Origin of the sequence: uncultured Chitinophaga sp., from assembly GCF_902168175.1 — a bacterium.
GTDB lineage: Bacteria > Bacteroidota > Bacteroidia > Chitinophagales > Chitinophagaceae > Chitinophaga.
The window spans coordinates 1-57671 of record NZ_CABHOU010000011.1; the positions used below are offsets into that span (position 1 = coordinate 1).

The 57671-nt window shown below is 48.0% G+C and carries 48 protein-coding genes (1 of these 48 running past the window's edge); 24 read left to right on the forward strand and 24 right to left on the reverse strand.

Annotated features, from left to right (window positions below):
- On the forward strand, positions 1–667 hold a 667-nt coding region (locus QZT80_RS01235), incomplete at its 5' end, for a hypothetical protein (protein ID WP_295116807.1).
- On the opposite strand, the gene QZT80_RS01240 is transcribed toward QZT80_RS01235, so the two are convergent.
- The 7 genes from QZT80_RS01240 to murC all read right to left on the reverse strand — a co-directional run bounded on the left by QZT80_RS01240 (position 664) and on the right by murC (position 9321).
- Positions 664–1287 carry a DUF4230 domain-containing protein gene (locus tag QZT80_RS01240; RefSeq protein WP_295116809.1) on the reverse strand — a complete coding sequence of 208 codons (624 nt, stop codon included), beginning with the start codon at positions 1285–1287 and terminating at the stop codon, positions 664–666. The genes QZT80_RS01235 and QZT80_RS01240 overlap by 4 nt on opposite strands.
- Before the next feature lie 83 nt (positions 1288–1370).
- On the reverse strand, positions 1371–2219 hold the full coding sequence (locus QZT80_RS01245) for an AraC family transcriptional regulator (protein WP_295116812.1): 849 nt from the start codon (positions 2217–2219) through the stop codon (positions 1371–1373).
- A gap of 222 nt (positions 2220–2441) precedes the next feature.
- The gene (locus QZT80_RS01250) at positions 2442–5291 is read right to left on the reverse strand and encodes a prolyl oligopeptidase family serine peptidase (RefSeq protein WP_295116814.1); all 2850 of its coding nucleotides are present in this window, start codon (positions 5289–5291) and stop codon (positions 2442–2444) included.
- Between the two features lie 89 nt (positions 5292–5380).
- Positions 5381–6280, reverse strand: a complete 900-nt coding sequence (locus QZT80_RS01255) for a DMT family transporter (protein ID WP_295116816.1) — start codon at positions 6278–6280, stop codon at positions 5381–5383.
- A 36-nt stretch (positions 6281–6316) separates the two neighbouring features.
- A complete protein-coding gene (locus QZT80_RS01260) occupies positions 6317–7066 on the reverse strand; it encodes a polyprenol monophosphomannose synthase (RefSeq protein ID WP_295116818.1) in 750 nt (249 codons plus the stop codon).
- Positions 7067–7139: 73 nt separating this feature from the next.
- Positions 7140–7910 (reverse strand): 3'-5' exonuclease, encoded by a 771-nt coding sequence (locus tag QZT80_RS01265; protein WP_295116819.1) that lies wholly within the window; start codon positions 7908–7910, stop codon positions 7140–7142.
- A 58-nt stretch (positions 7911–7968) separates the two neighbouring features.
- Positions 7969–9321, reverse strand: a complete 1353-nt coding sequence (gene murC, locus QZT80_RS01270) for a Mur ligase family protein (protein ID WP_295116821.1) — start codon at positions 9319–9321, stop codon at positions 7969–7971.
- A gap of 329 nt (positions 9322–9650) precedes the next feature.
- Between murC and ytxJ the strand changes: the two genes are divergently transcribed.
- The 4 genes from ytxJ (at position 9651) to QZT80_RS01290 (ending at position 11533) form a co-directional block, all read left to right on the forward strand.
- Positions 9651–9992 carry a bacillithiol system redox-active protein YtxJ gene (gene ytxJ, locus QZT80_RS01275; protein ID WP_295116824.1) on the forward strand — a complete coding sequence of 114 codons (342 nt, stop codon included), beginning with the start codon at positions 9651–9653 and terminating at the stop codon, positions 9990–9992.
- A gap of 95 nt (positions 9993–10087) precedes the next feature.
- Entirely contained in the window at positions 10088–10648 is a 561-nt protein-coding gene (locus tag QZT80_RS01280) for a UbiX family flavin prenyltransferase (RefSeq protein WP_295116826.1), read from the forward strand.
- Between the two features lie 36 nt (positions 10649–10684).
- On the forward strand, positions 10685–11110 hold the full coding sequence (aroQ, locus tag QZT80_RS01285) for a type II 3-dehydroquinate dehydratase (protein ID WP_295116827.1): 426 nt from the start codon (positions 10685–10687) through the stop codon (positions 11108–11110).
- A 75-nt stretch (positions 11111–11185) separates the two neighbouring features.
- Positions 11186–11533: a hypothetical protein gene (locus tag QZT80_RS01290; protein WP_295116828.1), complete on the forward strand. Its 348-nt coding sequence runs from the start codon at positions 11186–11188 to the stop codon at positions 11531–11533.
- Between the two features lie 391 nt (positions 11534–11924).
- On the opposite strand, the gene bioB is transcribed toward QZT80_RS01290, so the two are convergent.
- From bioB to QZT80_RS01315, 5 genes are all read right to left on the reverse strand, one after another.
- Positions 11925–12920 (reverse strand): biotin synthase BioB, encoded by a 996-nt coding sequence (bioB, locus tag QZT80_RS01295; protein ID WP_295116830.1) that lies wholly within the window; start codon positions 12918–12920, stop codon positions 11925–11927.
- A gap of 330 nt (positions 12921–13250) precedes the next feature.
- Positions 13251–14351, reverse strand: a complete 1101-nt coding sequence (locus tag QZT80_RS01300; RefSeq protein ID WP_295116832.1) for a M42 family metallopeptidase — start codon at positions 14349–14351, stop codon at positions 13251–13253.
- 42 nt (positions 14352–14393) lie between these two features.
- Positions 14394–15260: a UbiA family prenyltransferase gene (locus QZT80_RS01305; RefSeq protein ID WP_295116835.1), complete on the reverse strand. Its 867-nt coding sequence runs from the start codon at positions 15258–15260 to the stop codon at positions 14394–14396.
- Positions 15261–15265: 5 nt separating this feature from the next.
- The gene (locus tag QZT80_RS01310; protein WP_295116837.1) at positions 15266–16804 is read right to left on the reverse strand and encodes an acyl-CoA carboxylase subunit beta; all 1539 of its coding nucleotides are present in this window, start codon (positions 16802–16804) and stop codon (positions 15266–15268) included.
- A gap of 100 nt (positions 16805–16904) precedes the next feature.
- Positions 16905–17354, reverse strand: a complete 450-nt coding sequence (locus QZT80_RS01315) for a hypothetical protein (protein WP_295116839.1) — start codon at positions 17352–17354, stop codon at positions 16905–16907.
- Between the two features lie 515 nt (positions 17355–17869).
- On the opposite strand from QZT80_RS01315, the gene QZT80_RS01320 reads away from it, so the two are divergent.
- On the forward strand, positions 17870–18913 hold the full coding sequence (locus tag QZT80_RS01320) for an acyl transferase (RefSeq protein WP_295116841.1): 1044 nt from the start codon (positions 17870–17872) through the stop codon (positions 18911–18913).
- 66 nt (positions 18914–18979) lie between these two features.
- A complete protein-coding gene (locus QZT80_RS01325) occupies positions 18980–19849 on the forward strand; it encodes a hypothetical protein (RefSeq protein ID WP_295116843.1) in 870 nt (289 codons plus the stop codon).
- Here QZT80_RS01325 and QZT80_RS01330 read toward each other — a convergent pair.
- Together QZT80_RS01330 and QZT80_RS01335 are read right to left on the reverse strand one after the other, a co-directional pair.
- Positions 19842–20243: a transcriptional regulator gene (locus QZT80_RS01330; protein WP_295116844.1), complete on the reverse strand. Its 402-nt coding sequence runs from the start codon at positions 20241–20243 to the stop codon at positions 19842–19844. The genes QZT80_RS01325 and QZT80_RS01330 overlap by 8 nt on opposite strands.
- A 34-nt stretch (positions 20244–20277) precedes the next feature.
- Positions 20278–20613, reverse strand: coding sequence for a type II toxin-antitoxin system HigB family toxin (locus QZT80_RS01335; protein WP_295116846.1), 336 nt, complete (start codon positions 20611–20613; stop codon positions 20278–20280).
- Between the two features lie 322 nt (positions 20614–20935).
- Between QZT80_RS01335 and QZT80_RS01340 the strand changes: the two genes are divergently transcribed.
- Positions 20936–22051, forward strand: a complete 1116-nt coding sequence (locus tag QZT80_RS01340; RefSeq protein WP_295116848.1) for a hypothetical protein — start codon at positions 20936–20938, stop codon at positions 22049–22051.
- A gap of 116 nt (positions 22052–22167) precedes the next feature.
- Here the strand turns inward: QZT80_RS01340 and QZT80_RS01345 are convergent, their stop codons facing one another.
- The 7 genes from QZT80_RS01345 to QZT80_RS01375 form a co-directional block, all read right to left on the reverse strand.
- The gene (locus QZT80_RS01345; RefSeq protein WP_295116850.1) at positions 22168–22644 is read right to left on the reverse strand and encodes a hypothetical protein; all 477 of its coding nucleotides are present in this window, start codon (positions 22642–22644) and stop codon (positions 22168–22170) included.
- A 256-nt stretch (positions 22645–22900) separates the two neighbouring features.
- Positions 22901–24280 carry a putative oxidoreductase C-terminal domain-containing protein gene (locus QZT80_RS01350; protein WP_295116852.1) on the reverse strand — a complete coding sequence of 460 codons (1380 nt, stop codon included), beginning with the start codon at positions 24278–24280 and terminating at the stop codon, positions 22901–22903.
- A 183-nt stretch (positions 24281–24463) separates the two neighbouring features.
- On the reverse strand, positions 24464–25213 hold the full coding sequence (locus QZT80_RS01355; protein ID WP_295116854.1) for a LytTR family DNA-binding domain-containing protein: 750 nt from the start codon (positions 25211–25213) through the stop codon (positions 24464–24466).
- A gap of 12 nt (positions 25214–25225) precedes the next feature.
- Positions 25226–28705, reverse strand: coding sequence for a histidine kinase (locus QZT80_RS01360; RefSeq protein ID WP_295116856.1), 3480 nt, complete (start codon positions 28703–28705; stop codon positions 25226–25228).
- Positions 28706–28943: 238 nt separating this feature from the next.
- On the reverse strand, positions 28944–29306 hold the full coding sequence (locus tag QZT80_RS01365; RefSeq protein ID WP_295116858.1) for a hypothetical protein: 363 nt from the start codon (positions 29304–29306) through the stop codon (positions 28944–28946).
- Positions 29307–29429: 123 nt separating this feature from the next.
- Positions 29430–29819, reverse strand: coding sequence for a hypothetical protein (locus QZT80_RS01370; RefSeq protein WP_295116860.1), 390 nt, complete (start codon positions 29817–29819; stop codon positions 29430–29432).
- 368 nt (positions 29820–30187) lie between these two features.
- Positions 30188–30559: an STAS/SEC14 domain-containing protein gene (locus tag QZT80_RS01375; RefSeq protein WP_295116861.1), complete on the reverse strand. Its 372-nt coding sequence runs from the start codon at positions 30557–30559 to the stop codon at positions 30188–30190.
- A 213-nt stretch (positions 30560–30772) separates the two neighbouring features.
- Here QZT80_RS01375 and QZT80_RS01380 point away from each other — a divergent pair, with 213 nt between their 5' ends.
- Positions 30773–31939 carry an ATP-binding protein gene (locus tag QZT80_RS01380; RefSeq protein WP_295116863.1) on the forward strand — a complete coding sequence of 389 codons (1167 nt, stop codon included), beginning with the start codon at positions 30773–30775 and terminating at the stop codon, positions 31937–31939.
- On the opposite strand, the gene QZT80_RS01385 is transcribed toward QZT80_RS01380, so the two are convergent.
- Entirely contained in the window at positions 31936–32307 is a 372-nt protein-coding gene (locus QZT80_RS01385) for a response regulator (protein WP_295116865.1), read from the reverse strand. The two genes, QZT80_RS01380 and QZT80_RS01385, sit on opposite strands and share 4 nt — an antisense overlap.
- 270 nt (positions 32308–32577) lie before the next feature.
- Between QZT80_RS01385 and QZT80_RS01390 the strand changes: the two genes are divergently transcribed.
- The 7 genes from QZT80_RS01390 to QZT80_RS01420 all read left to right on the forward strand — a co-directional run bounded on the left by QZT80_RS01390 (position 32578) and on the right by QZT80_RS01420 (position 42910).
- Positions 32578–33213: a sigma-70 family RNA polymerase sigma factor gene (locus QZT80_RS01390; protein ID WP_295116867.1), complete on the forward strand. Its 636-nt coding sequence runs from the start codon at positions 32578–32580 to the stop codon at positions 33211–33213.
- Positions 33214–33315: 102 nt separating this feature from the next.
- Positions 33316–34494 carry a FecR family protein gene (locus QZT80_RS01395; RefSeq protein ID WP_295116868.1) on the forward strand — a complete coding sequence of 393 codons (1179 nt, stop codon included), beginning with the start codon at positions 33316–33318 and terminating at the stop codon, positions 34492–34494.
- Between the two features lie 269 nt (positions 34495–34763).
- The gene (locus tag QZT80_RS01400) at positions 34764–38117 is read left to right on the forward strand and encodes a TonB-dependent receptor (RefSeq protein WP_295116869.1); all 3354 of its coding nucleotides are present in this window, start codon (positions 34764–34766) and stop codon (positions 38115–38117) included.
- Between the two features lie 21 nt (positions 38118–38138).
- Positions 38139–39683 carry a RagB/SusD family nutrient uptake outer membrane protein gene (locus tag QZT80_RS01405; protein ID WP_295116871.1) on the forward strand — a complete coding sequence of 515 codons (1545 nt, stop codon included), beginning with the start codon at positions 38139–38141 and terminating at the stop codon, positions 39681–39683.
- Positions 39684–39709: 26 nt separating this feature from the next.
- Positions 39710–40549 carry a hypothetical protein gene (locus tag QZT80_RS01410; RefSeq protein WP_295116873.1) on the forward strand — a complete coding sequence of 280 codons (840 nt, stop codon included), beginning with the start codon at positions 39710–39712 and terminating at the stop codon, positions 40547–40549.
- 55 nt (positions 40550–40604) lie between these two features.
- Positions 40605–41459 carry a glycoside hydrolase family 16 protein gene (locus QZT80_RS01415; RefSeq protein ID WP_295116875.1) on the forward strand — a complete coding sequence of 285 codons (855 nt, stop codon included), beginning with the start codon at positions 40605–40607 and terminating at the stop codon, positions 41457–41459.
- Complete coding sequence (locus QZT80_RS01420; RefSeq protein ID WP_295116877.1) at positions 41456–42910, forward strand: glycoside hydrolase family 30 beta sandwich domain-containing protein; 1455 nt, start codon at positions 41456–41458, stop codon at positions 42908–42910. The genes QZT80_RS01415 and QZT80_RS01420 overlap by 4 nt, the downstream gene beginning before the upstream one ends.
- A gap of 281 nt (positions 42911–43191) precedes the next feature.
- Here QZT80_RS01420 and QZT80_RS01425 read toward each other — a convergent pair whose 3' ends face one another.
- Positions 43192–43617: a carbohydrate-binding protein gene (locus QZT80_RS01425; protein ID WP_367112845.1), complete on the reverse strand. Its 426-nt coding sequence runs from the start codon at positions 43615–43617 to the stop codon at positions 43192–43194.
- Between the two features lie 244 nt (positions 43618–43861).
- On the opposite strand from QZT80_RS01425, the gene QZT80_RS01430 reads away from it, so the two are divergent.
- A complete protein-coding gene (locus tag QZT80_RS01430) occupies positions 43862–44419 on the forward strand; it encodes a YdeI family protein (protein WP_295116879.1) in 558 nt (185 codons plus the stop codon).
- Here QZT80_RS01430 and QZT80_RS01435 read toward each other — a convergent pair.
- Positions 44416–44856: a GNAT family N-acetyltransferase gene (locus QZT80_RS01435; RefSeq protein ID WP_295116881.1), complete on the reverse strand. Its 441-nt coding sequence runs from the start codon at positions 44854–44856 to the stop codon at positions 44416–44418. The genes QZT80_RS01430 and QZT80_RS01435 overlap by 4 nt on opposite strands.
- Positions 44857–45158: 302 nt before the next feature.
- On the opposite strand from QZT80_RS01435, the gene QZT80_RS01440 reads away from it, so the two are divergent.
- The 7 genes from QZT80_RS01440 to QZT80_RS01470 form a co-directional block, all read left to right on the forward strand.
- Positions 45159–46349: a copper amine oxidase gene (locus QZT80_RS01440; RefSeq protein WP_295116883.1), complete on the forward strand. Its 1191-nt coding sequence runs from the start codon at positions 45159–45161 to the stop codon at positions 46347–46349.
- A gap of 106 nt (positions 46350–46455) precedes the next feature.
- Positions 46456–47187 (forward strand): DNA-formamidopyrimidine glycosylase family protein, encoded by a 732-nt coding sequence (locus QZT80_RS01445; RefSeq protein ID WP_295116885.1) that lies wholly within the window; start codon positions 46456–46458, stop codon positions 47185–47187.
- A 125-nt stretch (positions 47188–47312) separates the two neighbouring features.
- Positions 47313–49835, forward strand: a complete 2523-nt coding sequence (locus QZT80_RS01450; RefSeq protein WP_295116887.1) for a kelch repeat-containing protein — start codon at positions 47313–47315, stop codon at positions 49833–49835.
- Positions 49836–49997: 162 nt separating this feature from the next.
- Positions 49998–53267 (forward strand): SusC/RagA family TonB-linked outer membrane protein, encoded by a 3270-nt coding sequence (locus QZT80_RS01455; RefSeq protein WP_295116889.1) that lies wholly within the window; start codon positions 49998–50000, stop codon positions 53265–53267.
- A gap of 9 nt (positions 53268–53276) precedes the next feature.
- Entirely contained in the window at positions 53277–55004 is a 1728-nt protein-coding gene (locus QZT80_RS01460; protein ID WP_295116891.1) for a SusD/RagB family nutrient-binding outer membrane lipoprotein, read from the forward strand.
- Between the two features lie 4 nt (positions 55005–55008).
- On the forward strand, positions 55009–56103 hold the full coding sequence (locus QZT80_RS01465) for a glycoside hydrolase family 99-like domain-containing protein (RefSeq protein WP_295116892.1): 1095 nt from the start codon (positions 55009–55011) through the stop codon (positions 56101–56103).
- A gap of 44 nt (positions 56104–56147) precedes the next feature.
- Positions 56148–57671: the 5' portion of a GH92 family glycosyl hydrolase gene (locus tag QZT80_RS01470; protein ID WP_295116894.1), read on the forward strand. The gene runs 669 nt beyond the window's last position; 1524 of the gene's 2193 nt are visible here — the first part of the coding sequence; it begins with the start codon at positions 56148–56150; the stop codon falls past the right edge of the window.

Below are 57671 nucleotides of genomic sequence, written 5' to 3' on the forward strand. Positions count from 1 at the left end.
GAAATACACTCTGCTGGCCTATCTGCAGGAAATAAGCAAATATTTTAACGAGAACAAGCTATACCCGCAACTGGCGGACGTTGTGTTCCATTACAACAACCTGGTGGCGTTTAAGGAGAACAAAAAAATCCTGCAGCAGCAGTTCCCCAAAACGCTTACGGTGGTGAACCTGGAGCGGCTGCAACTCCTTTACGAACAAATGATTGCCGATGATGCGGTGATGACGGAGATGGAAGACATCATTCAATTTGCGATCAAAAAAATGGACAATACCATTAAAAACGGTACGGGCATCTATGAATTTGTGGAAGAACAATTGAATATCAGTCCCGTAGGACTGGTGCCGCTGGACATGCAGGAGGGATATATGCTGCTTTGCGACGGGCGTTACAGCGATACGCTGGTTTACTACTACCGCCTCACCATTTTCGAGCGGCATGATGAGAAGTACCGCGGTATACACACCCAATACCTGGACGCCTACACCCAAAGTTTGGTGAATACCTGCGAGAACATTAAGTCTGAATTGATCCGTACCCGGCGGGAGCATATGCCTAACCCGGCCGTTTACAAGGTAGAAACCGACCTGGTGTTCCCGGTAACGGAAACACTGTTGCCCATTGCCAAACGGTCGCTGGTGAAGTACCTGACCATCAACGCGGCCTAGTCTTTTTTAAGCGGTAATATCGTAACAGCGGGATCGCTGCCGAACTTTACCTGCACCTCGTAATCGAGGGGCGTGTAATAACGTGCTATCACGTTCTTGATCTTGTCTTTGGACTGTTGCAGGTAAGTGACGTTCTGCTCCATCTGCTCGCGGGAGGTTTGGTACAATTTCTTCTGCACATCGGTATAGGTATCGTCATTAGAGGTAATGAACAAGCCTTTGCGATTAGACGTTTCCATTCTATCGATGCGTAATTCGTAACTAAGCAGTTTAGGGGCCGGTAAATGAACGATCACCTTTTTTTGACTCACATCTACCTCGAAATTCTTTTCGTCGATATTTACGCCGTATTTCGCGGTGTAAGGTACATTTACCCAGATGGTGTTCTCCATGAAAGCTTTCTTCATGTTATCACTCCAGCTGCCATCACCTTCCACATTACTGCGTTTAATGCTGGCGTTGCCCTGTACCTCCAGCGAGGCCAGTTCGGCAATTTCGCGAACGATGTAACTGTTGGAAAGTACCTGCTGGCTCACAGTTTTACCGCCAAACTGTTTGCCGATAAAGAAGATGCCTACGAAAGCAAGGATGATAATAAGCCAGAGAAGAATTTTTTTCATATCGATAAAAGTAAAGCTTAAATCATACCAAAAAAAATCCCGGCACCTTGGGAGTACCGGGACCTGTATGCACTAAACTAGGGTTAATTGAAGGCCGTTTTGTACTGGGGATACATTGTTTCCGCCAGCTTGAATATTTTGCGCAGTGATACCTGCGGTGTTTTAGGTTCTTTCTCCGTTTTTGGCGCGCCGAAGTACAGGAAGTCTTTAATGAAGTGGTTCTGATCGCCATAACCACAATCCTGCAACACATTCTGCCATTGCTGGGTGTGCATGTCTTCTTTAATGCTCTGCATAGCGGTGTTGAAGCGGGCAATACGTCCGTACATCTGCGGTGTTAAACCCGTAACTTCCATAAAGCGCCTTTCGAGTGTGTGGCGGGAAGTTTTGAAGTACAGGGCAACGCTCTCCATGTCTACATTGCCGTTTTGCAATAGCAGGTGTTCCAGGATCTCGTCTACGCCTTGCAGCGAACGTTCCTGTTCCTTCAGCGCTTTTTCCAGCGCACGGTCCAGTAACGATACTATATCATCGGTAGTAGCCAGTTCGCGGCCCAGGTATTTCCATTGGCCTGCGTCCAGCTTGCTAAGGTCGCGGTAATAATTGGTAACGGTGTCCATGCTAAGGCCTAACAGGCGATGACTGCCGCATACATTTAACTGCACTACCACAGCCGAGCTGGGGCCGGTCATTTTCACAGAGCCGGAGCAGGTAAAAGGACCTACAACTGAAGCCTCTGGCAAAGTAAATGGAGCATGGTCGGACGGACGGAAAGTAATTTCACCCTTTAATACAAATACCAGGTATTGGTTTCCAAGGGAAAACAACTGCTGCTGGGCAAATGTGGTGTCGGCACTAAAATCCTCCAGCAAAACGTATTGCTGCACAAATGGATTTAACGACTGTTTGGGAAGAAACTGTTGGATATTCATAGGTCTAGGTTTTCAGGTTTGTCTTCAATGCTGTTTCAGCTACTCAAATAGAACATTCGTATGTAAATATAGTAAATTAATCATATTAGAAAAATAAATTTTGGAAGATGGGGTTAACGCCTTGTTAATGAATATCTTAATTTTTGTGAGCTTGATAGTCAGTTAATTAGCATGAAAAAGCCCCGGCCATTGAGCCGGGGCTTTACATTATTCAATTGAATATCATTGTGCTGCGGCAGGGTCAAATCCCCAGTTACGGCCTTTTTCTACAGCCGGTAAACCGTACTTGATCCACTGTGCAGGCGGTGCGCCTTTCAGCATATAATCGAAGAACTGCTGCTCACGTACCTGGATATCTTTACGGTTCTGCCTTTGCACCAGGTTATGGGCTTCGTTATTATAGTTAAGCATCCATACGGGTTTGCCCAGGCGGCGAAGACCAGTGAACAGTTCTATACCCTGGTACCAGGGTACGGCGCCATCGGCATCGTTGGCCATAATGACCAGCGGCGTGTTCACTTTAGGAAGATGGAACAGCGGAGAGTTCTCTATATATAACTCTGGTTTTTCCCAAAGCGTAGCGCCAATACGGCTTTGTGTATGTTCATACTGGAACTGCCTGTTCATCCCGCTTTCCCAGCGGATACCGCCGTAAGCGCTGGTCATGTTAGCTACGGGAGCGCCTGCCCACGCGGCTTTGAACAAGTTAGTGCGGGTGATCAGGTAGGCTACCTGGTAACCACCCCAGCTCTGTCCCTGTATACCCATGTTTGCTTTATCGGCCCATGGATTTTTAGCCAGTGCTTCGGCACCGCTTACAATGTAATCGTAAGCACTTTCGCCGGGATGACCGATTTCGTAGCTGATATCCGGTGCCAGTACGAGGTAACCGCGGCTAACGAAGAAGCTGATGTTAAGTCTGGATGGGGTAGGCGCCGGTGGCTGGTAGCTGTATAAACCGTCTGTAAGTTTCTCATAGAAATAAAACAGTACGGGGTATTTTTTCGTGGGATCAAAGTTTTCCGGTTTGTACAGGATGCCTTCGGTCTGCCTGCCCTTAAATGTTGTCCATTTAAACAGTTCGGCCGTACCCCAGTTATACTCCGCCTGTTGCGGGTTAATGGCGCTGAGTTTCACTGCATCGGCAAAGTTTTTACCGGCGTATACGTCCGGACTTTGTGTATAACTCATTTTCTGGAATACATACACATCGGCATTCTTTGCCTTCTCGGTTCCCAGGTAACCGTTTGGCCCCAGCACCAGTTGCTGTACACCTTTTTTATCCCCCAGTTTAAGGCTGTAATAACCATTGTATTTAGTGCTGTCGCCGTAAGCGGAAAGCAGCATATTTTGTTTTAGTTTGATAGATTTTTCTTCGCGGTCGGGTTTAATGTAACGCAGCGTCAGTTTGTTTTTGCGGCCGTAACCGCCGGTTATCATTACCGGGGTTTCTTTACCCAGCGGATCCACCTGCCAGATGTCGAATTTGTCGTAAACGTACAGGTACTTGTCACCGTCGAGCCAGGTAGGCGCGCCATAGGGCGATGGTGCATCGGGAACGTCGTTATCCTCGTCGTACAGTGGTACGGGGATAGCAGTGGTTACTTCGCGGGTGATGCCTGTAGCCACTTCGTACGTGAAGTACTGCTGTTTTTCCAGGTCGTACCAGCTAAAGAACTTGCCAAGGGGCGATATGTTTTGCAGGCCGCTCAGTTTTTCTTTGATCACTTTGCGTTCGCCGGTAACGGTGTTGATGAGGAACAGGGTTTTGAGCGTACGGCCGGTCCACTGCATCGCAATGCGCTGGTCGTAGTCGCTGTATCCAAGTGCGTACGTGGCGCTGTTGTCGTCAGGGTACATCAGCTGCTCCAGCTTTTTATCAGCCAGTTGAATGATTTGTTGGCTGGCCGGATAATATACGGCTGCATAACTTCTCTTCAGGTCCTGGTCCAGTCTTTTCAGCTGCATGGTTTGCAGGTAATCGTCCTGGTAGTGCCAGATGTCTACTTTCGCTACTTCGAAATCAACAATGTTCGTGTCTTTGGGGGCAGCAACAGGGGCCGTACCGAAAAACAGTTTTTTACCGTCTTTCGAGAAGCTGAGCGAACCGTTTTCTGCCACGCCCCATTTGGCAGGAATGCCTTTGCTGTTGTTGTCCACTACTACCACAGCACTGTCTGCGCCGGGTTTGTAGTAATAGAGTTTGTAGAATTTCTGGATCGCTTTAGCGCTGTCGCGTTCACCGAGGTAAGCCACTTGCGCGCCCTGATCGTCGAACATAAACAGTTTGTAATTACCGGTGCCGCGGTTCAGTGTATCGGCCTTGCGCGCTGTTACGTCCCACAGCCATACGCCGGGCCTTAACAGCGAGTCCTTTTTATTATAACTGGTAACCAGTAACAGTTTATTACCAGGTTTGCTGAAGGTATAATCTGTTACGTTCTTTACCGTATCAATATTATTTTTCTTGTAGTTGAAGATAACGAGGTTGCCGCTTTCGGCAGGTTTATCGCCCCCTGGTTTATCATCGTCTGCATCGGTATTGTCGAAATGCGGCTGACCTTTCAATTCGCGTTTAGCTTTGCTGGTATCGGCCTTTGGTTTCTCCAGCAGGTAAGCTATGACGCCGCTGCCTTTTTCCGGCGTTTTAAATGATTTCACCTGCGGGGTGCGAATGATCTCGCTGCTGCCCAGCAATACCATGCCCATGGTATCTTTTGGCATTTCGTCCGGCTTCTTCTTTTTGATACGTGCCTGGCGGGTTTCTTTAAAGGCCGGCTTGATGGTGAACAGTACGTAGCGACTGTCTTCCGTAATAGAAGGACTGGTGCCGCGGGGGACTACCAGCTTTTGCTGGCCTTTGGTATCGGTAATAACCAGGGTGGCGTCGCCTTCCTGTGGCTGAATTACGTAAGCCAGCCATTTACCGTCATTACTTAGCGTTTTGGCACCTATGCTTTGCCAGCCATCGTATACGTTGTGGTCGAGTGGTTTTTTGCCTGCTTGTTGTGCATAGGTATATGCAGGCGACAGTAAAAGTAAAACCGCACTTCTTCTTAAAAATGCCCTCATAAACAGAAATAAATGGTTTTAGATCTTGATTGTCCTCAAATTATAAAAATATGGCGGGCTATTGTTCCCGCTTATGTAAATTCCGGTAATCAGGCTGCAATGGCAGTGCGTTTGGCCCTTTTATTCCCGTAAAACACCTTTATCATCTGAAATATTACTGATAAAAGGATGAGCGACAGGCCAATATAGAATTTACTGGTCAGGTGCTCGTTTTCATGAAACAGGATAAAAGCCAGTGCAATGGTGTAAAGCGGCTCCAGGTTAAACGTAAGATTTACCGTAAAGGCCGATATTTTGTGCAGCGAGTTCATTTGGAACTGGTACAGCAGCACGGTACAGAAAATGGCCAGTATAAGCAGGTAAATCGTATCGCTCAGGTTGGGTAACAGGGGGCCGGTAGATGGAAAGGCCATGAAGTAAAGCGGCATCAGCACCGTTAGTCCCAGGAAACCGATGCCCAGTTCATAAAACGTGAGTGTTTTCGTATCGTGTTTAACTACCAGTCTTTTATTGAAGATGGTGAATAATGCCGCAAACATGGCCGAAATAACGCCCAGTATAATACCCGTCTGGTAGCGCGTATCAAAATGAAAAATAAGATAGATGCCACCCAGGGTGAGCAGGCTTAACAGCAGTTCGGTAACATCGAACTTTCTACCGGTTATAACCGGTTCGAGAAAGGCGGTGAAGAAGCTGGTGAGTGAAAAGCATACTACGCCGATCGTAGCGTTAGCGTATTTAATGCTGGCATAAAAGAATACCCAGTGTAAGGCGATCACCAGTCCGGTGCCGCCAACAGGAATAATATCTTTTACGGCAAGTTTCTTAAGAGCGCCCTGGAAGCGGAAGAGGAAGTACAGGGCGATAACGGTAAATAACATGCGGTACCATGTAATAAGTCCTCCGCTCAGATCGATCAGTTTGCCCAGGATACCTGTAAAACCTGCCAGGAATACTGCCAGGTGTAATTGTATAAATGCTTTTTTCATTCCTGCGCTCAGTGCCATGGCGCATGGCCAGGCTTATCAGTTGTTCTCGTTCTTTACTTTGCCGGCATAGTTGCGGAAGATGCTTTGCCACTGAATTTTCAGTACACCCAACACGCCTTCTTTTACTATGTTCTTGCTCATTTTGGAGTAACCTTCTACTCTCTCAATAAAGGTGATAGGTACTTCTACAACTTTGAAACCCAGTTTCCAGGCGGTAAATTTCATTTCTATCTGGAAAGCATAACCCACAAACTGAATTTCGTCGAGGTTAATGGTTTCCAGCACTTCTCTTTTATAGCAAACAAAGCCTGCGGTGGCGTCTTTTACATGTATCCAGGTAACCATCCTTACATAAACGGAGGCACCGTAGGAGAGCAGCGCACGGTTCCATGGCCAGTTTTTGGTACCACCGCCTTTCACATAACGTGAGCCTACCGAGAGGTCGGCACCTTCTACCGCGCAGGCGTGGTGCAGTCGTACCAGGTCGGCCGGCGCATGCGAAAAGTCGGCGTCCATTTCAAATATGTACTGATAACCTTTGGCCAGTGCCCATTTAAACCCGTGGATGTAAGCTGTGCCGAGCCCCAGTTTGCCGGTACGTTCTTCCAGGAAAAGTTCCCCGGAATACTGTGCCTGCAGTTCTTTCACAATATTACCGGTACCATCGGGCGAGCCGTCGTCTATGATCAGCACATGAAAATTCTGTTTCAGATCAAATACAGCTGCGATGATTTTCCGAATATTGTCCTTCTCGTTATAAGTAGGTATGATGACAAGCTTTTCCAATCAGGTTGTTCATTTAGGATGGCGAAAATAGTATAAATATGCTGTAATCAGTGATTCACACTATCATGTATTATCATTTTTTTAACATCATTTTGGTATAGATCTCGGAGAGTTTCTGCTTGGTATTCAGCGGGAAGTCGGCCTTCATCATCCAGTCGTAGTATTGAGGCTCAAGCTTTAATACCTCTCTTACGGCGCGGCCTTTGTATTTACCGAAGTTAAAGGTTTCCTGACCACCCTGCATGATAATACGGCGGGCAAAGTCCACAAAATCCTCTTCTTTGGTGAAGTCGGCCAGGGAATTTACGTCAGCCTTCAGGTTGTCGTAACGGCCCAGTTGCGCTTCCAGTATCTCGAACGTAGCGCTGGCATCGGCTTCGGCGCTATGTGCGTTTTCGAGTATCTTATCGCAGTAAAACTTGTAGGCGGCCGACAAAGTGCGTTTCTCCATCAGGTGGAAAATCTTCTGCACATCAATAAACTTACGGCTGGTAATGTCGAAAGGCAGCTCTACCCGCAGGAACTCTTCCACCAGCAGGGGGATATCGAAACGGTTGGAATTGTATCCCGCCAGGTCGCAATTCTCCAAAAACTGGCGCAATTCGTTGGCCACTTCCTTAAACAGGGGTTCATCTTTCACATCTTCGTCCGAAATACCGTGGATATTGGTAGTTACAGGCGGGATGGGCATGCCTGGGTTGATGCGCTTTACTTTCTTTTGCACGCTTCTGTCCGGGAATACTTTAACGATGGCAATTTCGATAATGCGGTCGGTAGCCACGTTAGTACCGGTAGTTTCGAGGTCAATAAAGGCCAGCGGGCGATTTAACTGTAAAGCAGACATATAAGGGAGTTTCAGTAGACTGCCGCGTTTCCTAAAGGCCTGCGCGGCAGTGCTGTTGTTATAAATATTTTTTTAAAGAGGCGAAGTCAAGCCCGTCGTAGGTGCCAGAACTCATAAGCAGCAGGTTGGCATCCTGGTACGATTGCTGATCGAGCCAGGTGACCAGCGCTTCGTTGGAGGTAATAACCTGCAGATCAGCGCGTTTGAAGCCATCGTAGATCGCTTCTACCGGTAAATCGGGCATCCTTTTTATTTCCAGGGCGTGTTTGCTGTAAAATACGACCGCTTTGTCTGCCGGGTCCATCGCCCCTGCATATTCTGTTAAAAAGTCGCGGTTCAGGCTGCTGTAAGTGTGCAATTCCAGCACAGCGATCAGTTTTCTGCCAGGGTACTGCGATTTCAGGGCCTGCATGGTGGCTTTTACCTTGGAAGGGGCATGGGCAAAGTCGCGGTAAATAGCGCAATGATCGTTCTTACCTATGAGTTCCAGCCTTTTAGCGGCGCCCGTAAAGGATGATATGGCAGCCAGGAAGCTTCTTACATCTACGCCCAGCTCGCGGCATACATGCCAGGCGGCGTTAATGTTCATGAGGTTGTGTTCCCCAAAAACCTGCAGTCCGGTGCTGTGACCATCCAATATTATTGTTGTAACACCGTTATCTATACTGTTCACAGGGACCTCGTAGGGCAAAAGAGCCAGGTGACCGGCTTCTTTCTCTACCAGTTCCTTCAGAACAGGATCGCTGCTATTATATATCAGCTTTCCGCCAGGCTCCATCGTACGGAGGAAAATGGCAAACTGCTCTTTGTAATTTTCGAATGTTGGGAAAACATTGATATGGTCCCACGCAATACCGCTCAGCACCGAAATGTGCGGGTGCAGGAAGTGGAACTTAGGCCTTCTTTCAATAGCCGATGCAGGGTACTCATCTGCCTCGCAAACAATAAGCGGGGCGGAGGTGATGTTAACCGACTGGGAGAAACCTTCCAGTTTTGCACCCACCAGGTAGTCAAAGTCCTTTTGCAGGGCCTTTAACACATGCATGATCATGGAGGTAATGGTGGTTTTACCATGACTGCCCCCAATAGCTACCCGGGTTTTCTGCTGACTTTCCTGGTAAATGTACTCAGGAAAGGAGTAGATCTTAAGGCCCAGTTCCCTGGCTTTCTCCAGTTCAGGGTTGTCGCCCCGGGCATGCATGCCCAGGATTACGGCGTCCAGGTCGGGGGTAATACGGGTTGCGTCCCAGCCAATAGCGGGGGGCATAATGCCAACTGTGGTAAGGTTAGTGGTAGCGGGGTCGAATATTTCATCGTCGCTGCCGGTTACCTGGTAACCTTTTAGTTTGAGGGCGATTGCCAGTTGGTGCATAACGCTGCCGCCTATAGCGATAAAGTGTACCTTTGCCATAATTTTCCGGAGCAAAAACCTTAACTTGGTAACAGTTACTTTTCATTTGCAAGCTGTTAACAATACATAGGATTGTTTTTTGTAATATAAAAGTTATATTTGCAAAATAACGTTACAAAAAGGGATTTAAAAAGAGATATATCTATAGCCTATGAAAAATCATTCAAAAACAAAAGTAATCACAATGAGATCAAGTATCAGAATGGCAGGTGTTATATGTTTAATGGCGGTGATGGCTGCCATGTTCAGCTCCTGCGCTTCCCAGAAACTGGGTTGCCCGATGAAAATATCAAAAGCTCCGGTAACAGAAAAAAGCAAGAATTGTTAAGATGACGAATTGGATGGATTTGAAGAATGAAGAGCAGTTGAGCAAGATCCAGTCAGATTCGTTCCTGCATCCGGTGGTGATTTTCAAGCACAGTACGCGTTGTTCCATTAGTTCAATGGCAAAGTCGCGCCTGGATAAGGCTATAGCTCCGCAGGGTATGGATTTTTACTATCTCGATCTTATCAGGTTTCGCCCTGTCAGCGACCGGATAGCCGGGATGTTCAACGTACCTCACGAGTCGCCCCAGGTACTGGTAGTGAAAGATGGGAAGTGTGTGTACGACGAAAGCCATATGGGCATTACGATGGAGGCGATAGCGCAGCAGTCGGAAACAGGCAAATAACAAAGAAATTGATACAGAAGGCTGTTGTGTAGTAATACGCAACAGCCTTCTGCATATATTTATATAGCTTTGCCGGGTACAAAAGCCCTCCCGCAATGAAACATAGAATAGTAGTAGCCGTTACCGGGGCCAGTGGATCAATATACGCACGCCAGTTATTACAAAAACTGGCCAAAGCTTCCGGCCAGATCGACCAGGTGGCCATCGTGATGACGGAAAACGCCAAAACGGTATGGCAAACGGAACTGGACGAGGACGGTTATAAACAATTGCCTTTCCCTTTTTACTCCCAGCAGGACTTTCACGCGCCTTTTGCCTCTGGCTCAGGCCGTTTTGATACCATGATCATCTGTCCCTGCAGCATGGGTACCCTCGGGCGCATTGCCACCGGTATATCCAACGATCTTATTACCCGCGCGGCCGATGTGGTGCTCAAAGAGCGCCGCCGCCTTATCTGTGTGCTGCGTGATACACCGTATAACCTGGTACACATCCGCAATATGCAAACGGTAACCGAAGCCGGTGGTATTATATGTCCCGCTACACCTTCGTTTTATAGCAAACCCGCTACCATCGAAGATGTAGCAGCTACCGTAGTAGATCGTGTGCTGGACCTGGCAGGTATCCAACACGATACTTTCCGCTGGGGAGAATAAAATCACTATTTTAGGCATCTAATTTATCGAACACTCATGAAACTCGCTATCGTAAACGGTCCCAACCTCAACCTCCTGGGTAAACGCGAGCCTGGTATTTACGGAAACACCAGTGCCGAAGATTATTTCGCTACGCTGGTGGCCAAATATCCGCAGGTGGAGCTTACTTACTTCCAGCATAATGTGGAGGGAGAACTCATCAACTTCATCCACCAGGTAGGTTTTGATATAGACGGTATTATCCTCAATGCAGGCGCTTATACGCATACTTCCATCGCCCTGCGCGATGCTATTTCGGCCATCAACGCCCCGGTAGTGGAAGTGCATATCAGTAACGTACACGCCCGCGAAGAGTTCCGCCACGTGTCAATGATCGCCGCCAAGTGTGTGGGTGTTATTTGCGGACTGGGCATGACGGGTTACGCGCTGGCCGTTGAATATTTCCTGGAAAAGGGTAAATGATTAAATTTCTGCACTATATTTAAAGGGAAGGCACCGCGCTTTCCCTTTTTTATTGACCCCAAAACCTGCTGTATCATGAAAGTACTGCTCATCATCATTTCTTTCATTAATGGTGCTTATATGCTGCTCGACGGTGTATACGTAATAAGGACAGGCAAATACATCGGCCCTCCCCAACCCGGTCCCTGGGCGCAGTTGTTTAACAAATTCAATATCGATGTATTCAAACTCGGGCCACTTTTTATCGCTATCGGTGCCGCGTGGCTCATCTTCATTTACAGTTTGCTAACTTACCAGCCCTGGGCTTTTACGGCGGGCGTAGCGGCCGCGGTTCTCACACTTTGGTACTTACCTTTTGGGTCAGTGCTTTCGATTATCGTATTGGTTTTACTTTTTGTGAACCGGCAGCAGTTTAACTATTAAGCCGCCGTTGTGTCACTCCCTTCAGGGGTTGGAACAACATTGGGCAATGTTCAGTTCTACTAGTACTGCGGTGTATACACCGTACTGTAAATCTTAAGTTACGCATTTCAGCGGCAGAACAACAGTGGGCAGCTTTTGCAATTGCAGGCGTGACGGTGTGTACGCCGCCACTGTAAATCCGGGGCGCACTCCTTCCTTCCCGGATGCTGCTATTCATATGGTATAGACACCGAACAAATGTTACCGAAGCAAACGAAACAGAGGTTGGTACATAAATAAAAATAGCCTCTGAGAATTGTTTAAACGGGTACCCGGTTCCACAGGGATACAAATAAAAAGAGGCTGTATCGGACTTATGATACAGCCTCTTCCTATCTGCAAAGTATTTAACTTAAAATTCAACCGACATTGCTGCCTTCTCGTCCTTAAAAGCCTCTCTTGGTTTCAGGCCCAGTAACTGGAACATCATGTTGTCCTCATCGAAGGAAGGGTTAGGAGTGGTGAGCAGTTTGTCACCGGCGAAGATGGAATTGGCGCCTGCCATGAAGCAGAGTGCCTGCTCCGCCAGGCTCATTTCTGTTCTGCCGGCACTAAGGCGCACCATCGTGGCGGGCATGAGTATACGGGCAGTGGCTATCATCCTTACCATATCCCACATTTCTACTTTAGGAAGGTGGGAGAGCGGCGTGCCTTCCACTCTTACCAGTGCGTTAATGGGAACGGAGTCGGGGTGTTTGGGCATAGTGGCCAGCGTTTTCAGCATGTTGATCCTGTCTTCATGCGTTTCACCCAAACCAATAATACCGCCACAGCAAACGGTTACACCTGCTTTACGTACGTTGTCCAGCGTTTGCAGGCGATCGTCGTAAGTACGGGTAGTAATAATTTCGCTGTAATATTCGTCGCTGGTATCCAGGTTGTGGTTGTAGGAGTATAAACCGGCATCGGCCAGTTTCTTTGCCTGGTCTTCGGTAAGCATGCCCAGTGTGCAGCAAACTTCCATACCAATTTCGTTTACGCCTTTCACCATGTCGAGTACGCGGTCGAAGTCGCGGTTGTCGCGTACTTCGCGCCAGGCAGCACCCATGCAGAAGCGCGTAGAACCTGCCTGTTTCGCTTTGCGGGCATAGTCCATTACCTCGTCTTTTTTCATGAGGGCCTGTACATTAACACCGGTGTTGTAGCGGGCTGCCTGCGGACAATAAGCACAGTCTTCGGAGCAGCCGCCTGTTTTGATTGATAATAACGTACAAACCTGTACTTCTGCTGTATCCTGGTATTCGCGGTGAGCAGAAGCCGCGCGGTATATAAGTTCTAAAAGAGGTGTGTTATAAATTTCGTTGATTTCTTCAATGGTCCAGTCGTACCGGATCTGCACTGCCTGCATAAGCTGAAATTTTTAGTGGAACAAACATACAGTTTTAAATGGAAAAGTCTAACAGTTAGGAGTTTAAACATGTACCGTCGTAAATGAAGGGCTATTTGTATGAAATACAATGGCTTGGGTAATAGCGGGTGAGCGTGTTCACACCTGGTAAGTTGGCGGTGTTAACACCGCGGATGTGGTTGGATGCTCAAGTAGTCCGTACTGATTTATAAACTTTAAAGGTTGACGGTGTAAACACCGCACCCACAATCTCCTCCGATTATTTATCACGCCTGAAGGCAATAAAAAAGGCGGTGTATACACCGCCTTTCCTTAAATAGTTATCACCCGTTAAATATACCTGAAATTCGTTTTCGGCGTAATGTTCAACAGGGTCTGGTAAATCAGCATAATTGTACTTTCCACATCATCCTTCTTCACCATCTCCACCGTTGTATGCATATAACGCAAAGGCAGGCTGATAAGGGCAGAAGGCGTACCGTCGTTAGAGTAAGCAAAAGCATCTGTATCAGTACCAGTGCTGCGGCTTACCGCGTGGCGCTGGAATGGAATGCTGTTCTTCTCCGCAGTTTTAATGATCAGGTCGCGGAGGATGTTGTGTACGGCAGGACCGTAAGTAATACTGGGGCCGTTACCGCATTTAATCTCACCTTCGATGTTCTTGTTGATCATTGGTGTGGTGCTGTCGTGCGTTACGTCGGTGATGATCGCCACATTCGGTTTAATACGTTTGGCAATCATTTCTGCGCCGCGCAAACCTACTTCTTCCTGCACCGCGTTCACGATATACAGGCCGAATGGAAGTTTTTGCTTGTTCTCTTTCAGCAGTCGTGCTACCTCAGCGATCATGAAACCGCCAATACGGTTGTCTATCGCACGACAAATGAAGTAATCGTAATTCAGTTCTTCAAAGCCATCTTCGAAGGTAATCACACAACCTACGTGAATGCCCAGGTCTTCTACCTCTTTACGTGAACGTGCACCGCAATCGAGGAAGATGTTGTCCACTTTCGGTTGTGGCTCTTTACCGTCTGCACTGCGCATACGGGTGTGGATAGCCGGCCAGCCGAATACGGCTTTCACGATGCCCTTCTCGGTATGAATATTTACTCTTTTAGAAGGAGCGATCTGCTGGTCGGAGCCGCCATTGCGGATCACATATATCAAACCTTCGGGAGAGATATAGTTCACAAACCAGGAAATCTCGTCCGCATGTGCCTCTATTACTACTTTAAAAGGCGCGTCCGGATTAATGATGCCTACTGCCGATCCATAAGGATCTACATAAGTTTCATCGATATAGGGGGCCAGGTATTTCAGCCATAACTTCTGTCCTTCTTTCTCGAAACCGGTAGGAGAAGGGTTGTTCAGGTAAGTTTTAAGGAATGCCATTGATTCCTTTGTCAGTATGGATTTTTGCTTTTTAGCCATGGTTAATTTCTCTTAATATCAACAAAAATAAAGTAAAATGCTTTACCAGCCTGCAAGGAAGCCTGCATAATGCAGCAATGCCGATAACATCATCAACCCATCCAGGTAAAAGTAATATACATAATCGGATGCGTGCGTTTCTGAGTACCGTTTAACCATCGCTGTTATTGCCACCGGCACCAGTAGTGTGCCCACCAGCCACCCATCAACATAAAATAATAAACCTATTGCAAACACGGCTGCCAGAGCCACAGACAAATAATACAGCCGGCTCACGCCCTTGTCGTTAAACCAGGTAATCAGGCTGCGGATGCCTTGTTTTTTATCCTCTTCCCGGTCGCGGTTGTCGAATAAAATGCAAATGGCGTAGATAAGAAAGAAACGGTGAAGTGTAAGCAATGTAAGGCTGGCGCTATGGATATTGCCCGCCACCAGCGCTGGTAATACGGTTGTTACGTAAGTCCATACGAACGTAAGGAACAGCGTTTTGCCGATAGCGATTTTCCGTAGCCAGATAAAGGGCTTGTAGGCCAGTTTAGGTGCCGAATACAAAAACGTGAGGAAGATGGCACCGCTCACTGGTAGCCAGTGCTGTTGCAGCGGCAGGTAATACCATAACGAGCCAAGCAGTCCAATGGCGCAGAGCAACAGTTGCAGCGCTCTTTGCCGCTGGCCCCACGATAAACGGTGCGAAATGTCGTCGGCTCCGGGTGGCGTGAGGTACCAGTGAAAGTTATAACTGCATATGGTAGCGAAAAATACAAAGCCGTAAAACGTATTGTAGTCATACTGAAGGTGCAGCAATTCATTGCTTTGCCAGGTCATGGCAACCGCACAAAAGGCGATGTAAACCGAACTGAAAAGCAGGAAATTGAACAGGCTTTGTAGTATGCTTAAAATGCGGTGCATAAATGCTAAAGCGGAATATTACCGTGTTTTTTACGCGGCATGTTTACCACTTTGTTCTCCAGCATCTTAAATCCTTTGATCAGTTTCTTACGCGCCTGGTCGGGCACTATCACTTCGTCTATATACCCTTTTTCTGCTGCCAGGTAAGGGTTAGAGAAACGTTTCGTGTATTCGTCGGTCAGTTCGTTCATGCGTACTTCCGCATTGGGGGCTGCATCAATATCTTTTTTAAAGATGATCTCTACTGCTCCCTTAGCGCCCATTACCGCAATCTCCGCCTGTGGGAAAGCGAAGTTAAGGTCGGCGCCAATGTGTTTGGAGTTCATTACACAGTAAGCGCCGCCATAGGCCTTACGGGTAGTGAGGGTGATACGGGGCACGGTGGCCTCGCTGAGCGCATACAGGAGTTTTGCACCATTGGTGATAATCCCGTTCCACTCCTGGTCGGTACCGGGCAAAAAGCCGGGTACATCTACCAGCACCAGCAATGGAATATTGAACGCATCACAGAAGCGGGTAAAACGGGCCGCTTTCACGGAGGCGCGGATGTCCAGTACGCCGGCCAGGTGCGCTGGCTGGTTGGCTACAATGCCAATGCTACGGCCGCCGATACGCGCAAAACCTACGATAATATTTTCAGCAAAGTCTTTATGTACTTCTAAAAAGCTCTCCGCATCCACCAGCTCTTCTATCACCTCTTTCATGTCATAAGGCTGGTTGGGATTTTCAGGGATGAGTGTGTTGAGCGTGGTCCTTGTTTCGTCGGCTGCCTCGTAAGGGTACACCGGCGCATCGTCTTCACAGTTCTGCGGCATATAACTCAGCAGTTGTTTCAGGTGACGGATGCACTCCAGTTCGTCGGCACAGGCAAAATGTGTAACACCGCTTTTGGAGGCATGCGTTTGCGCACCGCCCAGTTCCTCGGAGGTTACTTCTTCATGCGTAACGGTTTTAACTACGTTAGGGCCGGTTACGAACATGTAAGAGGTTTGTTCTACCATCAGCACAAAGTCGGTCATAGCAGGTGAATATACCGCACCGCCCGCACAGGGTCCCATGATGGCGGATAGTTGGGGTACAACACCGGAGGCGCGTACGTTGCGGTAAAAAATGTCGGCATAACCGCCAAGACTTACCACCCCTTCCTGTATCCTGGCGCCGCCGCTATCGTTGAGGCCGATAATGGGCGCGCCGTTCTGCATGGCCAGGTCCATGATCTTTACGATCTTTTCTGCATGCGGTTCGCTGAGGCTGCCACCGTACACGGTAAAATCCTGCGAGTAAACATATACCAGCCTGCCATTCACAGTTCCATAACCGGTAACTACGCCATCACCGAGGAATGCTTCCTGGTCGGCCGTGAGTCCCTTGTTGTTATTGCTTACCAGCATGCCCATTTCTTCGAAAGAGCCTTCGTCGAGCAGCAGTTTAAGCCGTTCGCGCGCGGTAAGTTTGCCTTTTTTGTGCTGGGAATCTATGCGTGCCTGGCCGCCGCCTAACATGGCAGCTTCCGTTTTTGTATGCAGTTGTTCTATTTTGCTCATGGACCTGAAAATGAGGAGTAAAGCTAAAAAATAAAAGGATTCCCGCCGCCGGGAATCCTTTTATTTATATGAACCGCCATGGTGGCGGGTATAATGCATGTTAGTTGCGATAAACACGAATTTTGGGCGTACTCACGGTATCGCTGATGTTACCGGCATTGTCCTCGATATAGATATTGTAGTACAGCGAATCTGGTTCGAGGTTTGATTCTGAGTTAGGTTGCAGGAAGTTATTGTCGAGTACTACCTGTACCTGGGCTGTAAGGCTCGTGCCTTTGTAGGCGCCAATGCCCGGCATGTCACGGATGTCGTATGGGCGTTCGGTAGAAGGGGTGGTCCACTTCGTTTGTATATAGAGGGCGTTCTCAATATCGCCGTCACCGTCTTTTACATCGAGCGTAATCAGCATTACACCCTGGTAATTCGCTGGTATTTCCGCCAGGGAAAACTCTTTAAATGTAACCTGTGGCTTATCTCCTTTCGCATCATCCTTTTTACAGGCCATCAGACCTATAGCTAAAACTGCCGTTAAAACATACAATTTCTTCATATAACAAACCTACGTTAATTTAACCAATATGCCAATATGTGGGAGGCGTAGCGCTTCCTGTTAATTAAACGCACAAGCGCCCTGTTTGTTACGCAGCACGACTCAATAATTTACGTCTTTTATCACCCTGGGGATGCCTGATCCTCCAAAAAGCGCCCGGTAGCCTTTTCGGGAGGTTATTCCCTGGATCTGTCGGGGTAGGTGGCCCCATCCTTTATCGATCTCTTATACAGGCACCGTATTAAAAACGTATCAAAACCATAGATAAACCGTCCCTTTAAAGATACGGCTCATATACGGCTTAACTACGGCTCATATACGGGACATCTCTAAGGGATCGGGCAACCTTGCCTGATCCTTTAGAGGTTTCTTATACAAACACCGTATTAAAAACGTATCAAAGCCATAGATAAACCATCTCTTTTAAGATATGGCTCATATATGGCTTAACTATGGCTCATATATGGCTTATATATGGGACATCTCTAAAGGATCGGGCCAGGGTCCCTACACCTTTGACGCACCATTTACATGTAAATCCTAACTTTGTGCCGGGCAAAAGTCCCGTTTACTTCATGGACCAGGCGTTTACAGACAGGATATTTACATTACAGGGGCAGGAACTGGAAAATGCGGCTATCGGGCTATTCCATTACCAGTACCGGGAAAACGATATTTACCGGGCATATGTGGATGCGCTGGGCGTAAATCCCGGGGCAATTACCTCCATTTACCGGATTCCCTACCTGCCTATCCAGTTTTTTAAGAGTCACCGTGTAACCTGCGGCCGCTTCGAACCCGAAGTGGTGTTTGAAAGCAGCGGTACCACTCAAACCGTTAACAGTCGCCATGAAGTAAAGGAGGCCGCTATCTACACCCGCAGTTTTCTCACCTGTTTCGAGCAGTTTTATGGTCCCGTAAGCGATTACGTGGTGTTGGGCCTGTTGCCTTCTTACCTCGAGCGCAAATCGTCCTCCCTGGTATATATGGTACAGGATATGATAGGCCGCAGCGGGCACCCGGAGAGCGGTTTTTACCTGTATGAGCACGAAAAACTCAAGGATACCCTCGAAGCACTGGAAGCCCGGGGCAAGCGGGTACTGCTCATTGGCGTTACTTTCGGCCTGCTCGACTTTGCCGCGGCTTACCAGTTGCAACTCTCCAATACCATTGTAATGGAAACCGGGGGAATGAAGGGTAGGAGAGAGGAATGGACACGTAACGAAGTGCATCAGTACCTGAAAGAACGCCTGGGTGTTGACGTAGTGCATGCGGAGTACGGCATGACCGAGTTGCTGAGCCAGGCTTACTCTGCCGGCGATGGGTTGTTCAAAACGCCTGCCTGGATGAAAGTGCTGGTACGTGATGAGAACGATCCTTTCCAGTTATCAGGCAGCTATGCTTCCGGGGTAATTAATGTGATTGACCTGGCTAATATCTATTCCTGCGCTTTTATTGCCACCGAGGATATTGGCCGTTTAAGGGAAGAGGGGAATTTTGAGGTATTGGGGCGCCTGGATAATTCGGCGCTGCGGGGATGTAGTTTGATGGTGAGCTGATCTATATAGAAATTTTCCTTCATATTTACGGGGAATTTGGTAAGTTGGCAGCACGAAACTATCCCTATGATAAAACCAGTGCTGCTGGCCGCTGCATTTTTCTTCTGTACTCCTGTGCTGCATGCACAATTGTTGAAGAAGATCACCGCCAGGAACAAAGAGAAAAAGGAACAAAAGGAAGACGTTGCCGACGACGACTCCGGTGAAGAGATTTTTAACACCTCCCGCAAAAGCCAGGGGCCTCCCAATCCTGCGTTGCTGATCAGTGGCGACGAGAAAGTGGAAATAGATTCCAGTTACGATTATGATATTGCTGTTTACCAGGAGTCGGTGGCCTTCCAGGGCACCCAGCTTGTAATTGATGGAGGTGAGCAGATCGTGATTTACTATAGTAGTAAGAACCCGCACTTTTCCATCCAGATTAAAAGTCGCAGTACGCGTTCCAAATACAACTTCTTTGGCGATTTCCTGAAAGAAGCGCAGTTGAGCCTTACGGGCATCGATAATGTAGCAAGTGGCAACAAAGAGAAGCTGGAGCTGAATACCATGGAACCCGTGTATCCAGGTGAGGTGGGTTACCTGAGCCAGTTATTGAAAACAGGTTCCAAGAAGGTGATAGCCGGTGTGGCCTGCGAAGAGTACGTTGCCAACAACCTTCGTCACCATTCCAAGGTGGTGAACACCAACCATGCGAAAGTAACCGCACATGTATGGATACCGATGGACCCGCACTCGCTTTTCCCTGGTTACAGCTTCATTCCTGACCACTACAAAACCGAAATAGAAACCATGCGTATACAGGGCTCTTACCCGCCGGTGGTAATGCCATTGGAGATGTTTTTGGAGTATGGTAACGGCGATAAGGTGTTTACTTACACCACCGAAATCATTTTCGGAGAGGGTAGAAGGGTATTTTTAACCGACATTATCAAGTAGTCACCGAGGCCTTATCTTTTAATGGATAAGGCCTGTTAAAAGCTTCCTGCGAAAGTTCGAAGTGTGCTGCCAGTTTGCGGATGCTTTCTTTAGACAATCCTTTTTTATAATGCAGGATTTCGGATACGATACCTTTACCGATGCCCAGTATGGTAACGAGATCTTTGGGTTTAAGCCGGTGCTCTTCCATCAGGCCTGTTAACAGGGCGATGGGATCGAGGTCGGAAAAGGAGGTGTGCGCTGCATCCCAGGTTTCGATGAGCAGGGTTAGCAGTTCTATTTCATCTTTTTGCGCACGGCTTGGGCGCGCTACATCGGTAAGCGCTTCCAGGGCTTTGCAGTACTTGTTGTACTGTGTGGCCGATTTAATCACTTTGTACTTTAATACTTCCATATAAGCAGGTTTTTACTAATCATTATTGAGTATATCAGTAGTAGGAACAGGAGTATTGCTCCTGACGCCCGCACAGCCTGTCGTATGCCTCGTGCGTACCTATCCAGCATATGTACAGATGCACCTCCGACTGCCCAAATGCGTACTTACATATCATACGGTAATTGTTCCCGGAGATATCAAAAACAACCCTGTTACTACCCCTGCCCAATAAATCGGCAGAAGCAAAGGTTTTGCTGATATCGGCAGGCGTATGCCACCTGGCATACTTCAGCGCAGTAAGCCATAACCTGAATGCACTATTACTAAACGGATGCACTGCCATGAACTTTTCAATGGTTGGCTTCCTCACCAAATGAATCTTTCCCAAAGTTATATCTTTTTATTTGGTTCTCCAAAAGAGAACATTTATTTTCCTAAATTTTTCTTCCTCGCAGTTACACTTAGGGGGATCAGGTTAACAATGCGGTCAACGGGATTAAATATACGAAAGAAAAATACGCGCAAATCCTTTACTATAGTATTTTTGGTCGGTTTTATGTATACACCGAATACCTACGCAAAACGGAGCGAACTACGTACTAACCACAATTTTATTTTAAGTACTACTACCAATGGCCGGTATGTTATCCGGAGGTAATTTTACACCCGGATTCGTTACTCCCTGATGACACCCCGCAATCAAATAAAAAATGAAAAAGATCTCCTTAAAAGTTGTTACCTCTCTGGCGCTGCTACTTGCTGCCTGTGCCAAGGAGAGCGAAGAATTGCCCGTTCCGCATAATGGTAGCGGCGATAAACCAGTAGAAATACCGGCCGCTAATGGGAATGTATTAAAAGTAAAAACGGTAATTACGGTAGGTAAGGTGGTATACGACAGTATCCCTTCTGTACTCAAAGTTATTAGCTGGGACAGCACCCAGGTTCCGCACGAACAGGTGTTCGAATTAGCGCCTGGGGAGAACCAGGTTACACTACGGCCGTCTGCTGTAAAATACCAGCTCAAATTATCGAAATGGGGCGTACAGGTGGATACTACAATAAATGCCGGCGATGTTGCTAAAATAAACGTGCAGCGGTTAGGCGGAATTAAACCAGCCAAGTTCCTCACGAAAGAAGAAAAGTATCTCCTGAAGTATGATAACTGGCAGCCGGATAGCCGCATAGAATACTTCTATGCTACCGAAGGCGTGCTTTCATCGGTTTCTTTTTACGGAAAAACGATCCAATCGCCTGATCTGGTGCTGTTGGGTGAGGATGTGTTTGTGTACCAGAATAATAACCTGGCGCGTATCAGAAAGTACGGTCAGGATGCTACGCTGCATACTTCACGGGTATTGACTTACAATGCTGCCGGGCAGGTTACGGGTGTAACGGACAATACGGAGGACGGTGTTAACATAGCCGCCCATGTGGAGTATTTACCGGCCGTTTCGCAGGTGAAGTTCTTCTACAAATTCTTCAATGGTAATACCATGGCTTACACTCAGCACTATAAAGGTGGTAACGTGCAGGAAGAAGCTGCAACGAGCAGCCGCGGTACCGGGGAGTCGGCGAAGTATTACTATGATTTCTTTATCAATCCTTTTGTACATCTCAATTACCCTGATATGTACCTGAGCCGCCGCTCGAAAAATAACAGGGCTGCAGAGGAACGATTGTATCATGGAAATATTCCTACTAACGTACCGTACAAATATGAATATACATACGACGCGGATGGTTATCCTAAAGAGTTACTCACCAGCTTTAAAGGTTATATCAGCGGCGAACACCTTTTTACGATCAAAACGGTTTACACATATTAATTTGGCGCGGAACGCAGAGGCGTGGGGCCTGCCGGTTTACCGGTAAGGCCCTTTTCTTTTCCCGGAAACAAAAAAGGTCCGCCAGCTGACGGACCTTTCCCTGTTTATCAAAAGATTTATTTCGCCTGCAACTCTGCATCACTCAGCTCCAGGTTGAAGTTTTCCGGGAAAATATCGAGGGCCAGCACACTGCGGAAATAAGATATCTTATTAAGCAAATAAGGTGATAATAAAGCCAGTCCGGCCTGCACATAAACGAGCATCATCATCTTTAAATCCAGAATAGGGAGCCCTTTCACCACCTGTATTACGATGGTGATAAGCATGTATAAACCGGCGTTAATGGCTGCCACGGTCCGCAACTTACGTTTTGGCTGCACGAAGAGGGTAATGGCAAAAAACGCGATGATGTAAAAAATATAATAGTGAACAAGCCTGTCCTGCGCCTGAAACGTTAAACCCTGAAAAGCACGTCTTAAAACCTGGTCGGTTGGGAAGTTGGAAAGGCTATATACTATCAACAAAAGGGAAAAAAAGAAAAGGATCATTTCTGTACTAAGCAAGGCAAGCGTGTATCCGATCTTTCTGATCATAGCTAATTGGTTTTTATAGGATTAGGGATTTGCGACCGCAAGATAGACGTTTTTCCTGTAAACAAAAATGTGATAAGATGGGCACGGGCATTAGTCCTTTACTCAGCCGCCGTTGTGTCACTCCCTTCAACGGTTGTAACAATATTGGGCAATGTTTCCTAGCACATTTATCACGGCGGTGTATATACCATACCTCAAAAAGAAAACTGCCTGCCCCGGAAACACTCCACGGAACAGGCAGTTGCTAAAAAAGAGTTTACTTGCCGGCAAGCTTCAGCGCAGCAGTCGATGTATAGTACTTCGACAACATGCACGGCACTTCCCAGTCGGGCAGGCGACCATCTTTCAGGTATTGCAGGTAACGTTGCAGCACTTGCGCGAAGTGTGCTTCATGGCCATCCTTGTACTTTTCAGGAATTACCACTTTGTAATCCTTACCCGCTTTTTCTACGGTAACGCCAGGATACTTCGCCGCCAGCTCCTGCACCGATTGCTGCAGTGCCGCTTCGTAGGCTGTGCCGCTCTTCGCCGGACGGATGTATAACGTTGGTTTAAATTGTTCTTCTTTGCCCTGTTTGATTTCCAGGTTAGCGAGGCTGCCTTTCATCAGTGCGTAGTGGGTATCGCCGCCTTCGGTGGCTTTATAATCCCAACGGGCAATTACTTTCACAAATACACCTTTGATGGAGTAGGTTACTTCGCCATTGCCGCGCGCATTAAGAACAGTGTCTTTCACGAGCGGTTGTAAAAACGACGGGAAGCTGTCCTGCCGGGTAATGGAAGTATACTGCGATTTGGTAAGTGGCGTAGGCCAGTTGCGGGCTGCCAGCACTTCAATGTCTTTGGTATGATCGATGGCGGTTTCGGGGAAACAGGCCCATTGTACGAGGTCTATCAGGTGTACACCCACATCGGCAATGGCATCGCCCTGCTGACTGGCATCGAAGAACCAGGAGGGGCGTACCAGCGTTTTGCCGGACACGTTTTTGTAATAATAGTGTACGCTTTCGATGGTCACCGCAGGCGCGTCTTTGCTGCCTTTCTGCAGGTCTCCGAATACGGCCGGGATGTGTGAGAATTCCTTCTGCAGCATGTTCGTGATCTCGGAGCGTTCGGTCATAATATCGTATAGCAGTACTTTTTTGTCTGCGGCGGTTTTAAATGCAGCTTCCAGTTGCGGAAAGGCTTCCGGTGTAATGGCCATTGGTTTATCGCTCAGTACGTTCAGTCCGGCGCCGATGGATTTTTGGATGTAGTCGGTTTTAAGGCGGTTGTTGCCTGCCAGCACGACTACGTTACCAGGCTTTTGTTCCAGCATCTTCTCGAAATAATCCGCACCGGTATACACTTGTTCTGTCCAGTTCGTGGGATTTTCGGCTCTTTCATTGTATTGTTTGATGAGTGCCAGGTGGGCATTCAGTTCCTGCCCGTCGGGGGCATATACATGTACGTTGGAGTCTATGCCGGCAGACATGCTTTTCTGTACCAGTGCGGCATGAAAGTGACCGGGATCGAGGGTGATAAGTTTTACCATGCTGCTGTCGTTTGCGGCTTCTTGTTTAGCGGGCTGCTGACAAGCCTGGCCTATTAAAGCGCCGGAGGCAAGCAGCGGGAACATATACCTGTTCAGTTTCATGAAACGATAATTTTTATGATACGGTAATGGTTTCTTCATAACGTCCGTGAGGAGGCAGGGAACAATATAAGGTAAGAATGGGAGAATTTATAGATGGATGGGATGGGCGGGACCTGCAACGATGGATATAAAAGACAAACGGCGGTTATGTACCGCCGTTGCCACCTCTTCTACATATAGAAATTAAAACCTCTCAAATAGTTCCATAAACTCCTGCCGCCTCGATCTTGAAATGGTAATGTTGGCGCCATCGCTCATCAGCACATAACCGCCTTCGCCGCGAATGTATTTGTGAATATGGTTCATGTTCACCAGGTAGGAGTTGTGAATGCGGAAAAAGTCGGGGCCCGCAAGGGCTTCATCTATCTCCTTTAATACTTTCGATACCACTATCTTTTTATTACCGGCGAGCATCACCAGTGTATAATTGCTTTCTGCCTGGCAGTAAATAATATCGCCGGTGGAAACGAACAGCAGCCCGTCGCCTGTAGTGAGCGCAATACGGGAAATAGCTGGCTTCTGCGATTGCCGTATGCCCTGCATCAACATTTCTATCTGCTCGTGGGTCGGAACGGTACGGCGTTCTTCTATCCGGCGGATCGTTTCTTTCAGGTCATCGGGATCTACGGGTTTAAGCAGGTAGTTAAGCGCGCTGTATTTAAAAGCCTTGATGGCAAACTGATCGTAAGCGGTACAAAACACTACATCAAAATTGATTTTGGAGAATTGTTCCAGCATATCGAAACCGTTCATATGTGGCATTTCTATGTCAAGGAACACCAGGTCGGGCTTAAGTTGTTTTATGGCCTCAATGCCTTTCATGGCATCGTTGCACATGGCCTCTATTTTAACCTGCGGGCAATAGGTTTTTAGCAGCCATTCCATCATTTCGAGGCTGTTGCTTTCGTCGTCTACAAGTACGCAACGTATCATGTTTAGTTTATTTTATACGGGTATTTTTAAGATCACCTTTGTACCAGCCGGTGTTTGGTCCGACTCGTACAGGTTTATAATATCGATGCTGGCATTTAAAGCGGCGTGTTTGTTTAATAAACTGAGCCTGTTTTCGGTAATCTTCATGCCCAGCGATTTTTTTGTGGTAGCGGTTTTACTCTTTAGTTCCTGTGCTTTTTCGCGGCCTATCCCGTTATCTTCTATCACACAATGCAACATCGCGTCCTGCGGCATGCTGATCTCAATTTTCAGATGTCCTATGCTTTGCTTGTGCAAAAGTCCGTGCCATATGGCGTTTTCTACGTAAGGTTGTATAATCAGGGGCGGTAGTTCCACGCTGTCGGGGTTCACATTCTTCTGTACCACTATTTCATACGAAAACTTCTTGTCGAAACGCAGTGCTTCCATGTCAATATACAACTTTAAAGCGTCCAGTTCATTTGAAAGCATTACGTGTTTGCTGTTGGAGTTGTCCAGTATCAGCCTTATCAGTTTCGCAAACTTGGTAAGGTACAACGATGCGGTGGCCTGATCGCTTTTAACGATGTAGCGGTTAATGGAATTAAGGCAGTTGAAGATGAAATGAGGGTTCATTTGCGCCCGCAGTGCCTGCATTTCCATATCGGCCATTTTTTGTTGTGTATCCATAAGTATACGCTCTGCGGCCCTCTTTTCAGCTTCCGCCTTTGCTCTCACTATTTTATTTGCACACAAGCTCGCGATTGTTGTGAGTATGGACAAGTGCTTTTGAGTAAAGAACCGTTTTTCTGAGTGTTCGCAATCGATAACGCCTAAAACCTGGTCGCCAAATACGATGGGGACGGTAATTTCGGAGTAACGCAGTTTATCGTCTACAATATAGCGTGGGTCTTTAGTGGTGTCGGGGATTATTTCGGCACGGCCGGAGTAGGCAACGCTGCCTGTAATACCCTGACCCACCGGTATTTCAAGTGGCGCTTTCACTTCAAAGGTAATATGGCTTTTGGGGCCGTGTGCAGCTTTTTGCACCAGCATCTGCCTTTCCTCGTCCAGCAGGTAAATCACACAATCTTCGAAGTGCAGGCGGCCAATACAATTGCGCGCCACATCCCACAGTATATGATCGGTTTGCTGATGTTCGTAGAGGCTGGATGCGAAATAATTGATGGCCTGCTCGGTATCCAGCTCTTCCTCTTTCTCTTTCAGCTTTCTGTTGCGGTTACGCACATATTGCCAAAGTGCAAAAAAGGAAAGCAGGATTACCGGAGCCAGGAACCACCACTTCTTCCAGTAGGGTGCATCGATCTTAAAACGGAAGTCTTTTTTGGCTGATAACCAGTCTACCCCGTTCAGGCTGGCCTGCACCTGCAGGTTGTATTTACCCGGGGGCAGCGAAATAAGCCGTAATGTATTATTGTTCCCCAACGCTTTCCAGGCGGTATCCAGCCCGGAGAGCTGGTAGCGGTACTGTACTTTGTCGGGGTTGTTAAAGTAAGGGCAGCTAAAGGTTACGTCCAGCGAGTTTTGCGTATAACCCAACACCGGATTTGCGTCCAGGTGGTAAAACAGGGTGTCGTTATTATTGATGCGTACGTGGGAAATAAATACGGGCGGGGTATTATCGGCGGGTAATAATGCGGCGGGTGGCAGGTAGTTGATGCCGTTGTTGCCGCCAAAAAACAGGATGCCCTCTTTGTTCTGCATCCAGGCATTGTTGTTAAAACCATATCCCTGTACATTGTCGGTATGGTCGAACAACTGTAACTGCATGGTGTGCGGGTCGAAGCGGTAAATGCCGTTTTCGGAAGCGGCCCATATCACATCGTGCTTATCCTGGAAAAGTATGCTGATGAACGCTTTGGAAAATGCAGGGGTGGCAATGGTTTGCACTACCGGTTTGCCATGGGTGTAACTGGCCTGGAAAAGCTGGCCGTTGCTGGCAAACAGCAGGCTGTTATCGTCGCGCATGAATGCTGCGCTTACATATGCGGGGCCGCCTGGCAGTGGTACTTCCGTAAGGTACTGAAGGTCGGGGGTAAGGCAGTGCAGCCCTTTATTGGTGGTAATCCATATAATACCGTCTTTGCCCTGGAAGGCGTTATTCGAATTGTCTTTAGCAGGTGGAACGTTTACGGTATCTATACGGTAGGTCCTGCCGTCCATTACATACATCGCATCGCGCCCCAGGAAAAGGTGTTTGCCATTTTGAAGGGTAACTACATCGTCGAAGAAGTCTTGTTCGCAAAGCTGTTTCACATAGGCATTGGCATAAGCCGGCCGCCTGTATTGTTTGTTAACCGGGTCGAACAGCCAGGGACCAAAGTTGGTGGGGCCAAGAATGATGTATTTGCCATCGTAAATAAGTCCGCGGATGGAAGGCTGTTGTAATTGGCCGGTGGCACCGGGTTTGGGTTCAAAAAACTCCAGCCGGTCGTCTTTCATTTTCCAGCATACAAAGCCGCTGGCCGTAGCCATCCATATATTCCCTTCTTTGTCTTCCAGCAGGCGGCGCACGTTATTCACCGCCATAGAGCGACTGTTGCCGGAGGAACTGATACGTACGAGTCCAAAGTCGGGCTGCTGTAACGGGAAGCGCGCCATGCCATCTATAGTGGCCATCCAGGCATACCCCCAGCGATCGGTAAAGGCATAGTCGGCATAGTCGCCGGCGGTTACGGGCAGGCCGTTTACAAAAAAACGTAGACGTTTGTAAGTGTTGCGATCACTATTATACTCAAAAATGCCTTCCATTGCTACCAGCAAAAAACGGCTGCTGTCTAACCGTACCAGGCTGCGTGCATTTAATATGCTGCCGCCTTCGTCCGGATTTACAACGGGGGTAATTTTACCGGCCTTAAAGTTATACCAGTAAGTAAGGTTTTTCCAACTGCTCACCATGGCGCTGTCGTCGTTTACCGGGTAAATGTTTTTGGCGTCGAGGTCGGGCAGTTGGCGCAGTTGTTTGTTGTTGGTGTTGTAGGAGTAAACCTGGTTGTCTTTCTCGAAAAAGAAAGTATGGCCGTAATAGGTACAAAACGAAGGATTAAAGGGAGGTTTAAGTGGTATCTGCTGCAGGGCGGGATAAAACACCCTGGCCTGCTCGTCGTATTTCAAAAAGCCTTCTTTGGTAAACAGCCATACCGATTTGTCGCGGTGCTCGATGATCTTACCAACTACCGTTTCTTTCATTACCGGCATGGGTACCGGTTTAAAACCCCGGAAGTCGTCGATGTAGCGATAAGCGCCATTGGGTGAGATAGCCCAAACCCGTCCGTTGCGATCGCACAACAGCCCGTTCATTCGTTCCGGCAGTGAAAAGTCGTGGGTATGTTTACCATCGAAGCGGGTGAGGGTGCGGGGCGTGAGTATCCACAGATAACCCTGCACGTCGCGGGCGGCGGCAATAATAGACCCTCCTTTAATGCCGTAGGAGTAACCGAATACCTGCAGGTGATAGTCGGGCAACTGGGCCCATGCGGTAAAAGGGAGCATACATAACAGCAAAAGGGTTGTTGTAACTCGTGCATATCGCTTATGGTACCTGGTATTCAAGCTGTGAGTCCTGTTTTGATAAGGTTGAAAGATGATGTTGTAAACAAAATTACTGGTACCCGGTTTAAAATGCAATGTCAGGAATGGCTGGTTCCGGCATAAAAATAGGCCCGGAAGAAATCCGGGCCGTCGTTTACTGAGCCATTGGCAATTTTTATTGAGTGTTTAGCAGTTTCAATTAATTGGTTGAAAGTACAGCCGGTATCTCCTGCTGATCGCGGAATACCAGTTTTCCCTTCTTTTCGGCCTGGGCCACCATTTCATCTGCCCCGGCCGAGGGGCCGCCAATACGCAGTACGGCGTCGCACTTGTTGATAAGCTGTACCGAAATGGGATGAAATATTTCATTGAAAATATCGTCGCCTATGCGTTTTGATCCGGCTATTTCGATCAGCGGCAGGGCAAACCATTCGCCAAGTACCGGCAGGTGGCCACGGCGGTAAAGCTGGAGGGCTACAGCCTGCATGTGGTCAACATTGGCTTTAATGAGCTTCGGGTCGTCGTTGGTGCCGGAGCGGTATGGGCCGGCAACCAGTATCATTAGAGGTTTTGATGTATGCATTTGCATGATAATGAATTGATTCTTTGTTTAAACGAAGGCCCGGCATGAATGTTACGGTGGCTGCGTACTTTTTTCATGCGCGGGCCTTTGGCGTTTTACCGGTTAGTTAGCCGTTTTCTTCTGCGCGTTCCATAGTCCTTTCACGTCGTAGCTGTTTTTCCAGCTTCCGGAAATTTCGTTGGTGGCAGGATTGTAGGTGCCGGTTAATGTTACGATTACCGTCGCGTCGTCGATGTATTTGTACTGGGCGGTGAAGTCGCTGCCCGACAGTTTCCAGCTGCCGGTGGCAGTTACTTCGCCATCGGCGTTAACGCGCTTAACGGAATGATTTGCGCTTAATTGCATGTAGAATAAGCCACTTGGCGGTGCTTCGGTGCCTTTACTAAGTTTACCGTTCCATGAACCGGTTAATGGGGATGGGGTAGCGGCTTCTTTTTTACAGGAAAACAGCAGGGTACAAGCAATGATAGCAGATAAGCATGTGAGTTTCATGATGTAAGTGTTTGTTTATTTGCGATGCAAAGGTATCCGGGGGACTATTAACAGCCCGGCAGGGGTGAGTAAGCGGGAGTTATTTTTGAGTAAACAGGCAAAAAATGGCCGAAGTACGAAGAACGGAGCAGGGTTGGGCTAAAAAGGAAAGAAGCCCCGCGTATGCAGAGCTTCTTGTTTCTTTTTTGGGTATAACACCGTTGGTGTATTTAGAGTAATCTTGTTCGTAGTTTCTGATGCAATACTACGACATATCTTTCACTTTTTATCATCATCCCGCCTAACTTTATTTTAAACTGACAGAATGATGCAGTTGTGACAAAGTGTAGAAATGACACATGCAACCGGTTTCTCTGTCGTTCGCAGTCCTAATCTTCCTTAGATGATACCCATTTTACCGCCATATCCAGTTCATTTGTTTTAAAGCCCTTAAACTCGCCTGGTACAAATACACTGAATATGTTGGTAAAGCTGTTCACGTTTTCTGAGTCGGTAAGAATGGCGGCACGGTGCCACTTACTCAATTGCTTCAATCCCATCAATGCATCCTGCAACCATGCGCCCCCGGTAAAGTTCTTTAGTTCTGTATCGATCACCATCAGGTAATTGAGTTCACCAGTCCGTTGCACTAATTCGTTAACTGCAGGTAGTACATCCGTTTCAAAATCTTGTTTCGTTACTTCACCGCTTGCGCGAAAGGCAACGATGTTTGACGGTACGTTCGACAGTTGTGAAATCATAAAATTGTTTTAAATATCAGGCTAAATATTGTGCCATTATTTCCACAGTACTGTGCCATATCTTCAATAAAACTAACGGAATGCAGGCCCGGGATGCAGTGTAGAGGCTTTTCTACACTCCTTGTTTAAGTAATAAAATGATAAAACGTGGCATGGTTTTTCCCTTTTTAAACTCAGCCATATCATTTATTTATTCACCGGAATTCTAAGGTTATGATTGACAATAACAATAGGAAACATCCGGACGGAACAGGGCCTACTCGGATAGCGGAGAAAGAACTGAAGTTGAGAGAAGAGCAATTGCGCGCCCTGGTGGAAAACACACCGGATGTTATTACAAGATGGGACAGTAAGCTGAAATTGGTTTTCGCTAATGCAGCTCACGAGGAAAAAACAGGGAAGCGCCTGGAAACCGTTATTGGAAAAACCACTGTCGAAATGGGCTTTCCAGATGAGATTGCGCTTCCATACATGGAAAAGCTGCGACAGGTATTTGAAACTGCCCGCCCGCAGGAACACTATAATTTTTATGAAGGGCCGCATGGCCATGTACATTTCCACTCCCGCATGGTACCCGAGCTTGATACGGAGGGCAATGTATACACCGTACTGTCTATTGCACGGGACGTAACCCTGACCCGCAACGTGAACCTCGAAATGCAGGAATTAAACCGGCAGTTGCAGGTAAAAGAACGTATTAACGATGCGTTGGTGGAAGAGTTAAATGCCTTTACCCGGGTGATCGGGGGGCAGTATACTACCGCTTTGCAAAAGGCATATACGTCTCTCGAGTTCCTGATCAGTAACGACGGGCAGCAGCTTAGCAACGAGGGGCGCGCCAGCTTGCGGCGTGTGCAATCGGCATTGCAGCGGATGAAACTGATGACCCAGGACCTTGTATCGTTCTCAAGCATAGAGGCCGATCAGGATAGTTTTTCAGAAATAGACCTGAACCAGGTGCTGGAAATAGTAAAGGGCGAAATGGAGGGGAAACTGACGCATTCCAACGTGGTAATCGATGTTGACCCGTTGCCGGTGGTGAAAGGTTATGCCATGTTAGTATCGCTGCTCTTTTATCACCTGCTGGATAATGCGGGTAAGTTTAGCCGGGAAGGCGTTGCCCCTAAAATTACCATTCGTTACAACCGCCTCGACGGTTACCATGTGGTGTCGTTTAACGATAATGGTATTGGTTTCGAAGAGGCTTCGTCTGCACAGATTTTCGGACTGTTTAACCGGCATACAGACAGGCAGCGTTATAAAGGTTCGGGTATTGGCCTCGCCGTGTGTAAGAAAATAATGGACCTGCACGGTGGTTTTATTACAACGGAAAGTAACCCTGGTGTGGGTAGTATGTTCAGTTGCTGGTTCCCTTTTTAATCAAGTATATTTTTAAGCATAGACGTTAATATTTCGATCGTGGGCGGCTTTACAATGCACGAAGCCGCCCCCGCGGAATAAGCATCGCGGCGTGTTGCATCGTTGATAGAATTGGAGTAAATAATCAATGGCGTATCGCGCAACTGTTCCAGTTTTTTGATCGCCTTCAAACATTCCAGCCCGTTCGTACGCGGCATGTTAAAATCAATGAAAATATAATCAGGCTGCAAATCGCCTAACATGATCATCGCTTCTTCCGGACTTTGTGCATAAGTGCAGGCATAGGGGGCCGGAACACCTTCCAATGCCTCTAAAAATATTTCTAATTCATCTCTGTCATCATCAATGATCATGATCTGTTTAACCATAGCTGTTTAATTTAAGGAGGCGATAGCCTGCAGATCCGGCAGGTTCGCTTATGTTTTCTCTGCTGCTCTCACAAGAGGTTTACGTCGATTTATATATAAAGCAATACCAATAACTCAATCTTCGAAACAGAAAGTTGGTAGTAACGGGTACAATCAGAAATGTATGGGAAATAATGTATGGGCAAGTAACGTATGAGAACACGTTATTGTTTGATAAAAGTAGTATTTAAACGTGGGAAATACAAATTTTTTATAGGGTGATGGGTGCAAATGGCGGCATATGTTTCGTCAATTTTTGTATTTTTAGTTACGACCAAAACTAAATTCGCAGCACTGAGCGACAAACTACACATACCACCCGAATGGTTAAAACTGGCAGGAGAGGGCGACGAAGCCGCATTTACAGATATAATGCAGCAGGTACTCCCATTACTGGAGGTGATCACCGGCAAGATCGTGCAATCGCCCGATGCGGTACGTGATATCCTGCAGGAAACCATGATACGGGTATGGGTAAACCGGGATAAACTGCCTGAACTCGAAAAACCGCTGCCCTGGCTTAAAAGAGTTGCCCTCAACGAAACATTCACCTGGCTGCACCAGCGCGCCCGTCACAATAAACTGTTCCTGCCGCTGGAAACAGACGCCCCGCTCGAAGCGGATGTTACCGACCTCGTATCACTGCGCGAAACGCAGGAAATTCTCCGCCAGGCTATCGAAGAACTGCCTCCCCAAAGAAAAATGATTTACCACATGAGCCGTGTACAGGGCATGAAGTCGCCCGAAATTGCAGACGCCCTGCAGCTGTCGCACGGTTATGTAAAGAACGCGCTTACCGCCGCCCTGGCCTTTCTGCGCGAACGACTCGCCGCTGCGGGTAAGTTCATGTTATTGTACTTCCTGTAAAGCGTAGCGTTTACACTTCCATCTTTCTTCAAAAATATTTTAGCATCGATAGTTACCAAATGTATTTCCGGCATTTATTAATAGTAAGCACCTTTTATAATAATGGAAGAATCACGACTCAGGTACCTGGTTGCACAATGGCAACAATCGGCGCTTACCGAAGATGAACAGCGCGAACTCACCGTCTTTCTGGCCAAACCGGAAAGCCGCTCTCAGTTCGTGGCTTTAATGAGTGATGTGGCTGGAGAAGACGAAGGCCGGTATGCCTTTGACGCCAACACCTGGATGCCTGTCATCAATAATGCCTTACAGGCCGACAAACATATGCAGCCTGTATTGGTACCCACCCGCCGCCAACCGCTCCGCTGGCTGGCAGCAGCGGCAGTGGCCGCCATGCTGGTGAGTGTGGCCGTTATCTATATAACAAAGGACAAGGGAGATCAAACACTGGTGGCCGATAGTGGCGCAACCAGTCCGGCTAACGTGGCCCCGGGCCAGGACGTGGCCGTTCTTACATTAAGCGATGGATCTACCGTAAGGCTGGATAGCGCCGGCCGGCAAACGATCCAGCAGGGCAAAACGGTGGTGAACCAGCAGAACGGAAGTTTGGAGTATGTGGCAGATGATAATGCGGGGCAGGTAACTTACAATACCCTTACGGTTCCCCGTGGCGGGCAGTTCCAGGTAGTGCTGCCGGATGGAACGAAGGTATGGCTGAACGCGGCATCGTCGCTTGTGTACCCTACTGCGTTTACTGAAAAAGAGCGGGTAGTGGAAATAAAAGGGCAGGGTTATTTTGAAGTAGCCCGTAATACCAGCCAGCCTTTTGTGGTAAAAGTAAATGGTATGGAAGTACAGGTATTAGGCACCAGCTTCGACGTAATGGCTTATCCCGAAGAACAATCTATTAACACCACCCTCGTCAATGGTTCGGTAAAAGTGAAGTATGGGGGGCTGGCTCAGCAGTTACGCCCGGGGCAGCAGGCCATATTGGACAATGCCACGCTTAACCTGACCATACAACAGGCCGATACCGACCAGGTGATTGCCTGGAAGACCGGCTTCTTCGAATTCGACAATGAAGATTTAAGCACGATCATGCGCCAGGTGGCGCGCTGGTATGATATAGAAGTTAACCTTAACAATACTAAAACAGCCAGGCGCTTTGGCGGTCGTATAAGCCGTAAGCTGCCTTTGTCCGAAGTGCTGAATATGTTAAGCGAAGGTGGTGTCAGCTTTCAGTTGAAGGGCCGCACGCTGGACGTAAGCACCGTTAAATAGCCGCCATGTAACGATAGAGATTTTATTTATTCCACGAATTGTATAAAAGAGACACGTTATGAAAAAAGAAACTGGTTAGTCAACGCGCGCCCATAAAAAAGCCGGTAGTGCGCTAACACTGCCGGCTGCATCCTGGGCCGAACAACAAATCCCGCTAAGAACTTATTTATTCCGAACTCCCAAAACACTACAAAAGTATGTTTTTAAACTTGTGTGGTAAAGTTTCTTATTGCCATAAGGAACGCCTGTCAACCAAAATTATTCTCGTTATGAAAATTACAACCTTTTTGCTGCTTATTGCATTGCATATCAGCGCAAAAGGGGTATCCCAGCAGGTAACACTCTCGGTGAAGAACGCGCCGCTTAAGAAGGTATTTAAGGAAGTTGCCCGCCAAACCGGTATCTCCATCTTTTACGATGAAGGGGTCATGGAGGCCACACGGCCTGTAACCCTGCAGGTAAAAGATAAACCGGTGGAAGAGGTGCTGGAAGCTTGCCTGAAAAACCAGCCGGTGTCGTTTACGATACAGGGTAACCGCGTTACCATCAGCCTGCCGGAAAATCCCGCACCCTTACAGGATACAGCCGTTTCGGTAAGCGGCCGCGTAACCAACGAGGCCGGCGAACCTGTGCCCGGTGTAACGGTGCGGATAAAAGGCAGTACCACAGGTACCACCACGGACGCCAGTGGACACTATTCCCTGCGGGTGCCGAAAGTAAATACGGGACTTGAGTTTTCATACGTGGGTTTTGCCACGGAAACGCTGGTGCCACGTCATGCCAATACGAACGTAATACTCAAAGAATCATCTACTGCGCTTAACGAAACGGTGGTGGTAGGTTATGGCGTACAGAAGAAAAGCGTGGTAACGGGCGCTATCTCCAGTGTTCGCGCCAAAGATATCGATGGTATGCCTATTACCCGCCTCGAGCAGGTGTTGCAGGGCCGTACTTCGGGACTTACCATTGCGCAGAGTTCTGGTCAGCCGGGCTCGGGATCTACGGTGCGGGTAAGAGGTATCACAACGTTTAACAATAATGATCCGTTGTGGGTAATAGATGGTGTGGTGGTTGATAATGGCGGCATCGGTTATCTTAATCAATATGATATAGAATCGGTGGAGGTGCTGAAGGATGCTGCTTCGCAGGCTATCTACGGCGCACGTGCGGCTTCCGGGGTGATACTGGTGACCACTAAAAAAGGGAAGGCCGGTAAACTCACCGTAAACTATAACGCCTGGTACGGCACCTCCGCACCGGCACGTAAATTAAAACTGCTGAACGCCACGGAATATGCCACCTTACGTAATGAGGCGGATGTAGCGGGCAACAAACCGCTTCCTTACGCCGATCCGTCGGTGTATGGGGAAGGTACTGACTGGCAGGAGCAGATATTTAATAACGATGCACGCCGCCAGAACCACGAGTTGAGTATCAGCGGTGGTAACGATCGTTCTACTTTCTACACCTCTTTCGGTTTCCTGAAAATGGACGGTATTGTGGCGACCGATATTTCTAAATACAAGCGTTTCAACGTACGCCTTAACTCTACGCACAAACTGGCGAAGTGGCTAACTATCGGGCAGAATGTGGGGTATGCGTACGATAAGTCGATAGGTTTGGGTAATACCAACAGCGAATTTGGCGGTCCGCTTAGTTCGGCTATTAACCTCGACCCTATTACGCCTGCTGTAGTCACTGATCCTGCCGCAGCCGCAGCTTATCCGTATACCAATGTTGGTATTCGCCGCGATGCTTTGGGCCGGCCTTATGGTATCTCTACACCGGTAGGGCAGGAGATCACCAATCCGCTGGCTTACATTACTACCCGCCTGGGTAACTATGGCTGGTCGCATAATACGGTAGGTAACATTTACCTGGAAGCAGAGCCGATCAAAGGTTTACGTTTACGCTCCGTTGTAGGCGCCAAACTTTCGTTCTGGGGAAGTGAGAGCTTTACGCCTATTTCCTGGCTGAACTCTTCTACCATATCTTCCCGTACTTCTTTTAACCGTGGTAATAACCAGGGTTTTAACTGGAACGTGGAAAATACAATTTCATATACACGCCTGATCGGCGGGCACGATTTTACGGTAATGGCAGGACAGGGTGCGTATATGGATGGTCGTACCCGGAACATCAATGTAACGTTTAATGATGTACCGGCCAATACGTTCGAAGAGGCCTCTCTTAACTTTAAAGTGCCGCCGGACAAACGTTTGTCTGATGGTGGCGAAGGGGCCGATCACCGCATCTCTTCTCTATTTGCCCGTATCAACTATAACTATAAAGAAAAGTACCTGGCAGAAGCGATCATCCGCCGCGATGGTTCGTCACGCTTCGGGCCTAATAACAAGTATGGTGTGTTCCCATCGTTCTCTATGGGCTGGGTGCTTTCGCAGGAAGACTTTTTCCCCAAAGGTGCGCAGGTTAACACGTTTAAACTGCGTGGTGGTTATGGCGTGGTGGGTAACGATAATATTGGCGACTTTGCTTACCTGGCCACCATCGGTAGCGGCAGGAACTATACATTGGGCACCAGCGGCAGTTATATTGTGGGATACAGTCCCAACGCTCCTTCTAACCCCGATCTGAAATGGGAAGAAACCAGCCAGATGAATGTGGGTTTTGAAGCGATGTTGTTCAATGATTTCAATGTCACGTTCGACTGGTATATCAAGAAAACAAAAGACATTTTGCAGAACCCCCGTATACCGTTCTATGTAGGCGCCATTTCCAATCCTGCCGCCAATGTGGCCGATATGGAGAACAAAGGAGTGGAGCTGGAACTGGGGTACAGGAAAAATATTTCAGGACTTAATATTTATGTAAGTGGTAACGGATCTTATCTTAAAAACCGTGTAACAAACCTGGGTACTGGCATTGCGTACCTCTCCGGTGGGCAGGGTTTCCAGGCGAGTAGTTACCCGATTACCCGTACCGCATTAAATCAGCCGCTTAACTCGTTTTATGGCTTCAGAACAAACGGTATTTTCCAAAACATGGCCGAAGTACAGACTTACGTAAATAAAGAAGGCGCTATGTTACAGCCTAACGCTGCACCGGGCGATTTCCGCTGGGTAGATGTAAATGGCGACGGACTGATTTCTGAACTGGACCGCGACTTTATCGGTAATCCTACACCTACCTGGACTTACGGCTTTACGCTGAACCTGGAGTACAAAGGTTTCGACTTTGTATTTTTCGGACAGGGTGCAGCGGGTAATAAGATATTCCAGGGCCTGCGCCGCCTCGACATTACGAATGCTAACTGGCAAACCAAAGCACTGGGCCGCTGGACGGGCGAGGGTACCAGTAATTCCTTCCCACGGTTGAACAGCGCCGATCCGAATAAGAACTTCACCAATCCATCTGATTTCTACCTGGAGAATGGCAGCTATTGCAGGATTAAAACCATACAGCTCGGTTACTCCCTGCCTTCTGCTTTAATCAGGAAGGTAGCATTACAGAAAGCGCGCATTTACCTGATGAGCGAAAACCTGCTCACCTTCACAAAGTACACAGGTTACGACCCCGAAATTGGCGGGGGCGTAATGAGCATCGACCGCGGTATTTATCCGCAGGCACGTTCGTTTATGCTGGGCGTAAATGTCACTTTTTAATCACCCGAAACAGCTCGTAAAATGAAAAGAAGATACATCCCCTTTATACTTTGCTTTACGCTGGCGGCTATTGCCTCCTGCAGCGATAGTTTCCTGGAAGTAAAACCCCGCGGTACCGACCTGGAAGCTAACTATTACAAGAATGAAACGGAAGCTTATAACGGCCTGGTGGCCGTGTACGATGTGGTAGGCTGGCAGAGCAGCAATTATGTAACCCGCATTGGTGCGATGAACGCAGCTTCCGACGATCACCTCGCAGGCGGTGGCGGTCCTAACGACGTGAGCCAGTTTCAGGTGTTTTCTACTTACACTTTAACACCCGCCAGCGGCCCGCAGGACGAGCTTTGGCGCAGGAACTACTCCGGTGTGTTCCGTGCTAATGTGTTGTTGCAGAAACTGACAGAAGTGCCCATGGACGAAAGCAAAAAGAAAAGATTCATAGCAGAAACCAAACTGCTGCGGGCCTACTTTTATTTCGACCTGGTGCGGATGTTCAAAAATGTACCACTGTTCACCGCGCCGGTGTCTACTTCAGATATGTACAACGTATTGCAGGCACCTCCTGCAGATATATACACCCAAATTGAAAAGGATTTGCAGGAAGCGATAGCCGAACCATTACTGCCCGACCAGGTAGTAATTGCGAGTGAAGGCGGCCGTGTAACCAAGGGCACGGCGTATGCCTTACTGGGCAAGGTATTGTTATACCAGCAAAAGTGGGGGCCTGCAGCAACAGCACTGAAAGAAGTGAATGGAACACCAGGTGTAGCGAATACCAAATACGGTTATAAACTGCTCACCAATTTCGGCGACCTCTGGAAGTCTGACCCGGGCAGTAAGTTTAATACCGAGAGCATTATGGAAATGTCTTTCAGCTCTACATCGGCCGGTAGCTGGGGCTGTGTGGCCTGTACCGAGGGGAATGTGTTAAACATCATGGTAGGCCCGCGCGGTTATAAAGCTAAAACTACCGCTGCGCCCGACTACGTTTCTGGCTGGAGTTTTTTAGTAGTAACAAAAGATCTGTTTGATGCGATCCATAATGATCCACGTTACCTGTACACCATCGCCAACCTCGACAGCCTGGAGAAAAATGGCATTGCCGAGTATGAAAAAGGCTTTAACAACACCGGTTATTTCCTGGAGAAATTTGCCGGTCGCGTACGTAATCAAACCACAGGTGGCGGGGCAAAAGAATTAAACTATCCGCAGAACATGTATGAAATCCGTTTGGCAGATACTTACCTGATGGAAGCAGAAGCGCTGGTGCGTGGCGGCGAAAGTGGCGGCGTGGGTACCCGCTCGTACGACCTGTATAATGCAGTACGGGCCCGTGTGGGATTAGGCCCTTTACAAGCCACGATCGATAACATCTTTAAAGAACGAAGACTGGAACTGGCAGGCGAAGGACACCGCTGGTTCGACCTCGTAAGGTCGGGGCAGGCAGCCGCGGTATTAGGTGCCCGTGGATTTGTGGCCGGTAAACACGAAGTGCTGCCTATTCCGTTGCTCGAACTGGAGAATACCAAAATAGAGCAGAATAAGGAGTGGGGAGGAACGAAGTAAGTCTTTAAACAACAAAACGCATCAACATGAAAAAACAAATTTGCATACTTCTGTTTACCGCAGCCTGTTTTGTGGCAGCCTGCACGCCCGAGTCGAAAGACTACGACCTGGGCACACCCCCTGCCGTAACTTTTACCGCAACACCGGTGGCTGGTAACCCTAACCGCATAGCCGTAGCCAGCACTTCGCCCGGTACCTTTATGTGGAGATGGCAATACAATACTACCGGCGCCTCCAAGCTGGAGAAGGATACTTTCAGCTTTTCAAAGAAAGGAGAATATACCATCCAGCTAACCGCTTATGCCAAAGGCGGATTTGCTTCCGCAGTGCAGAAAGTAAACATCGCGCAGGATGCACCAGGTAAGGATATTGTGAAAGGTGGCGATATGGAAGCTGCCAGTGCCGCATTATGGACCGTATTGAATACCAGCGGTGCGCAAACAACGATAGAGTTTACCGGGGGAGTGATGAAGTTTTCCAATACCGGTAATACCAATGGCGCTATTTACCAGGCCGTAACCGTAAAGGCGAACAAAGAATATACATTGTCGGCCACGGTGAAAGGCGGTGGCGCTACCAACACCTGGTTCGAAGTATACATAGGCACCAAAGCGCCGGTGCAGGGTTCGGACTATAGCGATAATAATTTCGTAGCGCTTAATACCTGGGCAGGCTGTGGCGGCAGTGCGTTTGATGGCGATATTGCCACACTCGCCTGCGAAGGCAGTGGCAAAGGCAAAAGCGGGAAGATAAAGTTTACCACAGCAGGTACCGCGTACATCGTGATCAAAGGCGGCAGCTCTGGTGGCACCATGGGCGCCACCGGTATTACGATCGACAACCTGAAGTTCCTGGAGGAACAATAAACATGCAAAAGGCTATCTGTATCTTGCAGGTAGCCTTTTATAAACCACTTCATGTATGAGAAAAATGTTGTTTTTGCCTGTACTTGCCCTTGGCCTGTACATCCTTTCCTGCTCCGGTAAAAAAGATGATGCCGCGCCTGTTATTCCTCCCCCGCAAACGCCGCAGGATAAAGGTTGGACATTTGAAACCACACCGGTATGGGCCGATGAGTTTACCTATACAGGTGCGCCCGATGCCGGTAAATGGGACTACGATATCGGAGGTTCCGGCTGGGGGAATAATGAATTGCAGTACTATACGAACCTGACGGATAATGCGTCGGTAGGCAATGGCATATTGACTATTACTGCGAAGAAGCAGGAGATGGGCGGCAGGAATTACACCTCGGCACGTTTGGTAACCCGTAATAAAGGCGACTTTTTATACGGCCGCTTCGAAATCAAAGCCAAACTACCCACCGGCAAAGGCACCTGGCCCGCGATATGGATGCTGCCCACCGACTGGGCGTACGGCGGCTGGCCCAAGTCCGGCGAAATAGATATCATGGAACACGTAGGGTACGATCAGGATAACGTACACATTACCACCCACACCGAAGCGTATTACTTTAAGATCAATACCCAGAAAAGCGCCACGCGCCGCATAGCCAACGCCAGTACCGAGTTTCACCTGTACCGGGTAGACTGGACGCCTTATGCCATTCGCGGTTACATTGATGATCAGTTGTTATTCGAGTTTAAGAACGAAGGCAAAGGTTATACAGTATGGCCGTTCGATAAACGTTTTCACCTGCTGCTAAACATAGCCGTTGGTGGCGACTGGGGCGGGGCACAGGGTGTGGCCGATAATGTATGGCCGGCCACCATGGAGGTTGACTATGTAAGGGTTTATAAAATGATTGAGAAATGATCGACCGCAAAAGAGTTCATCAACATATATATGCGTTTGTTTTAGTCACCGCCTTGGGTATAGGTTGTAAGGGCGATAAGGCAAATGGTCAGGGCCCGGGTACCCCGCCAGCCAACACAAAATCAGATGTGGAGGCCTGGGTAACCAAGCCAGACAAATTTGCGTTATTTGCCAAACAAACAACACCGTTGGTGTTTAAAGACACCAGCAATGCCTGGCCCACCATCGAAATTGATACCACGGTAACCTACCAGGAAATAGACGGTTTCGGCTACACGCTCACGGGTGGCAGCGCCACGCTGATAAACGGCCTGCCTGCCGCGACGCAGGATGCATTGCTGAAAGAACTGTTCTTAACCGATAGTACGTTCATCGGCGTCAGTTACCTGCGTGTAAGCATAGGCGCATCCGACCTCAGTGCCAGCAGCTTTACTTACGATGATATGCCCGATGGGCAAACAGACCCTGAACTAAAACAGTTTTCCATCAATAAGGAAAAAACAGACCTGCTGCCCATACTAAAAAAGATCGTAGCACTCAACCCCAACATCAAAATACTCGGCTCTCCATGGTCGGCACCTACGTGGATGAAAACCAATAATGCGTTTAAGGGCGGTAGTCTGAAGCCCGAGTATTATAGTGTGTACGCCCAGTACTTCGTAAAGTACATACAAGCCATGAAGGCCGAGGGGATTACGATGGATGCGATCACAATACAGAACGAACCGCTGCATGGCGGTAATGTACCCAGTATGGTAATGCAGTCTGCCGAGCAGGGCAGCTTTATCAAAAATCACCTGGGCCCTGCATTTAAAGCAGCAGGTATTACGACTAAGATCATTTTGTACGATCATAACGCCGACCGGCCCGATTACCCGATGGATATACTGGCCGATACAGAAGCCGCGAAGTATGTAGACGGATCGGCGTTTCACCTGTACGGCGGGCCGATAACAGCATTAACGCAGGTGCATGATGCCTATCCCGATAAACATGTGTATTTCACCGAGCAATGGGTGGGAGGCCCTGGTAATTTCGGGGAAGACCTTAAATGGCATATCAGCACCCTCATTATTGGTGCTACCCGCAATTGGAGCCGTAATGTGCTGGAATGGAACCTGGCCGCCGACCCCGATTACAAACCACATACCGATGGCGGCTGCACCAGTTGTTTGGGTGCGCTCACTATCAGCAGTGGCGGCGGCTTAATTCGAAACGTAGCTTATTATATCATAGCCCATGCCTCCAAATTTGTACGTCCCGGATCTGTACGTATTGCTTCGAACATCGATGGCGGTATGCAGAATGTGGCCTTTAAAACGCCCGATGGCAAAAAGGTACTCATCGTGATCAATACCGGCAATGTGCCTTTGAGCTTTAACATTAAGTACCGGGGTAAAATTGCTACTGCCAGCCTTAATAACGGGGCCGTTGGCACCTATGTTTGGTAGTTAAACTTAACAGGGTCACCCTGTTCGTGGAATTGTTGCCGGGGCGGTTTTTTTAATCTGCCCCCTCTTTTCAAAATGAAAGGAAAACAAAAAGCCAGTGGGGAACCACTGGCTTATTACATCTGAACTTCTATTTGCTATTATAAATTCTTTTGTCGCTAATAATGTCCGTTGTACCATATCTTGTACGGAAGCTAAGATAGATATATAAATTATTTATGCGGTGTTAAATTTATCAATGTGTATAAATATGCTGTAAAGCAAATTATGTGGATATCTTTCTATTTGTACCAGTAATTCTGAATGAATCCGAACGCACTGATGCTGAACTCACTGCCTCCTTTTGCGATAAGATAGAGGTCGTGTACCCCCATAGCATGGGGCAGGTGACCAACTAACTTGGCCGAATACACGGTGTCGGCGGTATAGGGAATTTCCAGGGTACCTATTTTTTTACCCTTTGCATGATCAAGCCTGAACTCGAGTTTACCTGCACCCGATTTATCGGCGCAGCTTACCAACACCTCGAACCCTACTTCTCCCATGCTCAGATTAATTTGCCGGAAGCCAAGTATTGATCCGCTTTTCATCACAAAATCCTCTGGTTTGGTTTTGGGGGCGGGAGGCGCAGCATTATTCTGCCCGCTTGCGGGTAAAACAACAAATAGAAGAATAGCTATCATTGTAGCTAATGCGAACGGCCTCATAGGATAGGTACCTGGATATGTTAACTCTTAAATTCATATAAAGATAAAAATTAATACTATTAACAGCAATAAATGTTTGAAAATAATAATGGATTGCTGGTAACGCTATCCTGCTGATTCTCCAGCAATTGGGTCAAAAGCTCTTCCTGTTAAGCGTTTCAGTTAGCAGGGCAGAAGGTTAGTTTTTTATTTGGGAGATGAGTGGCTTAGCCTAAATTTGGTCCACTATCAAAACATCAGTCAGATGGAACCGGTATTTTTCACCCAACCCGCCGAATTCAGGAAGTGGCTGGATAAACATCATACGAAAGCCACGGAGTTGCTGGTGGTTTTTTATAAAACCAGCAGTGGTAAACCCAGTATCACCTGGTCGGAGTCGGTGGACGAAGCCCTGTGTTATGGCTGGATTGATGGGGTGAGGAAGTCGATGGATGAGGAGCGTTATACGATACGGTTTACCCCGCGGCGGCCCGGCAGCATTTGGAGCGCGATCAATATTAAGAAGATGGAGGAGCTGAAGAAGGCCGGTAAATTAAAGCCGGCCGGTGAAGCAGCTTTTGCATTGCGGACAGCGGAACGGTCTGCGGTGTATTCGCATGAGCAGGACGAAGTGGCCTTTAGTGCTGCGCTTAAAAAGCAATTTAAAGCCAGCAAGGGTGCCTGGAAGTTCTTCGATGCGCAATCGGCGTCCTACAAACGCACGTTAACGTATTGGGTGATGAGCGCTAAGCAGGATATTACGCGGCAGAAGCGCCTTGATCAGTTAATAGCGGCCAGCGCCGCGGAAAAGAAGATGGCTTAAGTTCTGTTTTCCCAATCCTCTTTACTCATTTCAAACCCCAGTTCCCCATTATCCATCAGGCCTGTTTCGCGCCATCCCGTTTTTCTGTAAAAAGTAGCAGCGCGGCTTTCGGGGGCGGTGCTGAGCCACACAGGCTGCTCGGTTTCAGAAAAGTACCAGTTCAACATTTCTGCCTGCAGGCTTCTGCCAATACCCTTGCCTTCATAATCGGGGTGCAGAAAAAGTGCCCATACGTTGGTTTCCGGAACGGACACGATCGCAAAGCCTACTACTTTCCCGTCTATCTCATACAGCCATCCCTTGCCCGCAGTTTGCAGGTAGTATATGTAATGTTTTTCGGTAACGAGCGCAGGATTATTCAGTTTGTTTTCGTTTACAGACATCCTTACTTCGTGAAGGGCAGGTATATCGTTTAATGTGGCAGGTCTTATGAACATCGGAGCGTTATGGCTGAGGTTAGATGCAAATATAGGGGAAAGGGTGATGAAGGCCATGCGGAGGTTAGCGGCTAGTTAGGACTAGGGTGTAAGCGGTGCTTTATTGGAGAATAAATATTGTTTCGTCGGTTTCTCTGCTTAAAAATCCAATTAGCATGTTAATGAAATAAGGGCATTTGGTCATAGTTCAATAAATATTTTTAAAACAATTCAATAATTAATAAAAAATATTATTAAGTTTGATGCTGTTGTAATTAATGAACTGGCATCCACGTCTTTGCCTAAAAACGCGTCAAAAACATATGAAACAACCAAAATGGAAGCTGTCGCTGCTGGCCTGTACGCTGGTAGTAACCACTGCAAATGCACAGTCGCAGGTGCTGAAGCCCGAACAGGTGAATGCGCTGCTCGCTGCTAAGCAGGGAACGATTGTAGAACTGCCCGGATTTTTAACAGAAAAGATCCCGAACATCGATTATCACAAAGTACCGATGGCGGGCCCGCAGCACGTAATATCCGACGATCCGGAATACATCCGGGTGCCGGAAGCGATAGCGCTGCAGGAAGCGGTGCAGCCGGGTGCTGTTCGGTTATACGTATATAACGTGAACGGGATAAAAGAACCCGCGAAGATCGACCGCCGCATCACTTCGGTAATTAAAAATACCGGCACCGGCGTCATGCACCTGCGTATGTTGCGTTACTCCTCACAGAAACCCAGTACCAATTATTACCTCTGTGGTAAACAAGGCCTTGCCGATTTCTTTGCATCTAAACCATCTAACGTAATCCGTAGCATTAAGCCGGGCGAAGTAGTGGCCATTGATGATAAATTCGAAAAGGCGATCGTGAAGTACGACGAACTGGTGCATGGTTTTTATGAGTTCGTGATCGACCAGCCAGGTGAGATCAGTGTATTGCAAACGGATGTAAATACCAGCGGCCCTAAAGCCTATGCACGTATTAAAACGGTACTGCCCAGCAAAAGTCAGAGTGGTGCCGGGCGTGGGGTGTTTGGCGTAAGCAATTACCGCATCCTTAATAAAGAAACATACGATACCAAAGAAGGGGTGAAAGAGATCATTGTGGCCGATGGCAATATCGATCCATGGGTAACAGGTAAATCGGCTATCAGCGAAGGTGTGGCAGAACTGGCCGGTAACTACGGGGTGATGTATAATATTGAATTTAAGTGGAAAAGCACCGACGGTAAAGGTCTCGCACTGGTAACCTGGAACGCCCGCAGCGGCAACAGTCAATGGTGCGGCGGTATGGCTAATACGATGGTGGTGAGCAAAGGCAAATTCAATGAAGGCATTATCCAACTGCCGAGCGACCGCCTGGTGACCAAAGCAGCACCGGAAGCGATACTGGTGCAGGTATTTCCACCAGCGGCCAATGGTGAAGAGCAAACGATCAGGATGACTTATTCGCCTCCGGGCGCTTCCTGCCTGCCCACACCACTGATCTTTATTCCGGTGGATATCAAATAAGGAGCTTTAACCAACAAACCATATGAAAACGGGCTGCGCAATGTGCGTGGCCCATTCTTATTTACACCGGCCCGCAATTTGTACCCTTCCATGTAAACTACATGGTATGCCCGAAGGACCTTCGATTGTTATCCTCAAAGAACTGGCGGCCCCTTTTGCAGGTAAAAAGGTGCTGGAAGTAAGCGGCGATGCACCTATAGACTTAGAACGCCTGGCCGGACAGAAAATCATCGCGTTTAAAACCTGGGGCAAACACCTTTTGATATGTTTTAAGCAATTCACCGTTCGTATACACCTGATGTTGTTCGGCTCTTATAGTATCAACGAACAAACCAAACCGCGTGTACGGCTCGGACTTACGTTCGCAAAAGGGGAATTGTTTTTTTACGCCTGCCTGGTAAAGATAATTGACGAGCCGCTCAGCGAAGTGTACGACTGGAGCGCTGATGTAATGAACCAGGCCTGGGACCGCCGCAAAGCCAGGGCTAAACTAAAACAAGAGGGCGACAGGATGATCTGCGATGTGTTGCTCGACCAAAATATATTCGCCGGCAGCGGTAATATCATCAAAAATGAAGTACTGTTCCGCAGCCGCATACAGCCCGAAAGCCTGGTGAGCGCTATCCCCCCTAAAAAAATTACGGCATTACTCACCGAAGTGGTAAAGTACAGCTTTGAGTTCCTGCACTGGAAAAAGGAGAACACGTTAAAGAAACACTGGCAGGCGCATACGAAGAAGATTTGTCCCCGCTGCGATATTCCGTTCGTGAAGAAATACACCGGTAAAAACAAACGCAGGAGCTTTTTCTGCACCAACTGCCAGGAGTTATATGAATAAGTGTTGTGATCCCGCTTTGTGATTTTGTGCTGGCTAACCGAAAAATATTTATCTTTCGATGCTTATAATTTATCATTTTAGCAACCAGAACTAATTAAAACCACCTGGTTTTACGCCTTCCAGTTATGAAAATCGAGTTGAGGAACGCTTTATATATTGCTCGTATTCTCCTGCTTTTGCTTTGCCCGGCAGCGGTGACTGCTCAGTCGCACGGATTAATCTTTTCTTCATTTGAGGCTGTACAGGAAAAAAGAACATCGCTGGACTTAGGCGCTGGTTCGCCCGTATGCGTTTTTGGCGAAATGGACCTTTCCTTCGAATTATCCTTTTTGCCCGACCGGCTTACGTATTTCGGTTACATCTTCAGACTGATCAATAATAAAGGCGAGAATATAGACCTTGTGTATAGTGCGGATGGGTTTAACCTTATTGTGGGCGATGCGCGCACCAATATCCGCTTCTCTATTCCAAAAGAAACGCTGGAGCGGCGGTGGAACAAGTTCCGGCTGCGATATAATGAAGGTGAGTTAAGTTTTTGGGTAGATGAAAAGTTGATCAATAAAACGGTGGCGAAGATCGGTGATAACTGTTTCCAGGTGGTGTTCGGCGCCTGCAATCTGCAATCGTTCCGCTCTACCGATCTGCCGCCTATGGAGTTGCGTAATATTGGTTTGCGGGAAGATGGGAAGCTGAAACACTTCTGGCCACTGGGCGAATCGGAGGGTAATGTTTGTGTGGATAGTATTAAAGGCGCGAAAGGCTCGGTCACCAATCCCACCTGGGTGAAGTTTTTGCACTTGCACTGGCAACTTGCGGGTACCTACAATGTGAATGGACTTAGCAGTGTGGCTTTTGATGCGGATCAGGAAATGCTGTACATAGTGGCCAGCGATTCCGTACATCGTTATGCCGTACGCAACACCCTCAAAACCGCCCTGCCGCAGTTAGCCGCTTCGCATCACCTGATTAAAGGCAATATCTCATTTTATCATCCCGCCCAAAAACAGTTGTACAACCTGTTTACCGATACGCGAAGTATCACTTCCTTCGATACTGCTCAACACCGCTGGCGGCAACCGGCCGACTCTGCGGATGTTACTGAATACTGGCACCAGAATAAGTTTTATCATGAGCGTTCGGGCGTATTGTATACGCTTGGCGGGTACGGACAGCTTAAGTATAAAAACCAGGTGCGCAAATATGATTTCGCTAAACATGAATGGTCGGATGTAAAGGTAACCGGCGATTTATTTACGCCACGTTACCTCGCAGCACTGGGTACCACGACGGGTGGCGATTCAGCTTACATTATAGGTGGTTACGGCAGCAACAGCGGCGACCAGATCGTGAATCCCAAATACCTGTACGACCTGCTGTTGTTTGATGTGCAGCAGCAATCTTTTAAAAAGATATATACACTGCCCGCGCCCAAAGAACACTTCCTGTTCGCTAATGCTTTAATTCCCGAGGGTGATAATTATTATGCCCTCACTTTTCCTAATGATCGTTTCGATTCGAGGCTGCAACTGATCAAAGGGTCGCTGTTAAAGCCCGGTTATATATTGGTGGGCGATACCATTCCTTATTCCTTCCAGGATACCCGCTCGTACGCCGACCTGTTTTATTGCAAAGCCAGCAGGCAGTTGCTGGCGGTAACACAGTTGGCTGAGATCAATGGCACCTCCACCGTGAAGTTATATACCATTGCCTTTCCGCCAAACGAACAGGAAGTAGTAGTAGCCGAAGGTAATAAAGGCCTCGTTTTTTTGCTGATGGGTGGCTTGTTAGCGGCAGCGTGCGTGTTGGCGGTGTATATATGGCGCAGGCCTAAGAAGAAAGTGCCGCCTGCAGCAGTAGCCCATCCACTCACCCCCTTACCGGAAATGCCAGCGCCGGTAGTTACGGAAGATGTAGAGGTGCCACAACTTGCTGCGATTAACCTGTTCGGCAACTTCACCGTTACCGACGCCGAAGGGCAGGACGTTACCCGCCTGTTCACACCACTATTAAAAGAGATGTTCCTGCTCATCACCATTTACACCTTCCGCGAGCGACATGGTATTTCGGTGGAGCAGATGAACGATATATTATGGACAGGTATGCCGGATAAGGCGGCAAAGAACAACCGCTCCGTAAATATGGCCAAACTGAAAGCCATTTTGGAGAAACTGGGCAACTGTGGATTTAAGAAAGAAGGGGATAAGTGGATGTTCCATTATGAAAAAACAGAGACCACGGTAGACCTGGCCGACTTTACCCAGTTGCTCGAAAACCGCCAGACTATGGACCGGGTAAAGATCATCCGGCTCACCCAGCTTTTAAAGAAGGGCCCCTTTTTACACCAAACCGAATACAACTGGCTCGACGATATTAAGTCGGACGTTTCCGGCAAGGCAATGGACGTTTTGGTGCATGCAGGCAGTCTGCTTACTTCTCCCAAAGACGCGGAACTGCTGATCGAGATTGCCAACAGCCTGTTTATATTCGACCAGGTAAATGAACAGGCGCTTCGCCTGAAGTGTAAAAACCTGATCGCGCTCGGCCGTCACTCCCTCGCCAAAAACACCTACGAGAAATTTGCACGGGAATACAAACACCTGTATGCCGAAGATTTCCCGGAAAGTTATAATGACATCATTAACGGGTAAGCGTTGAATTTACATTTAAGAAAAGGGGGGCGGAAGTCCCTTTTTTTGGATAATTCTATAAAAACCAGTCAATTAATTCGCCTGTTAATCCCCCTGTTAATCCCCTCGTTAAGCCTGCCCCGCTTACTTTGCATTCATATTTTCCACGAAATACCTCCACGTATGAAACAGCAGTACGGCCCTCACAAGCCTATCACTTTATCCCTCCCCATTACCTTTTTGCTCCTGCTGTTAAGCGGTACTTCCGCCTTAGCGCAAAAATTGCAGGTAAAAGGAAAGGTGACTGAAGAAACGAACATCGGCCTGCCCGGTGCTACCGTCATGGTAAAAGGCGCCGCTACCGGGGTCATTACCGGCGAAGATGGTACCTTTTCCATCACCGTGCCCGACGGGCAAAAGAGTGTGCTCATTGTTAATTATACCGGTTACAGTTCGAAGGAACTACCGGTGAACGGACAAACAACGCTCAACTTCCAGCTGCAACGCAGCGCAGTAAAACTGAATGATGTGGTGGTTACGTCGGCCTTAGGGTTGGCCCGCTCTAACAAATCGATCGGCTATTCGAGTCAGTCGGTAGACCCTGATCGCCTTACCGAAGCCCGCGATGTAAACATTGCCAGCGCGCTGGCGGGTAAAGTTTCGGGTATACAGGTAACAACTACTGGTCAGCCCACCGGTTCAGTACGTATCGTACTGCGGGGCGATAATTCTATCACCGGTAATAACCAGCCGCTCTGGGTAGTGGATGGCGTGCCAATCGATAACTCCATGGGCGATGGCCGCGGCGACAACCTCGACTACGGTAATGGTGCAGCCGATCTCAATCCCGATGATATTGCTTCCATCGAAGTGCTGAAGGGACCGAATGCGGCGGCACTGTATGGTTCCAAAGCAGCAAATGGAGCTATTCTCGTAACTACAAAAAAAGGGAAAAGCAATGCCGATGGTTCTTTGGGCGTGAGCGTAAACCAAAACCTGATGTGGTACGGCATTTCGCAGTACCCCGAATATCAAAACGTGTACGGAGAAGGCAATGCCATGCGACAGGTGCAGAACGTGAACAGCATCGTGCCCGGTACCAATGCTATTAATATGGGCACCAGCACCCGTAGTTGGGGTATGCCTATGCTGGGGCAGCCGTACAACGGTTACGATGGTAAACCGCATGGTTATCTGCCGCAGCCGAACAATATCCGCGACCTGTATCAAACCAGTTTAACCAGCATTACCAATGTATCGGCCGGTAAAAGCGATGAGAACTCGGCCTTCCGGTTATCTTATACCTATACGAATGGTAATGATATACTCGATAATCAGAACGTGCGCAACAAACATAATCTTAACCTTACCTCTAACCGCAGGTTAGGCAAAAAGGTAAGTGTGGATACACGCGTACTGTACACGCTCGATAAAGTACGTAACCGTACCTACCGTAATATGGACGCTCAAAGTCCGATGAACGCTTACATTTTCATGGTGCGCAGTATAGACGAAAGCGCCCTTCAACCCTGGCGTGATGCGAATGGCAATGCCTTCGCCTATGGCTCACAGGGCGATGGATATGAAAATCCATATTGGTCGATTTATGAGAACGAGAACGAAGACCTGAAACACCGGCTGATCGGTGGTACGACCGCCACCGTTGACCTGTTGCCCGGACTTAAATTCCGCGGGCAGATATCTGGCGACCTGATGTTCGGGAACGGCTACCAGTACAGGGAACCGGGAGCGAGGATGAACAAGACCGGTTCTTATTCCCAGTTCAGTCAGCAGAACCAGAACTGGAACCTCGAAGGCCTGTTCATGTATAATAAGAAAGTAGGCAAAGATTTTACGGTCAATGCGAATCTGGGAGCCAACCTGTTAACCGCTAAATCTATTTTCAGGCAGGCGGGTGTATCGTCCTTGCTGAACCACGATATGCCGAGCATTGCCAATAGTAATGCGTATCCGCAGGCGTTCGAGAACCTGGGCCGGAACAAAGTGCATTCTGTATTTGGATCGGCAACGGTGGGGTATAAAGACTTCCTGTTTTTGGATGTTACCGGGCGTAATGACTGGTCCTCTACGCTGCCCGAAAACAACCGTTCGTTCTTCTATCCATCCGTGAACGGCAGTTTCGTGTTTACGCGTTATCTGTCCAACATCAGTCATGTCATCAACTATGGTAAACTGCGAGCCTCCTGGGCGCGGGTGGGTAACGATGCAGGCGCTTATTCACTGCAATCCATGTTTAGTTACGGTGGATTGTTCCTCGGTAACCCCTGGCTGGATTATGAAAACCTGCTAAAGAGCGCGAGCCTTAAACCAGAACAGACAACATCGCGGGAAGTGGGTATGGACTTGAGTTTCCTGAAAGACCGTATTGGTTTAAGCGCATCATTTTATAAATCTAATACTGTAGATCAGATCATTCGTGCGCAGGTAGCCAGGGAGAACGGGTTTACCGAACAAATAGTGAATGCAGGCGAGATATCTAATAAGGGCATAGAGCTATCGCTGAAAGCAACGCCGGTTAAAACGAAGCACTTTACCTGGGATGCGTTGATTAACTGGTCGACTAACAAAAACAATGTGGAGTCGCTTACGCCGGGTGTGCAGCGTTACGTGTTAGGGGCATGGTGGCAGATGACCTCCAATGCAGAAGTAGGCAAGCCTTACGGCGTGTTACGTGGTAATGCAGCGTATTATGCGCACGACACACTTATTATCAATCCCGCGAATGGCAGGCCTTATTATGAGCAGAACAGTTACCTCGGCAACTTCCGGCCCGACTGGATCGGCTCTTTCGGTTCCACGTTCCGTTACAAAGGATTTGACCTGTCGTTTTTAATGACGGTGAAATGGGGTGGTGATATCTATTCCGTATCTAACCATAAAGCCAACGTTACCGGCAATACCATTGCGAGTTTACGGGGGAGGGATGAATTCGTGTTCAGCTCTGTAGTGTTGGGGGAGAATACGGACGAGCAGGCCGGTAAAGGCCTGTACGGCAGTGTATACATGGACCAGCAACGGGCAAAAGGCATTTTGTATCCCGGGTACAATCCAAGGGTGGATGCGGCGGGTAAACCCATCCTCGATAAAGATGGCCGTTACATGCCCGGTACGCCTAACGCTTTCTGGCAATCACCGCAGGCTTACTGGCAAAACATGGACTTCGATATGGGCAACAACCTGTTTGATGCCACCAATGTACGTTTGAGCGAACTAGTGTTAGGTTATAACATGACCCATAAAATGCTCGGTAACAAATTTATCCGTGGTGCAAGAGTAGCACTGGTAGGCCGCAACCTGTTTACCATCTTCAAAAATACACCCCGCGGTATTGATCCCGAAAGCGCCAGTACTACCGGTAATGGACAGGGTATTGAGCAGGGCGGATCGTTTCCTTATGCGACGTATGGTGTAGACATCAAATTCAATTTCTAAAAGCGCGTTATGAAACAATTGATTTATTTACTGCTGGTGGTATTGGCTTTTACGGCCTGTACCAAAACATTCACAGATACGAACATCAACCCCAACCAGTTTGCCAGTGCCACACCCGAAGCCATTATGCAGGGCGTGGTCAAACGTACCAGCGATTTGCTGGCTACCGCGAACATGAACTATCACTGGACGGGCTCGCACCTGTTATGTATTGGTGGCGGCTCTTCGAGGTATGGTGTGGGTGAGGACGGTTTTTGGGAAACAGCTTATGTAGAACTGTTAGGCAATCTTAAACAGATAGAAACCTTGTATGCCGATAAGCCTGGTTTTGAAAATCGTGTACAGATAGCGCGCATCTGGCGTAGTTATGTGTATTCAATACTGGTGGGAACTTACGGGCCTGTCCCGATGAAGAATGCGCTGCAAAGTGCAGGCAGCAGTTCGATTATGTTTGACGAGGAAGACAGCGTTTACACCAATTTGCTTAGTACTTTAAAAGCAGCCGGCGATGGTATTGATGTAACGAAAGATAAACTGACCTACGATGGTGTATATGCCGGTGACCTTACCAAATGGAAGAAGCTGGCCAATACACTGCGCCTGAAGCTAGCCTTACGTTGTCGCCGTAATTTAAATACAGTGGCCGATGCGCATATCCAGGAAGTAATGGCGAATGAAGCATTACTGATTAACCAGGAAAATGAAACCGCAAAAATGGCATATGAGAACATCGATGGCAATCAGAGCCCGTACTTTATCCGTTATGTGCGTAATGTATATACCAGTGATATTGCGGCTAAGATGAGCGATTTTGTATTTACCTACCTGCGTGCTTACAAAGATCCGCGCCTGCAGGCTTATTATGATACCGTGCCAACGATCAACCGTTTCCTGGTAACAGATACGTTGCCCAGTCAGCTCGACGATTCGCTTCGCATTGTAACCTACACCATTCCTTACTTCGGCATGCCCAAAGCGCCGCGCCTGTTGCCCGGCTGGGGCATTACCGCTGATCCTGTAGGCGGGCTCAATATCCTCACCTATTCCGATCCGAAGAAATCAATCGTATTCGCAGCTGATAAACCTTTCATTCATTTGTCGTACGCAGAAACGTTGTTCATGAAAGCCGAAGCAGCGAAGCTGGGACTGGGCGGCTCTAAAACGGCCGAAGAGTATTACAACGCCGGTATAGACGCGAATTTCGCGAACTGGGGCATTAGCAGTGCAGCAGTGGCTTACAAGGCGCAGGACGGTATTAAGTTCGGTACGTCGAGCCCGGGTTTTTTGAACTACCTGGGTATTGTGAGTACAGGCATTTCTTTGGATGATATGCAGAAGATATGGATACAACGCTGGCTCAACTACTTCCCTGACGGCGGGTTCGATGCCTGGTGTCTGATACGGCGCACACGTATGCTGGATTTACCGCCTTTAACCAACCCGGCTAACCAGTTCATTACAGAAACGTATGCCGATATGCCTAACCGCTGGGTGTATCCTACTACGGTAATCAACTATAACGTACCAGGCTATAACGAAGCCGTGGCAAAGCTGGGGGGCGATGAAAAGAATCCATACATCAACCTTAAATTTTTACAACCGCTCGCCCGTAAAGACTGGGATAAAGTACCGGCCGCCATCAACTTTTCCTTTATTCAAAAATGGTACGGCAGCGATATGCAGCAACTGGCAGCCAGCGGCGCGAAATACACTTTAGTTAGGGCCTATAAACTTTAATTTTATGAAGAAGCTGATAAATATCCTGATAATTGCTGCCCTGTTCCTGAGCACGGGCTGTAGTAAAGATGAAGGTCCGAAAGCGGAAGATCATTTCCTGAACTATGATATTCCCGAAGTGCCGGTTACGGAGAGTTATACCACCGGGGCCTTTTACTATGAAGTGGGTACGTTTAATCCTAACATTAAAGAGAACCCGCTGGCCGGCAAATACACCATGGTAAACGGTGTAGTGCCGCCTGCACTCATGAATAAACACCTGGAATATGCCGCTAAGGCCGGATTGAACTACCTCGTATTCTCATTCCGCTCCGCCAGTCGTGACAACAATGCCTTTCGCCGCGACTCCGCCATTATACAATCTTACCTGGACGTGGTAGGCGAGCAGCCTGTCAACTTTGCGCTGGCCTACAATTTTCAGAGCGGCACGTACGGGCTTAGCGCTACCGCGCCGCTGGAGAACGATGCCGTAAAGCTGGAGCAGTTTTACAAAGATTTCGAACGGGTGGCCTACCTGTTCGCCAGTCCGAAGTACATGCAGCACAGCGGTAAAAGGCTACTCTATATTCAGAACGCCCAGAACCTGTTCTCAAATAACAATCCTGCCGTTTATACAACTTTACGCCAGCGGTTAGCCGCTTTGGGATTTGAGTTGTACATTGTGGGTATGCAGGACAGGTGGACGCCCCCGGCCCGTTACGTTTTCCGTTACAAGGGCTGTGTAGACGCTATCTATCACCAGAATTTCAGGCCCGATGGCTACGACAGGTTTTATTTATTGCCGCAGATGATGGACCAGAACTGGAAGTATTCCAAAAAGTATTTTGCAGACAGTTTGAAGGTGGATTATGTGCCTAACGTATTTCCCGCTTACAACTATCTTATACAAACGCCAACCAGCCTTAATCCCAACATTACCCGTTCCGACAATGGCGAAATGTATAAGCAGCTCTGCAATGTGGCGAAAATGAATGCCGGTAACAACAGGCTGATACTGATAGATGCGTTCAACAAATGGGACGAAGACCTGCAAATAGAGCCTGCAGAGAGTTATGGCGAGTTGTACCTCGACATTACCCGAACGCAGTTTAAAAAATAAAACGACAGATATATATGGTTAGGACTAGTTTAAAGTGGATGAGCATGGCAGTACTGTTATACTGCCCCGTATCAGATAGTATTGCACAGGCAAAGCCTGCACAAACACAAAGTTTTTTATCTTATGTTGATCCGCGTATAGGTAATGTGGGCCAGCTGTTGGAGCCTACGCGCCCAACAGTGCAGTTGCCCAACCAGGTAATGCGTATGTACCCCGTACGAGCCAATTATATCGACGACCAGATCACGAGTTTTCCTTTACTGGTCGTGTCGCACCGGCAGGGAGAAGCGTTTTCTTTTAAACCCATATCCGGAGAAGTAACGCCTGCCGGTTTTCAGCAACGTTTAACGTACGATCACGACCTGGAAGTACTGCGCCCCTGGAAGTACGAAACGTATTTAGTAGATGATGATATTACGGTGGGTTTTACGCCAGGCGAGAAGAGTGGTATCTATACATTCACGTTCCCAAAAAACAAACCGCAACACTTGTTGCTGGGCGATTACAATGGCGGTAATAACGAATGGCAACTGAACGGCAATGAATTAACCGGTGTGACTACCTATCACGGTTATGTGAAGATATTCCTGTACGGTGTGTTTAACAACAAACCGACTATACAACCGAAAGAGAAAGGAAAGGCAGTGCTGACGTTTACCGCATCGGATATAGCGTACCGTTATGCCGTGTCGTTCATCAGTGCAGAACAGGCGAAGAAGAATTATACAAAGGAACTGGGCAGCGGTATTACAGTTGATGCGTTGGCTAAAAAGGGCGAAGCAGCCTGGGGTAAAGTGATTAACCAGATACAGGTGAAAGGCGCTACAGAAGCACAGAAACGCAGCTTTTATACCGCTTTGTACCGTTGTTACGAACGTATGGTGGATATCACTGAAGATGGCCAGTACTACAGCGGTTACGATCGTAAAATTCACCAGACCAACAGGCCGTTTTATGTGGACGACTGGAGCTGGGATACCTACCTGGCGCATCACCCTTTAAGAACTATTTTAAATCCGACACAGGAAGAAGATATGCTCGACTCCTATGTAAACATGTACGAGCAGAGCGGCTGGATGCCTACCTTCCCGGTTATTTACGGCGATCACGCGTGTATGAACGGCTTCCATTCCACCATTTCTTTTTTAGATGCGCATAACAAAGGGCTGAAACGTTTCGACCTGGAAAAAGCCTACGAAGGAGCGAAGAAAAATGCAGATGAAGCCACCATGCTTCCCTGGAAAAACGGTCCCAAAGGGCCATTGGACGATTTCTACTACAAGAACGGTTATTTCCCTTCGCTGGCAAAAGGAGAGGAAGAAACAGATAAGATGGTGCATGGCTGGGAAAAACGTCAGGCTGTAGCAGTAACCCTGGGTGCCAGTTACGACGACTGGGCCACCGGTCAGCTGGCATTGGCTTTAGGTAAAAAAGAGGATGCAGACCGGTTTGCGAAACGTGCGCTTAACTATAAAAACCTGTACGATCCGAAGTTTAAGATGTTTATGCCCAAAGATGCGAAAGGCAACTGGGTAGACATAGATCCAAAGTTCGATGGTGGTATGGGC

Excerpts from the sequence above, each read along its gene's own strand:
- QZT80_RS01415 (WP_295116875.1), top strand. The coding sequence starts at position 40,605 with ATGAGAAAAATGTTGTTTTTGCCTGTACTTGCCCTTGGCCTGTACATC.
- QZT80_RS01385 (WP_295116865.1), bottom strand. The coding sequence starts at position 32,307 with ATGGTTAAACAGATCATGATCATTGATGATGACAGAGATGAATTAGAA.
- QZT80_RS01305 (WP_295116835.1), bottom strand. The coding sequence starts at position 15,260 with ATGCACCGCATTTTAAGCATACTACAAAGCCTGTTCAATTTCCTGCTT.
- QZT80_RS01245 (WP_295116812.1), bottom strand. The coding sequence starts at position 2,219 with ATGAATATCCAACAGTTTCTTCCCAAACAGTCGTTAAATCCATTTGTG.
- QZT80_RS01310 (WP_295116837.1), bottom strand. The coding sequence starts at position 16,804 with ATGAGCAAAATAGAACAACTGCATACAAAAACGGAAGCTGCCATGTTA.
- QZT80_RS01460 (WP_295116891.1), top strand. The coding sequence starts at position 53,277 with ATGAAACAATTGATTTATTTACTGCTGGTGGTATTGGCTTTTACGGCC.
- ytxJ (WP_295116824.1), top strand. The coding sequence starts at position 9,651 with ATGACGAATTGGATGGATTTGAAGAATGAAGAGCAGTTGAGCAAGATC.
- QZT80_RS01430 (WP_295116879.1), top strand. The coding sequence starts at position 43,862 with ATGGAACCGGTATTTTTCACCCAACCCGCCGAATTCAGGAAGTGGCTG.
- QZT80_RS01300 (WP_295116832.1), bottom strand. The coding sequence starts at position 14,351 with ATGGCTAAAAAGCAAAAATCCATACTGACAAAGGAATCAATGGCATTC.
- QZT80_RS01345 (WP_295116850.1), bottom strand. The coding sequence starts at position 22,644 with ATGATCAGAAAGATCGGATACACGCTTGCCTTGCTTAGTACAGAAATG.
- QZT80_RS01255 (WP_295116816.1), bottom strand. The coding sequence starts at position 6,280 with ATGAAAAAAGCATTTATACAATTACACCTGGCAGTATTCCTGGCAGGT.
- QZT80_RS01420 (WP_295116877.1), top strand. The coding sequence starts at position 41,456 with ATGATCGACCGCAAAAGAGTTCATCAACATATATATGCGTTTGTTTTA.
- QZT80_RS01290 (WP_295116828.1), top strand. The coding sequence starts at position 11,186 with ATGAAAGTACTGCTCATCATCATTTCTTTCATTAATGGTGCTTATATG.
- QZT80_RS01395 (WP_295116868.1), top strand. The coding sequence starts at position 33,316 with ATGGAAGAATCACGACTCAGGTACCTGGTTGCACAATGGCAACAATCG.
- murC (WP_295116821.1), bottom strand. The coding sequence starts at position 9,321 with ATGGCAAAGGTACACTTTATCGCTATAGGCGGCAGCGTTATGCACCAA.
- QZT80_RS01445 (WP_295116885.1), top strand. The coding sequence starts at position 46,456 with ATGCCCGAAGGACCTTCGATTGTTATCCTCAAAGAACTGGCGGCCCCT.
- QZT80_RS01410 (WP_295116873.1), top strand. The coding sequence starts at position 39,710 with ATGAAAAAACAAATTTGCATACTTCTGTTTACCGCAGCCTGTTTTGTG.
- QZT80_RS01355 (WP_295116854.1), bottom strand. The coding sequence starts at position 25,213 with ATGATACGTTGCGTACTTGTAGACGACGAAAGCAACAGCCTCGAAATG.
- QZT80_RS01360 (WP_295116856.1), bottom strand. The coding sequence starts at position 28,705 with ATGCTCCCTTTTACCGCATGGGCCCAGTTGCCCGACTATCACCTGCAG.
- QZT80_RS01240 (WP_295116809.1), bottom strand. The coding sequence starts at position 1,287 with ATGAAAAAAATTCTTCTCTGGCTTATTATCATCCTTGCTTTCGTAGGC.
- QZT80_RS01425 (WP_367112845.1), bottom strand. The coding sequence starts at position 43,617 with ATGAGGCCGTTCGCATTAGCTACAATGATAGCTATTCTTCTATTTGTT.
- QZT80_RS01350 (WP_295116852.1), bottom strand. The coding sequence starts at position 24,280 with ATGAAACTGAACAGGTATATGTTCCCGCTGCTTGCCTCCGGCGCTTTA.
- QZT80_RS01365 (WP_295116858.1), bottom strand. The coding sequence starts at position 29,306 with ATGATACTGGTTGCCGGCCCATACCGCTCCGGCACCAACGACGACCCG.
- QZT80_RS01340 (WP_295116848.1), top strand. The coding sequence starts at position 20,936 with ATGAAAAAGATCTCCTTAAAAGTTGTTACCTCTCTGGCGCTGCTACTT.
- QZT80_RS01280 (WP_295116826.1), top strand. The coding sequence starts at position 10,088 with ATGAAACATAGAATAGTAGTAGCCGTTACCGGGGCCAGTGGATCAATA.
- QZT80_RS01250 (WP_295116814.1), bottom strand. The coding sequence starts at position 5,291 with ATGAGGGCATTTTTAAGAAGAAGTGCGGTTTTACTTTTACTGTCGCCT.
- QZT80_RS01325 (WP_295116843.1), top strand. The coding sequence starts at position 18,980 with ATGATAAAACCAGTGCTGCTGGCCGCTGCATTTTTCTTCTGTACTCCT.
- QZT80_RS01440 (WP_295116883.1), top strand. The coding sequence starts at position 45,159 with ATGAAACAACCAAAATGGAAGCTGTCGCTGCTGGCCTGTACGCTGGTA.
- aroQ (WP_295116827.1), top strand. The coding sequence starts at position 10,685 with ATGAAACTCGCTATCGTAAACGGTCCCAACCTCAACCTCCTGGGTAAA.
- bioB (WP_295116830.1), bottom strand. The coding sequence starts at position 12,920 with ATGCAGGCAGTGCAGATCCGGTACGACTGGACCATTGAAGAAATCAAC.
- QZT80_RS01380 (WP_295116863.1), top strand. The coding sequence starts at position 30,773 with ATGATTGACAATAACAATAGGAAACATCCGGACGGAACAGGGCCTACT.
- QZT80_RS01405 (WP_295116871.1), top strand. The coding sequence starts at position 38,139 with ATGAAAAGAAGATACATCCCCTTTATACTTTGCTTTACGCTGGCGGCT.
- QZT80_RS01315 (WP_295116839.1), bottom strand. The coding sequence starts at position 17,354 with ATGAAGAAATTGTATGTTTTAACGGCAGTTTTAGCTATAGGTCTGATG.
- QZT80_RS01435 (WP_295116881.1), bottom strand. The coding sequence starts at position 44,856 with ATGTTCATAAGACCTGCCACATTAAACGATATACCTGCCCTTCACGAA.
- QZT80_RS01450 (WP_295116887.1), top strand. The coding sequence starts at position 47,313 with ATGAAAATCGAGTTGAGGAACGCTTTATATATTGCTCGTATTCTCCTG.
- QZT80_RS01370 (WP_295116860.1), bottom strand. The coding sequence starts at position 29,819 with ATGAAACTCACATGCTTATCTGCTATCATTGCTTGTACCCTGCTGTTT.
- QZT80_RS01330 (WP_295116844.1), bottom strand. The coding sequence starts at position 20,243 with ATGGAAGTATTAAAGTACAAAGTGATTAAATCGGCCACACAGTACAAC.
- QZT80_RS01465 (WP_295116892.1), top strand. The coding sequence starts at position 55,009 with ATGAAGAAGCTGATAAATATCCTGATAATTGCTGCCCTGTTCCTGAGC.
- QZT80_RS01375 (WP_295116861.1), bottom strand. The coding sequence starts at position 30,559 with ATGATTTCACAACTGTCGAACGTACCGTCAAACATCGTTGCCTTTCGC.
- QZT80_RS01265 (WP_295116819.1), bottom strand. The coding sequence starts at position 7,910 with ATGTCTGCTTTACAGTTAAATCGCCCGCTGGCCTTTATTGACCTCGAA.
- QZT80_RS01455 (WP_295116889.1), top strand. The coding sequence starts at position 49,998 with ATGAAACAGCAGTACGGCCCTCACAAGCCTATCACTTTATCCCTCCCC.
- QZT80_RS01390 (WP_295116867.1), top strand. The coding sequence starts at position 32,578 with ATGGCGGCATATGTTTCGTCAATTTTTGTATTTTTAGTTACGACCAAA.
- QZT80_RS01400 (WP_295116869.1), top strand. The coding sequence starts at position 34,764 with ATGAAAATTACAACCTTTTTGCTGCTTATTGCATTGCATATCAGCGCA.